Raw genomic sequence first — 57671 nt, 5'->3', positions numbered from 1 at the left:
CAGGACAGCGGGAAGCGACATCATCTTCTTTCGTGCGAGGAGAAGTTCGGATGGGATCGATTCGAGCGGAGCCACACCCGTGGGGCTCACGCGACCGCACCGCACTCTACCGTTACGTAACGGCAATGATGGCCGTAATGTGACGTACATCGGAGTGTGATCCACGTCGACATCCCGGCCGTGAACATCCCGGAAACCGACCGCCCCCGAAAGATCCCCCGCCGTGCTGACCGCTCTCTCGGCTCGTTCCGCAGGGGAGGAGAGATGGTGATGTTCCGGCGGACGAGCGGTACCCGCACCGGGCGGGCCCGTTCATCCGCCGGGGAGGGAAACCGTTCAGCGGCACACGGAGTGCAGCCCCCGTCCCAGTGCCCGAGCGTGCAGCGCGTCCAGCCTCGAGGCCGCCCGGATGCTCGTCCTGGTCAGTTCCGCACGGCAGCCCGGATCGTGGCGGACGGACTTGGTGCCGAGCAATGTGTCCAGCAGACCCTGGTTGATCTCGTCTGTTCGGTCACGGACATCGTCCATGTCCGGATGCCCTCGCGGGGGAGCCGTGGTGCCGCTTTCCCACCTGGAGATCAAACACCGCTGAACCAGCTTGTTCGCCTCGATCCGGTCCCGGAACACCTCGGTCGCGACCGCGGGGTCGAGCCCCGCGCGCTCGGCGTGCTCGGATACCTCGGCCAGTACCTCGCGCTCCCGGGCTGGAGCTTCCACGGGGTCACCGCTCTCGTACTTGGCGGCCGCCACCTGATCGGCCACCGCCAGCCGCTCGGCGGCCGGCCGGACCAGAGGTCCGAAATCGGTGTTTTCGGATTCGGTGGCGGCCGGAAGTGCGAGCCCCAGGCTCGCCAGGGGCACGAGAACCCCGGTCGTGAGGCGTGCTCTCGCACGGATCACAGTGATCGCTGCGTTCCTGTTTCGGGTCGGAAACTTCCCCTACTCCTCTGGCACGGAACGGCCGTGACTCCCGTCCGAAGATGTCGATCTCGCTCGGAAGCATGAGCGGGACGTACCCGTTCCAGCTCCGGAGGAACTACTGCCGGTCGGTCACGGCGGCGAAGACGCGATACGTCCGCTCGTCGAACAGGACGAACCGCACGAGTTCCACATCGGTGTCCGTTTCGCGGATCGCGTTGACGGCCACTTCCGCGGCCTCATCGACCGGATACCGGTAGACGCCTGTCGATATCGCGGGAAAAGCCACGCTGGTCGCCCCCAACGAGTCCGCGACCCGGAGGGACTCCCGGTGGCAGGCGGCCAGCAGCCGTGAGCGGTCCCGCGTGGCGGAGTAGGTCGGGCCGACGGTGTGTATCACCCAGCGGGCGGGTAGTTCACCCGCCGTGGTGGCGACGGCCTCCCCCACCGGGAGTCCCTCGGGGTAGTCGTTGGCGCGCAACCGTTCGCAGGCACGCAGGATCTCCCGCCCACCAGCTCGATGAATGGCACCGTCGACACCGCCGCCACCCAGCAGGGTGGAGTTGGCCGCGTTGACCACGGCGTCGACTCGTTGTTCGGTGATGTCACCCCGCGTCGCCGTGATGTGCATGTCCGTATTCTCGTAGCCGCACCTCCCGCTGTTCCACTCGTGACCGGGAGGTCGGATGCGACACGGGCCGAGTCGACTCAGAACAGCGCCTTGCCCAGCAGCATCGCCGCGCTCAGGCCCGCCACCACGAGCAGCGCTGGACGGGTGCGCCCGTTGTCGAGCACTCGTCGCAGCGGGCCGGAGAGCAGGAATCCCAGCAGCGCGAACGGGAACAGGATCCCAGCCGCCAGCAGTTGCTCACCCTGGACCTGCCCCGTGGCAACGAGAGCGGTCAACGAGAGCAACGAGCCCAGTGCGAAGTAGGCGCTGAGTGTGGTGCGCACCGTCGGCCCGGCGGTGCGCTGGTAGACCAGCGCGATCGGCGGTCCACCGATCGCGGCGGCGGTTCCGAACACACCGCTGAACAAACCGGCCGTGAACAGCGTCCCCGGTACCGGTCTGGGGTGCCACGAGACCAGCGACAGCAGTACGGAGACCAGCACCACGCCACCGATCAGCACCGCCAACCAGCGGTTCGGAAGCAGCGCCAGGGCGGCCACGCCGAGGGCGGTGCCGGGCACCCTGCCGAACAGCCCCCAACGAACTCCACGCCAGTCGGCCCGCCCGCGTTCCCGCAGCAGTGGCAGGATCGCGAACGCGGACGCGGTCAACAACAACGGAACCGGCACGAGCTCGGGATCGGCGATCGCCAGCAACGGAGCCGCGATCAGGTTCATCCCGAATCCCACCGCTCCCTGCACGACCGCTCCGCCGAGCACGATCGTCCCGGCCAGCAGCAGTATCCAGATGCTCACGCGCTTCCTCGGTCGTCTCGGGCGTGGTCGGCCTCCCCGAGTCAACGCCTGCCAGGGAGGCACCGTCGGCGGGGGACTCCTCGGTTGTGTTCGAGGTCATAGCCCTGTCGGGGAGGTGGGGCTCTCGTTGTCGAGGGCTCGCGTGTGAGGTCGATGTGGTTCCGCGCGTTCAGCCGGTGCCATGACCTCTTGAAAGTGGCGAATCGGACACCTTCCGGGCGGCGCGCGGATCGAGACCTCGTCGAGCGTCCCCGCGAATGCCGAGGTCCGGTTCCCGGTGAGGTTTTCTGTCGTGGAAAATCCCAGCGCAATCGGGTGGTTTCCGGGGTCGTGCGCTCGGTTTCCCGTGGCCTGCTCAGGTGGTCGTTCCGGCGACCGGGGCTGGTGAATGCGACAGATGTCACCGGGATGGCGCAACCGCGATGGTGCCGGCCGTTCCCTGTGGGGGCTGACCTGCCGCTTCGTCGGATGGCAGCATTCCCGAAACACGGTGCACTACTCCGTTCAGAGTAGTGCTGCTGCTCCGTTCGGAGGTGTTTACCGGTGGTTGACCGCCGTACGTTGCTCGCTCGTGGCACGAATCGTGCTCGCGGTGGTGCAGGCTCGCCTCCAACGGTGGCCGCGATCCGCCGTGACCGACGTCGACAGAAGGAAAACCTGAGGCCGACATGGAAACGATCGCACTCGAACTGGTGCCGCCCGATCAGGACGGCGGTGTGGAGAGCGCAGTTGAGGAAGGCCGCAAGGTGGCCGAGAGCTGCCGCACGTCCGGGCTCGGGGACCGCATCCAGCACCTGATGATCCCCGGTTTGATCGCCGAGGACGACGATCGTCCGGTGGAGATCAAGCAGAAGATGGACACGCTCGACTTCTGGCATGCCGTCCGTCCGGAGATCGGTGATGTGCGGGGGTTGTGCACGCAGGTCACCGCCTTCCACGACAAGCGGCAGCTGACCGACCGCATCGGCGATCTGCGAAACGCCGGTATGGAAGGCATCGCCTTCGTCGGTGTGCCGCGCAACATGAGTGATGGTGAGGGCCCGGGGATGGCTCCCACCGACGCGCTGGCCGAGTTCAAGGAGACGGTTCCCAACCGGGGTGTCATCCTCATCCCGACTCGCGAGGGGGAGCACGGTCGGTTCAACTTCAAGTGCGAGCGGGGTGCCACCTACGGCATGACCCAGCTGCTGTACTCGGATTCCATCGTCGGTTTCCTCAAGGAGTTCGCGCAGCAGACCCCCCATCGCCCGGAGATCCTGCTCTCGTTCGGTTTCGTACCGGGGGCCGAGAGCAAGGCCAAGCTCATCGACTGGCTCATCCAGGACCCGGGCAACCCCGTGGTCGAGCAGGAGCAGGAGTTCGTCGCCAGGCTGGCGGAGAAGTCCTTCGAGGAGCGCAAGCGCCAACTCGTGGACCTCTACAAGCGGGTCGTCGACGGGGTCAGGGACCTCGGTTTCCCGCTGAGCATCCACCTGGAGGCGCCGTACGGCAACTCCAAGCCCGCCTTCGAGACCTTCGCTGAGATGCTGGACTACTGGTCACCGCGCCCGAGCTGACGGGCGAGCGGATGCGGGCGGCGAAACCGGTCGTACCGTTTCGCCGCCCGCATGTGCTTTCACTCGCCCCTGTGCCGACCTGTACGACCGGAACGCGTTCGGAGGTGGAGCGGTCGGGGAGCGGAGCTCTTCGCGGGGATCCCCCCCGATCCCGGCCTGAGCCGGGATCGGATACCGGGACGGCTTCTCAGGCCTGTCGCCACTCCCGGATGCGTGCGTATCCCCGGATCAGCCGCAGTGCGGTGGTGATTCCGACCCCGCCGATGATGTTGCCCAGCAGGGTCCAGCTGAACCACGTGATCCACTCCAGGTAGCCGTACTCGGCTCCCGCGTGAATCCCGCCGAATATCAGCAGCGAATCCAGTATCGAGTGGTGCATACCGGTCCCGACGATCAGGAAGCCGGTGACGGCGCTGGCCGTGAGCTTCGCCATGTCGTTGTCGGTGCCGTTGTGCATCCTGGTCATCAATGTGATCGCGCTACCCGCCAGGATGGCCAGGCACAGGTTCTTCGGCGACAGCGTGGCGGTGGCGAACTTGCCGCCCATGGTCACGGCCGTCTCGTGCAGGCCGGGAAAAGCTGTGACCACTACGAACATCAGCGCCCACCCGCCGACCAGGTTTCCCACCAGGGTGCCGCCCCAGAAGCGCGCGAGGCGTCGCCACGTCGCCTGCCGGGCCGCCACCACCACGATGGGCACGAGGAACCCCTCGGTGAACAGCTCGGCGTGACCCAGCAGCAGGGCGATCAGGGCGACCGAGAAAGCCAGCCCGGCCAGCAGTGGACTGCCGGTGCTCTGTTGAACGGTCAGCAGAGCGAGCACGCCCAGCGCCACTTCCACCCCGGCGACCAGTGCGGTCGCCAACAGCTGCGGCCACGTTCGGTAGAGACGGGGACGCCCCTTCTCGATGATCCGATCGATGGCACGGTCCACCTCGTTCTCGCGCGGTCGTTGTCGACTTTCCGGCGCGTGTGGGGTGACAACGTGACTAGGCTGCTCAATCTGCTTAGTAACCACGACCTACCTGTGTTCGTATTCGAAGGTGTAATGACTGATTCCCGGGTGTATCGGCCTCGGTCGCCGCGCGGTCACGAACGTCATGTGATGCCGGTCAGTGGAAAAGAGACTTACTGCCCGGGAGAAGGTCGCTGTTCGAGCCGCGGCCCGCAAGTGTCGCAAAGCCGATATTCCGGGCGTAACCCCCCGGTGGGGAAATTGTTAGCGGGAGGGTGCTAGGAGCTTTCCCGGCTGGTCCGGGAAGATCGTTTTTGCTGGTGTGCGCGGATCCGCACACGACGGAACGGCACCGCCGTGAGTCGGTGCGCTCGACCTTCGTGGCGAGGACGGTTTCGGGCTGACAGTGGTCGTCGGTGGAAGGGGCCGACCCGGCAACACGTGGCCACCGCCATGCATTCCCGGCGAGCCGAACCGATCGCGCACAGCGGTGTCGCCGGCCCCCGGGACTCCGGTTGGTGGAGTGTGACAGTACCGTCCGGGGTGCTCACCTGTCTTGCCGGTTTCCGACGCCGCTGTTCCGGTCGAGCCGACTCCGCGGTGCTGTGGTGCGAATCACTCGTCCGCTCGGGTTCGCCGAGGCCCCGTAGTACCGCCCGGCGACTCCCCCGCGGCTGCCTCGGAACGGCGCAACCAGACGACACCACCCAGCTGCACCGCCATCGCCGCTCCGATCAGCACCACCGCGAACGTCGCGAACGGGGACCACCCGATGACGGTGAACAGGACCAGTCCGACCACCAGGAAAACGGCGGTGCGGACGAGCACGAAAGTAAGCCTTCGGGAGTTCATGGGGCCTCGCTCGGACTGCGGACACTGTCGCGAGGCCGCAGCATACGTCAGGACCGTCCGAGTGCCGCCCGCGCAGGTGAAGCTCACTGCTCCGTGCGCCACGTCGCAGCCGGACGGGTCCGTTCCCGCGCGGCGGGGGAACCATCCTCGCGGCGGCTCTTCTTCTCTCCTCCCGCCTTCCGGGAACTCCATGCCCTGTGGTGGGGTGCAGATCCGTGATCCTCTCACTTCGTGGCGGGCGAGGCGGCCATGATCCGCACCAGATCGGCGTGCGGACGTTCGGCGTCGACCACCCGGCCCGCGAACTCAGAGGGGCTGTGCGGTTCCACGCTCCCGAACCCACTGGCTCGCAGCGCGGCGGCTGCTTCGTCGGCCCACGTGAAGTGGAAGTGCGTGCCGCTGCGCACGAACGTGCCGAGCAGCTTGGCTCCCACGGTGTTGAGCACGCCGCGGTTGTCGGCGGCCACGTGCAGATCAGACAGGTAGATCCCGTGCTCGAACCGGTTCAGCAGCCCTCCGAGCCCGGCCCACAGCCCCCGCACCGCGCCGACCGGTAGATAGTTCAGCAGTCCCTCGCTGACCACAGCCAACCCACCGGCCGGGTCCAGCGCCCCGGCCAGTCGACGCAGCTCGCCGACACCGTCACCGCTCCCCACGTCGAGTGCCTCGACCCGGTGGTGCCTGCCGAGTGAACCGACTTCGCGCAGGACGTTCCGTTTCCGCTCAGCCATGTCCGCGAGGTCCGTTTCGACGTAGGTGATCGACGAGCCGTGACGGCGCGAGAACTCGTGGCCGCGAGGGGAGAGCCCGGAGGCCAGCTCGATCACCTGGTTGACGCGCCCCTCCACCATCTCCTTCTCGAGCAGGTGGTCGAGCACCCGGTGCCTCGCCAGCAGCATGTCCTCCAGCACGGGACCGTCCAGCTTTCGGCTGACGGCCATGAACGGTCGCAGCACCTCGTAGTAGAGCCGTCCCCGCGCGGTGGAGAACTCGTGGCCGCCGAGCCCGTTCCGAGTCCAGACGTGTGCCGTGTAGTGCGCGGTCGGGCTGATCGAGTCCGGATCCGGACGTGGTAGCGACAGTCGCATGACCACATCGTCCCGCACCACCTCCCGGAAGTGGGGCCGCGCGAAGCTGTGTCCCCGCAACGATCTCCCCGGGCCGCTCCTCGGGAGGTGGCGATACGTTCACCCGCACACGTGATTGGGGCGACCGGCGCTTCGGCTTCTCGGCGTCACGGGCGTTCGGGATCCGTCTCGGTCAGCTCCTCGGCCAGCCACAGCCACCTGGTGATGTTCAACTCTCGCAGGAACGACACGTCGTGACTGACCACGAGCAGCGCTCCCTCGTAGTGGGCCAGCGACTCGGCCAGCCTGCGAGTGCCGGCCATGTCGAGGTTATTGGTCGGTTCGTCCAGCAGCAACAGCTGTGGAGCCGGTTCCGCCAACAGCAGCCCTGCCAGCGCCGCGCGGACACGTTCTCCGCCGGACAGGGTTCGTACCGGCTGGTCCGCGCGTCGCTGCCTGAACAGGAAGCGTGCCAGGCGTGCCCGAATCTCGTTGTTCGTCGCCTCGGGGGCCAACCGCGCCACGTTTTCGGCCAATGAGAGTCGTTCGTCGAGCACCTCGTGGCGTTGCGGCAGGTACCGAAGGGGCACGGCGGTCTCGGCCGTGCCGTGCTCCGCGGAGAGCAGTCCCGCCACGGTGTGCAGCAACGTGGACTTGCCCCCGCCGTTCGGGCCGCTCAACGCCACCCGTTCCGGGCCGCGCAACCGCAGTTCCGGGATCCGCACGCCGTTGCACAGCTCGGCGTGACGCATCGAGAGCACTCGGCGGCCGTTGGGTACGGCGGTGGCGGGAAGATCCACTCGGATGTCCTCTTCGTCACGGAACCGTTCCCGGGCTTCGGCCAATCGCCGCCGGGCCTGATCGAGCCGCTGTTCGTGCAGTATCCGGTGCTTGCCCGCTGAGAGCTGCGCGTCCCGTTTCCGTTGCCCAGTCAAGACTCGTGGCTCGCGGTTCCCGGAGCTCGTCCGCTCGTCCCGAGCCCGTCGCTTGTCCAGCTTCACCCGCGCTTGGGTCAGGTCGTCTCGCTGCCGTTTTACTTCGGATTCGGCGGTTCGCAGCGAGCGTTCGGCGGCTTCCCGCTCGGCGGCCACCGCGGCCTCGTAGTGGGCCAGATTCCCGCCGTAGCCGTGCACGGTGGCCTCGCGCAGCTCGGCGATCCGGTCCACGAGTTCGAGCAGTTCACGATCGTGGCTGGCCACGATCAGCGCCCCGTCGTAGGAACGGATCGCCTCGTACAGCAGGTGCCGTGCCCTCCGGTCGAGGTTGTTGGTCGGTTCGTCCAGCAGCAACACGTCCGGGCGACGCAGCAACAGCGCCGCCAGGTGCAGCAGTACCAGTTCGCCGCCGGACAGCCCGTCGAGCCCCCGGTCGAGCCCGAGGTGTCCCAGGCCGAGTTCGCCCAGTGCTTTCGCGCAGCGTTCTTCGACGTCCCACTCCTCGTTCAGTACCGCGAAGTGTTCCTCCTCGGTATCACCGCGCTCGATGGCCCGCAGCGCCGTACGGCGTGCCCTGATACCGAGAACGTCATCGACGCGGGCGGTCCGCCCGAACGTGAGCCGTTGCGGCAGATAGCCGAGTTCACCGGACGTTCGTACCGATCCCGAGCGCGGGGCCAGCTCGCCGGCGATCAGCTCCAGGAGGGTGGACTTGCCGGTTCCGTTCGGACCGATCACACCGGTGCGTCCCGCCGGCACCGTCCAGTCGAGGTCGCGCAGCACCACGGTGCCGTCCGGCCAGTGGAAGGATACTCCGGCGCAGTGTACTAAAGCCTGATCGTGTGCGGACATCGTCGTGTCTCCAGCGGTTCGTTCGAATGCTCAAGCGCGGGAGACACCGCGCCACCACACGAGGGGGCCGCGGAAGGAGGACAGGCGCTGGATTCGGGGCAGCGCTCGTTCCGAGGTCGCGTCACTGCGCGCCCTGGTGGGCGCACGGTGTCTCGAGACCTCAGCGGCGCACTTTCCCTCCCCGGAATGGCGACAGAACCGTGACCAGTCTACGGAGACCTCCCGCCGATCGGCAAGTCCTTTCGCGGCAGCGGGCTTCCCCACCGCTGTGGCAGACGTTGGCCGGACGAGCCCACGGCCGTAGCTTCGAACCCCGGGTGTCCGGTCTGTTCGGTGGTTCTCGTCCGGGTGTGGGACGTCCACTCGAAAAGCCCAATTTCGTGTGGAGATCTGGCGAGCGCGTTCGGCGGAGCACTATTTTGGTCCGGGTGCGCATTCTGTTTTCCGCCATAGCGACGCACGGACACTGCTATCCATTGTTGCCGCTCGCGGCGGCGGCACGGGAAGCGGGCCACGAAGTGGTCGTGGCCACGGGCGGTGAACTGCGCTCGGCCGTTCACGCGGCGGGTGTCGAGTTCGCCGAGGCCGGTGTGCCCGTCTTCGACGCTTTCGACGCGGTCGTGGCGCGTGACGACCGCGCCACATCCGAGGAACTCCCGTCACGGCAGCGCGATCGAGTGGTCGCACGGTTGTTCGGCGATGTGCTGCCGCGTCGTTTCGTGCCCGACGTCCGGGGGATACTACGGTCCCGTCGATTCGACCTGCTCGTTTACGAGACCGGCAATCCCGGTGCGGCGCTCGCCGCCGCGCTGGAGGGGACACCGGCGGTTTGCCACGGGTTCGGCAGGGAACTGGCGGGTGTCTTCGCGACCGTGCTCGACGGGCCGCTGCGTGAGCTGGCGGGGGAGCTGGGAGTGTCCTTGCCCGTCGGGGTTTCCGGAGCTCTCGGAAACACCTATCTGGACATCTTTCCGCCTTCCCTGCAGGATCCCGGTGTTCTCGCGTTACCCAACCGCATCGGGATAAGACCGGTGCCGTTCGCCGAACCCGGCGATCTCCCCGGAGTGGTGACCGCGAAACGGCGTGACCGCCCGCTGGTTTATCTGACGTTGGGAACCGCCTTCGGTAGCGCCGAGGTGTTGCGCACGACCGCGCGGGTCATCTCCGAGTTCGACGTGGATCTGCTCGTCTCCGCAGGCCCCCGGGTGCGGGCCGAGGACATCGGGGGGCTGCCGGGCCACGTCACGGTCGGTTCCTGGTTTCCGCAGGCCCGCCTGATTCCCCGGCTGGATCTCGTGGTGCACCACGGTGGGGCCGGGACCACCCTGGCAGCGCTCGCCTCGGGGGTTCCGCAGCTGTTCCTCCCCCAGGGGGCCGACCAGTTCGACAATGCCGCCAGCGTTGTGGCCGCCGGAGCGGGGAGCAGAATACTTCCAGAGGACAACAGTGGGGAGGCCGTGGCCGCCGCGATGAAGGGGCTGCTGGGCGACCGGGACACCGTGACCGCGGCACGTTCGTTGGCCGACGAGATCGCGGCGGCTCCAGGCTCGGCGAGTGTCGTTGAGCGACTGTCCGAGATGTTCGGTTGAGTCCGTCGAAAGTGTGCTTTTCCGCCCGTCCGGTGTGTCGTGCGGACGTTCCGTGGAGACCTTCGGAGCCAGCCCGGCCTCAGGCGGTGGATTCGAGCGGGGCTGGTGATGGTCTCGTCCCCTGTCGCGTGCTCGTCGTAGCTCGTTCGGGGAGTCTGTTGGTTCTTCTCTTGACTCGGCGGTATCATGTAAACATTTAAACCACGCAGTTGGTTTGATTCACGATAGACAAGAAGGACGTTACGTGATGACGAGACAGGAGCGGGCCGAACGGACCAGAGAGCTGGTGGTGCGCGCCGCTGCCGAGGTCGTCGAACGGGACGGGGTGCGGGAAGCGACGTTGACTCGGATCGTGGTGGCCGCCGGGGTGTCCAGAGGTGCCCTGTACTTCCACTTCGACTCCAAGGAGCAACTGGCCGACGCCGTTTACGAGTCCGGGATCGAGCGCCTGGGCAGGGTGGTGATGGAGCACTATCGCCGGTACCGCTCCGCGCTGGACACGTTGGTCCTGTTGTACGCGACTCTCGCCCGTGCGCTCCGGCACGACGTGATCGCTCGCGCGATGGTCAGACTGACTCGGGAAACCGATGTGACCAGCAGGTTCTCGATCGATCCGTATCGCGAGTGGTGGCGGGTGGTGTATCGGTTGCTGGTTCGTGCCCGCAGGCAGCGCGAGGTTCCCGCCGACATGGATCTGGAGGCGGAGGCCGTCCTGCTGGTATCGGCGGGGGCCGGGGTGGAGGTCCTCGCCCGGCGTGATCCCGCATGGTGGGATGAGGGGGGTGTGGACCGCGTCCGGCACATGCTGCTGCACGTGCGTCAGCGGACAGCGCGGACCGCGGAATCGTCGGTCGGGACACCGCCTCAGTGGTGCGCCGCCGGTGTGAGTGACGATTCCGTCTTGGAAAGTACCGTCCGGTTGGATTGATATGTTTGTCGGAGGAGGTATTCCCGAAGAAGCGGATCCGATGTGGCGGGGATGCCGGCGTTCGCGGCATCGTGATGGAGGAGATTTTGGTTAAGCAGGAACGTGCGGTGCGGACTCGAGCTCTGGTACTGCGGGCGGGGGCCGAAGTGATCGCCGCACGTGGTTACGAGGGTGCGACGATCTCCGAGATCCTTGAACACGCCGGGGTGACCAAAGGTGCGATGTACTTCCACTTTCCCTCCAAGCAGGCGTTGGCCGAAGCGGTGATCGAGGAGCAGACCAGCATTTCGACCGTGCCTGCGACGATGTCGCGGCTGCAGGACGCCGTTGACCTGTCGCAGCGGGTCGCTCGGTCACTGCAGCGCGATCCGCTGTTGCAGGCCGGTACCCGGATCGCGGTCGAAACCGGGTTCGGTGACGAGCCGATCGTTCCGTACCGCCAGTGGACCGACGTGTTCCGCTCTCTGTTCGCCTTCGCCCAGGAGGCCGGCGAGGTGCTGCCCACGGTCTCCGCCCAGGAGACGGCCGAGACGTTCGTGTCCTCCTACCTCGGGGTCCAGTTGTTCTCGCAGGCCGCCACCAACCGCGAGGACGTGTGTGAGCGCGTCGCGGCGCTCTGGCGCCATCTGCTGCCCGGAATCGCGACACCGGGAGTGCTGGCACGCATCGACCCCTACGGCAGCGGTGACCACGATGATGAGCTCGACACCGTTCCGGAGTACGACATGGCACAGCACGGGACCACTGACGTCGCCTCCTCGTGATCCCGGCGGTGTGAAAGCCTCCGTCCGTGACGGACCGCTCTAGAGCTCTACCAGTACGGTCCCGATGTGCTCACCGGCGCTGAGTTCCCTGAGTGCCTGAGGAGCCCGCTCTAGCCCGTGCAGTCTGGTACACGGAAAAGTGAACTCCCCCGTCGCGAGTCCGTGGGCGAACTCGCGGTTCCATTCGCGCTCCGCGTCCTGGTGGTCCCGTAACGAGACACCGTGGATCCCGATTCGTCGTCTGATCAGGAGTGCGGAGTCCAGCCGGGTCGGCGCACTGATGCCGTCCCCGCCGAGTTGGCCGGACAACGCGCCCAGCAGTGCCACCCGTGCTCCGTTGTTCGCGCGCTCCACCGCAGCCTCCAGCTGTTCGCCACCCACGGTGTCGCACACGACGTCGAGTCCGTCCGGCGCGGCCTTTCGCAACTGCTCCGTGATCGCCGAGTCGCCACGCAGCACGAGTTCGTCGTAACCGAGCTCACGGCGCAGGTAATCGGCCTTTCGGGGCGAACCGGTGCTGCCCACCACTCTCCTCGCTCCGAGGTGTCGTGCGATCTGCCCGGCCAGTGTGCCGACGCCTCCGGCGGCGCCGCTCACGAAGACCGTGTCCCCCGGCCGTACCCGGGCGACGCGCGTCAGTGCCGCCCATGCGGGGGCGCCGTGCGAGAGCGGCACGCCGGGATCGTGCGCGGCGATCGTGTCGACGGGTTCGACCGACATCGCTTCCAGTACCGCGTACTCGCGCCACCCCAGGCCGTGGCTGACGCGCGTGCCCGGTTCTATCCCGCTGGTCGGGTCCGCCGTGACCACGTCACCGACAGCGGCACCCCACAGTGGACTTCCCACCTGGTAGGAGGGCATCGGAAGGCCATCGGCGACCGCCATGGTGCACATCGCGGCCGTCACGGCCATGAGGCGGTTGCGCACCAACACCTCGCCGGGGCCCGGCGTCGGCAGCGGTGTGCTGACCAGACGGAAGTGCTCCGGGGTCAGCGGCATTCCGCCGGCCCGCGCGAGATGCACTTCCCGGTTGCCCTTCCGCAGTGCGCTGTCCGGTTCCGTGGTCACGGCAACACCGCCAATCGTCGCCTTGCCGACTCCCCGGGTGGCCGAGTGCGTCGGTCGGTCGAACTTTCCTCTCAAAGAGTACCGAGCCCACTCTTGAAAAACCGACTAACCGGTCTCTATGCTCAACAGTAGGGGGATTCAAACCGCACGGTAGGTATCTTTATATACTGTGGAGGACTGTATGACCACGAGTGTCGCCGTTGAAACCGTGACCGAAGTGCCTCGCGAACAACCGGTCGTCTCGTTTGATCAGAGTCTGCCGCGACACTGGGTACATCGTGCCGCGAACACCGAGGTTCTGGTTACCAGTTACGGTGAACGCGACGAAAACGATTTCGTACTGGGGGCACAGTTACCTCGTGCGCATGCCTTATACGGGCCGGTCGCGGGTACTCACGACCCTCTCCTGTTCGTGGAAGCGGTGCGGCAGGCCGGGTTGGTCGTGGGACACATGGGCTTCGGTGTTCCCTACGGGCACCAGTTCATCATGGACACGCTGAAGTACTGGGTCGAGCCCGACGCTCTCCGCCTCACCGACACCCCGGCCCACATCGTGCTGGAAATCCGTTGTGAGAACGTCAAAAGGCGCGGCAAGAACTTCGCCGGTGCGGACATGCACGTGCGGGGCTACCGTGACGGTGTGTTCGTCGGCGGGGCCACGTTGCCCTACAGCTGTATCTCCTCCGCGGCTTACGCACGTCTTCGCGCCGGATGTGAGGATTTCGCGGCCAACGCCGACCAGACGGAGCTGCCGGATCCGCTCTCGCCGCAACAGGTCGGACGTAACTGTCCGTCCGACGTGCTGCTGGCGCCTTCCCCCCACGAAGGCACCTGGTTGCTGCGGGACGGTCGTACTCACCCGGTACTGTTCGACCATCCGGTGGACCACGTTCCGGGAATGACGGCCATGGAAGCGGTGCGGCAGGCCGTGCGCGCCGAATTCTGCCCCGACACGGTGGTTCCGGTGGAAATGGAGACCCACTTCCACAGCTACATCGAGCTGGGTGAGCCGTGCTTCGTCCGACTGCACGAGGAAAGCCGTACGGACCACGCCGTGCGGGTCACCCTGGAACAGCGGGACAGGATCGCTGTCGATTCGACCGTGAGAATTCGGCGACTCTCTCGTTCGTGGCTGGGGTGAGTCGTCCCGAGGGGGCTGGGGCGGGGATCGTCCGCGGTTCGACACCCCCACCGCGGGCTCGTGATTCGTTCGCCGTCCACCTGAACTCGATTCTCCCGTGCGAGGTTTCGGCCTCGGAGGAGCCGAGCAGGTCCTGGTTTTGCTCTACCGGAAGGAACCCGGTTGCTGGGGAAGTCGGCATGGCGACCGTTCACGTGGTTCGCCATGCTGCCGTCCGGTGCGGTCGGCCGTGTTCTCTCCGGTGATCCGGAGAACCGTGCGGAACGGACGGGGATTTTTCGTGGAGGTCGGAACTTCCGGGGAATCGGATTCGGTCGTGTTGAATTCCTCGCTCGTCATTCTGGTGCCGTGGTCGGGACGATCCCTTCCCTCGGAAGGGTAAGGAGTTTCTCCGGCGAGTCGCGCCTGTGGTGGCCGGGGAACAGCCGAAATCCCTTTCGGGGGCACGGTCCAGTCCGCTCCAGCCGGTCGCCGACTGTTTTCGACCCTCTCCGGTGCTGCCGCTCCCATCGAGCGAGCGGCAGCACCGAGGTTTCCTTTCGACGAGCGGTTCCGTCGCCGGAGTCCGCGCGCTCGGGGACGGTGCGGCGGGGAGATCCGCGGGTACGGGGCCGTGAGGAGTCCCTTGGGCGGGCCGTTCCCACGGCGGTGGTGTCAGCCCTCGGAACCGAAGGCCGCGTCGAACGCCGTAGACGGTGGCGTGAAGTTCAAGTTCCGCACGAACTCCAGCGCTTCGGGGGCTCCCCGCAGTCGGTCCATGCCCGCGTCCTCCCACTCCACAGAGATGGGGCCGTCGTAACCGATCGCGTTGAGGGCGCGGAAGCAGTCCTCCCAGGGGACGTGCCCGTGACCGGTCGAGACGAAGTCCCAACCTCGGCGGGGGTCTCCCCATGGCAGGTGTGAGCCCAGCAGGCCGCTGCGGCCGTCGTTGGATCTGACGCGGGCCTCCTTGCAATCGACGTGCAGGATGCGGTCCCGAAAGTCCCACAGAAAAGTGACCGGGTCGAAACCCTGCCAGACGTAGTGGGAGGGGTCGAAGTTCAGCCCCAGGGCGCTGCGGTGCCCCACCGCCTCCAGGGTGCGTACCGTGGTCCAGTAATCGTAGGCGATCTCGGTGGGATGGACCTCCAGTGCGAACCGCACACCGCAGTCGTCGAACACGTCGAGAATGGGGTTCCAGCGGTCGGCGAACTCCTGGTACCCCCGCCGCACCATCTCGTCCGGCGTGGGAGGGAACATCGCCACCGTGTACCAGATGGGGGAGCCGGTGAATCCGACCACTTTGTCCACACCGAACTCGGCGGCGGCTCTGGCGGTGTCTCGCATCCGGTCCGCGGCACGCCTCCGCACCCCTTCCGGGTCACCGTCACCCCACACTTCGGGGGGAAGGATGTTGCGGTGGCGCTCGTCGATCGGGTAGTCACAGGTTGCCTGACCGAGCAGGTGGTTGGACAGCACCCAGCAGTCGAGGTTGTGCTGCTCCAGCACTTCCCGTTTGCGCCGGATGTAGTTCTCCTCGGTCAGTGCTCTGTCCACCTCGAAGTGATCGCCCCAGCAAGCGATCTCCAACCCGTCGTATCCCCATTCCGAAGCCATCCGTGCGACCTCCTCGAAGGGGAGGTCGGCCCACTGGCCGGTGAACAGTGTGATCGGTCGGGACATGGTTTTCCTTTCCCACGAGAGTGCGGTTCATCGTGTCGCTCGTCGCGGTTGTCGAAGTCCCGCGATTCGGAGCAGCAACTCCTTCACCTCGGTGACGTGGTAGCTCTCCTCGCCGAACCTGGGATCCGAGCACAGCAGCACCGGACCTTCGGAGGGGGTGTCGGGAAGCCTGCCGTGACTGCCGCGGACCGGACTCGGGTCCAGGGGCACCACGTTCATCCGGTAACGCATGCCCAGCTTCTTGCGGGCCACCGCGGCCGCCGCTCGCAGTCTGACCCAGCTGTCCGCCGGATCCATGAACAGCTCGGCCGGGTCGTAGCCCGGTTTGCGGTGGATCTCCACGTGAGTGGCGAAGTCGGGGGCACGTTCGTCGTCGAGCCAGTAGTAGTAGGTGAACCACGCGTCCGGTTCGGCCATCGCCACGAGGTCACCGGCTCGTTCGTGGTCGAGCCCGTGACGTGCCTTGCCCGCGCCGTCGAGGACCTCGTCCACACCGGGCAGCGAAGCGACCACGTCACGAACCCTGGCGAGGTCGCTCCGGTCCCTGACGTAGACGTGCGCCGCCTGGTGGTCGGCTACCGCGAAGGCGCGTGAACTCCACGGGTCGAGGTACTCCATGCCCGCCTGGGTGTGCACGTGCAGCAGTCGCTCCCGCCGCAACGCACGATTGATGTCGACGGGCCTGTTGGCCGCGGTGATGCCGTACTCGGACAGCGCCACCACCGTGGTCCCTTCCGCCTCGGCCCGGTTCAGCAGCGGGGCCAGTACTCCGTCCACTTCCCGCGCGGCGGTCGCCGCTCGCTCGCTGTCCGGGCCGTACCGCTGCAGATCGTAGTCCAGGTGCGGAATGTAGGCCATCGTCAGGTCGGAGCCGCGCGTCGCCAGCATGTGGCCGGTGGCCCCGGCGATCCAGCGACTGGAGTCGATCGAGGCGGTGGGCCCCCAGTAGTTGAACAGCGGAAAGGTACCGAACTCCCCGGTGAGCTCGTCACGCAGCGCGGTCGGGAACGTGTAGCAGTCCGGAGACTTGCGGCCGTCCGCGTGGTAGACGGGGCGTGGGGTGACGGTCTCGTCGACGTCCATCCCCATCGCGTACCACCAGCAGATGTTGCTGACCCGGTAGCCCGGATCCGACTCGCGGGCGGCGTGCCAGATCTTTTCACCTTCCACCAGGCCGTTGTACTGGCGCCAGAAGAAGATCTCGCCGATGTCGCGGAAGAACCAGCCGTTGCCGACCACGCCGTGCCCGTTCGGGCGACTTCCGGTGAGCAGGCTCGATTGCACGGGGCACGTGACGGCGGGGAACACGGTTCTCAGCTCGGCCCGGAAACCGCGCTCCGCCGTTCGGGCGAGGTTGGGCATGTGCTCCAGCAGGCGGGGGGTAAGTCCCACCACGTCCAACAGCAGTACGCGGGAGCGTTCTCCAGGAGCGTGATTCATCGACCTTCCTCCGTGAGTCCGAGTTCGAGCAGCTGTCGCCGGGTCCACTCGAGTTCCGCGGCTATCCCCGCTCCGACGTCCTCGGAGTGACCGTCCGAGCGCGGAAGCACGTTCCAGGTGTAGGTCTCCACCTCCACGTGTCGGGTGTGCGCCGTGGCCTCACCCAGCAGGGCCCGCAGCGTCGCGGCGAGTTCCTCGTGGGTGCCGCGCAACGGGGAGCTCGGCGCGGTGTGCAACGGGGTGTGGAAGTGGACCCGCCACTCCCGTTCCCCCGAGAGCTCTCCGGACAGGGCGTGTTCCAGGTCGTCGACCGCGCGTCGGACGCCGTCACCGCTTTGCTGGGTCTGGTGCAGGAACCGCGGCTCCACGAACGCTTCCAGCTCTTCCAGCGCTCGCTGGTCGCGCGGTTCGTCGATCCGTAGGGCGCAGGAAGCCTGTGTCTTCACCACCGGCAGTCCGGCCTCGCGTAACCGCGTCACCGCTCGTTCCGGTTCCTCGAACGCCACCGCCAGGTGGCAGGCGTCCAGGCAGACCCCGAGGTGCTCGGTGTCCGTTCCGGACAATGCCGAGACAGCCTGGGCTGTGGTCTCCAGCACGCAACCGGGTTCCGGTTCCAAGCCGACCAGCACCGAACGCCCCTCCCGTGCCGTGAGGAGGGAGAGCGTGTCGGTCAGTTCGGTCAGCTGGGCGAGTGCTCTCGCGTGGTGCTCCTCGGACCACCACGCGCCCCAGCCCAGCGGTAGCGTGGAAACGCTGCCGGTGTCCACGTCCTCGGGCAACAGAGCCAGCAACAGCTTCGCCAGGTCGATCGTGTACTCCAGCCTGGCCCGTTCCGACCAGTCGGGCCGGTACACCGCGTGCTTGACCACCGCTCGTTGAAACCCCCGGTAGGGGAAACCGTTCAGGGTCACCACTTCCAGTCCCCGCGCTGTCAGCTCGGCCCGCAACCGCGCCAGCGCGGTCTCGTCCTGGACCAGCGCGGTGGCCACGTCCCGTGCCAGCCACAGCCCGAGTCCGAGCCGGTCCACCCCGAGCCGTCGACGGATCGGCACGGCGTAGCGGTCGAACTGCGCGACGATACCGTCGATGTCCTCGGCCGGGTGTACGTTGGTGCAGTAGGACAGGTGTATGGTCGTTCCATCACGGTGACGAAATCTCATGGCTAGCGACTCCCGCGTTCGATGGAGTTGCCCGCGAAAGTCGCCCCGTTGTCCCCGGCCGTGACGGGAGTCTCGGGGCGCAGCCGACCGCTCTGCGCGTAGAACTCCACCGGGTTGGCCCAGAAAACCCGGTCCACGGCTGCCGGTTCGAACCCGGCGGCCAGCATCGCGTGGGCTGTCTTGCTCGTTTTCAGCGGATCGCTCTTGCCCCAGTCGGCCGCCGAGTTGACCAGCACGCGTTCGACACCGTACTGCCGCATCAGCCGGACCATCCGGTCCTCGTCCATCTTGGTGTCCGGGTAGATCGAGAACCCCATCCAGCATCCCGATTCGGCCACCGCTTCCACGGTCGTCTCGTTGAGGTGGTCGACGACCACCCGTTCGACCGGGACGCCGGATTCCCGGATCACGTCGAGGCTGCGCCGAGTACCAGCCTCCTTGTCCCGGTGCGGGGTGTGCACGAGTACCGGCAGCTCGTGCTCGGCGGCCAGCTCCAGCTGGGCGGCGAATACCTCGTCCTCCTCGGCGGTCATGGCGTCGTATCCGAGCTCGCCCACGGCCACCACCCCGTCCTTGGCCAGATAGCGCGGCAGCACCTCCAGCACGCCACGGCACCTGGGATCGTTGGCTTCCTTCGGGTTGAGGCCGATGGTGCAGTGGTGTGCGATGCCGTACTGGGCCGCGCGGAACGGTTCCCAGCCGACGAGGCTGTCGAAGTAGTCCACGAAGGTGCCCACGGAGGTGCGGGGCTGGCCCACCCAGAAGGAGGGCTCGACCAGTGCTCTCACCCCCGCCCGGTACATCGCTTCGTAGTCGTTCGTGGTGCGTGAACTCATGTGGATGTGCGGATCGAAGATGCGCATCATGCCTCCTCACGGGGATGGAACCGCGGCGGATCAACGATCCGCCAGACGTCGGCGGGGATCTCGCGTCCGGCCGCGCTGCGTTCCCGGGCGTAGTCGTTGAGCATGCGCGCCAGTTCGGCGTCGGCTCGTTCCGGCAACCCGGCGACGTCCCGAAGCGGTATTCCCAGGAACACGCATTTGAGCACGCCCTGCCGGTAGGCCGGCGCGTCGAGGTGGCTCGCCCCGAACTCGCTCAGCGCTGCCGCGACGAGGCTGGTGTCGTTGCTGCGCAATCCGTCCCGCACCAGCGGCAGCCCGGCCTCCACCAACCCTTCGTCGGCACGCAGCAGCCCGAGCCCCCGCAGTACTCCACGCTTCTCCGCGGCGTCGCCGTAGCGGTACAACGCCGTGACCTCGGATCCCAGTTCGGCTCCCTCCAGCGGGAGCGCGGTCAGCAGCAGTGCCCGTACCGCGTCCTCACAGGTCCAGGTCCGCGGCACCGCCCGGGGCTCCTCCGAGTCCTCGACGAGTGTGCCGCGTGCGCACTCCCTTCCCGCCGCCGGGAACAGCGTGCCGATGGCGCTCCGCCGTTGCGCTACGCGCGTCAGCGCCTCCTCCAGCCAACGCATCCCCGACGTGTCGGCTCGCTCCCGCAGAGCGGCACGCAGGTCGGAAGGATCTGGGTGGGGGGTCATGCTGTCACCTCCGAGGCGGCTCGCCGCAGAAAGCGGAGTGAACGCCGTGCCACGAGCGGCGCCGCGTGGCCGTGCCGGGGCAGCTCCACCGAGACGAGACCGCGGTACTCCACCTCGCGCAGTGCGGCCATCACCGGTGGGAAGTCGATGTCGCCCTCACCGAACTCCAGGTGCTCGTGCACACCGCGCCGCATGTCGTCGATCTGGACGTTGACCAGGTTGGGACCGGCGCGGCGCACGCAGGCGGGCACGTCGATGGGCTCCAGGCAGCGGCAGTGCCCGACGTCCAGCGTCACGCCGAACAGCTCGGGGTGGCCCAGTTTCGCCGCCAGTCGTTCGAAACCGGCCAGGTCCTGGACGAACATGCCGGGTTCCGGCTCGAAGCCCAGCTTCACGCCGTGCTCTGCAGCGGTGTCGAGCACCTCCGAACAGCCCTCGACCAGGCGGGACCACGCCGCGTCCTCGTCGAGCTGTTCGGGTTTCACCCCGCTCCAGAACGAGACGACGCCGGCGCCCACTCGTGCGGCTATCCGCACCGCGCGGCGCAGGAGGTCGAGGCGCAGTGTTCGTCCCGGCTCCGAGAGCAGCGTCGGGTGGTGTTTGTGCCACGGGTCGAGCAGGTAGCGGGCACCTGTCTCCACGACCACGTCCAGGCCCAGCCGGTCCAGATCCCGCCGTAGCCGGTTGGTGTGTTCGGCCACGTCGGGGTGAAACGGGTCGAGGTGGTGGTGGTCGAGCGTCAGGGCGACCCCGGTGTAGCCCTGCTCGGCCATTACTTCCAGGGCGTCCGTCAGCCGGTGGTTGTCGAATCCGTTCGTGCCGTAGCCGAAACGCAGCCGCTGTCCGGCGTGGGTGTGCTCCGGTGCTGTCGCCGAGTCGGTGGGGGAGTGGTCCGTTTCGCTCATGTCGGGGACACCCGTCCGAAGAGTCGTCGCGCGACCGGATAGGCCGACAGCACGGTGACCGCGCGGTGCTTGGCCCCTCCCGCCGCGATCAGTGCCGCCTGCAGCGGGATCATCCCGAGGATCCCGTCACCGGTGGCCCTGCGCAGCCGTGCCGGGCTCGGCTCGCGGAGTGCCCGCCACTGGGCGGTGCCGACCGTGCCCGCGTAGACGGTCAGGGCCGCCAGTGTCGTGCCCCGCGCGGGCAGCGGTGGCGGTTCGGAACCGCCGGACCCGGTCATCAGCCGGGTGCGTACGAGGAGTGTCGAGACGATCGCGACCGTCACGGCCAGCGCGATCGCGGGAACCCGTCGGGGAGCCCCGGTGACCTCGTCACGTCCCACCGTGCTGACGGCGAAGGTGTGCGCACCGATCACGGCGGCCGCCGGTGCCGCGTCGCGGGGCCCTGCGGGGCCGGCGCCGTGCAGCACGTCGAGGGCACGCGCGGTCGCCATCGTGGCGGGGCCGGCGGGGGTGTTCTTCAGGCCCAGGTTGTAGCCCCAGATCGTTCCCGCCAGTGGGATGCCGCTCACCAGCGTTCGCTTGCCGCCGGAAAGCGCGGCGATCCCCGTGGCCAGTGCGGTCAGCGAGATCGAGAGGGCCAGTGCGGAGGACGCGGGAACACGACCGGACGGGATGGGTCTTCCCGGCCGTTCCACCGCGTCGACCAGCCGGTCGGTGTAGTCGTTGAGCGCCATGCCCGCCCAGTACAGGCAGCACGAGGACAGCACCAGCCCCGCCGTGGTGCCTCGGTCGGAGGGCCGTCGCACCGCCCCGGCCGCCACATCGCCGGGTACGGACAGCGCGGCCGGGGCGCGCACGAGTTCGAGCAGCGTCCGGATCCGCATCACTGTTCCTCCCGTAGTCGCCGTACGAAGGTGCGAAGGGTTTCGAACTGCGCCACCAGCCGGTGCTCGTCCGAGGCGACCGGGTCCTTGAAGAAGAAACCGAGCTGGGGCAGGGGACCGGAGTGGCCGCGTTCGTGCGCGCGCGCCAGCAGTCGGGCCAGATCGAGCACGAGTGGAGCCGCCAGCGCGGAGTCGCAGCCCTGCCAGGTGAACTGCATGGTCATCCTGTTGCCGAGAAAGCCCTCGAAGGAGATGTGGTCCCAGGCCGTTTTCCACTCGCCCAGCGCGGAGACGTAGTCGATGTGCACCTCGCCGTCGACCGGATATCCCAGTGACTCGTGGACGGCACGTTGTTTCGAGGTGGTCTTGCTGGTCACGTTGTCCGGATCGGCGAGGTTGCGCCCGTCGCCGCCGCCGAGCAGGTTGGTGCCCGACCAGGAGTGGACGTGCAGCGCACGACTGGAGAACATCGGCAGCAGCGCGGACTTGACCAGGGTCTCACCGGTTTTGCCGTCGCTACCCGCGTAGGGCACTCCGCGTCGTGCGGCCAGCTCGTCCAGAGCTGGCAGTCGGACCCCGGTCGAGGGGGTGAAGTCGGCGTAGGGGCAACCGGCCCGCAGTGCCGCGTAGGCGTAGAGCGAACTGGGAGGAAGCACCGTGCCACCGTCCGGATCGGATCGCCGGAGCCCGTGTTCCAGCTCTTCGAGGCCGGTGTGCTCGCTCCGAGCCGGAGGGTGCGCCTCGGTGGCGGCCACATTGATCACCACGACGCGGGAGAGCCCGTACAACTCCCGGAAGGAGCACAACTGTTCGATCAGCCGTTCGGCCGTTTCCAGCTGGTCGTGCCCGGCCTCCTCCGGAGCGACACCTCGCCTGATCCGCTGGTCCGTGGCGGCGAGGTCGGTGTGGACCAGCTCGCGCACCCCGCGGGGCAGTATTCCAGCCACCTCGAGCTGCTCGGCACGTTTCGGCAACGGTGTCTCGGTGATGTCGTGCCCGGCGAACACGAGGTCGTCGAAGCCCGGCATCCCCTCGTCGAGGAGTTCCGGGGACTCGGTGACGCAGCCGGTGGGCGGGATCAGCCGATCGCGCAACGCCGCCGCCCCCGCGATCGCGGTGGTGGCGACCGAGCCCCGGGCCCCGATGAGCCAGATCCCGGTTCGTTTCTCACTGTCCGAAGTCGTCAAAGGACCGCCCTCCTCGCTTGCCTCGGTCCGTTCGGGACGCGCCCCCCGGACACCGAGCGTGGACCGACCGGTGTCCGGGGAAGTTCGGCGGCCTGCCCCGGTTCCGCGCGGGAACCGGGGCGGGAACTCACTTGCCGATGTCGGAGCGCCCGGCGGCGCTCATGATCCGGCCCTTGTCACTTTTCGGGATGACACCTCCGGCGATGAGTTCGTCGGTCACGCGGTCCACGTGCGACACGAACTCGCCGTGGTTGCCGTACCCGGCCCGCTCCTCGATCAGGTCGTTGATCGTGCAGCCGTTCCCGGAGTCCCGGTTGGTGACGCCGGTGTCCTCGGAGCCGATCACCACGGTCCCGCGCAGGTCCGACCCCAGGCAGGAGTCGGGTCTGATCTCGAAGGTGAACGTGCCCACCGGTGAGGTGTTCCCCGCCACGTCCGTGGCGCGGTAGCGCAGGGTGTGCTCGCCAGCGGTCTCGACGGTCACCGGTTCCGCGTATGCGGTCCAGTCACCGTCGTCCACGCGGTACTCCACGCTTCCCACGCCGGAACCGGAGTCCGAGGCCTCCAGCGTTACCGCCACGGGGGTGTTGTAGGTGCCCGCGTACTCGCCGTGCGGGTCCCCGTTGGGTTCGGCGGGATCCGGTACGGCCGAGATCTTCGGCGCGGTCACGTCGATGTTCTCGTCGATGCGGACGTCGCGGAAGAACACCGTGTCCTCGTCACCGTGGTTCTGCAGCCCGATGTGGCCGTTGCTCAGGTCCACGTTCTGGTCGTCATCGACCCAGTGGGTGATCCGCTCACCGTTGAGGTGGACCGTGATCGACTGTTCGGCCACGACGATCTCGTAGGTGTTCCATTCTCCCGTCGGGTTCAACGCGGCGTCGCGTTTTTCCTGGTCGGGAGCTTTCTCGTCGTAGATCGCCCCGGTCTGGTTCCTCGGCTCGTCGGTGGGGTCTATCTGGATCTCCTCACCCCGGTTGACCGCGTCCCACGGGTCGTCGCCCGGATCAGGGAAGCCCACGAACACCCCGGAGTTGTCCTGGTCGGAGAGCTTCCAGTCCAACTTCAGCGAGTAGGGTGCCTCGAACTCCCGGTCACCGAACCAGTACAGCCCCATGCCACCGGTGGAGCGCAGCACGCACTCCGCGGTGTGCTCGAAGCCGCCGGGGCCCGCCTGCTTCCAGCCGTTCATGCTGGCCGCGGTGCCGTCGAACAGGCTGGTGTAGCCCTGTTCGGGCTGCACCGCCTCGCAGGAGGGCGTGGTCCCCGAGCGGTTGAGGTGCATCGAGTCCACGTCGAACAGGCCGCCCGAACCGCTGCCCGTGAACACCAGGAACAGCTCGTCCGAACCGCCCGGATCGGTCACCGGTACGGGGTCCACCTCGGTGTAGCTGTCCCAGCCGCCGGTGTGGGGCACCTCGGCGGTGGCCACCACGGGGCCGTCGGGGGAGCCGGAGCGCACCTCGATCGTGCCGCCCGGGCCGCCCGAGGAGACGCGGAAGTCGGCCGACCGGATCCCACCGAGGTTGTAGGGGGTGAACGAGATCCAGTCACCCGACTGGATGTGTCCGACCCTGGCACCCGCGTCGGCCCCGGCGCTGTCCTCCACGACCTGTACTCCGCTGCTGTCGTCGAAGAACTCGGCCTCCTTGCCCGCGGGCTGCATGATGATCTCGGCGGAGCCCGTCAGGTTCGGTACCTGTTCACTCGGGGAGGTGTCGGTGTAGCTCGCGTTGAGCACACCGTATATGTCGGCTCCCTGGTGCCCGTCGGTGTTGGAGGTCTCGATGGTGCCGCCGCACCCGTCGGACTCGCTCAGCGGGTGTCCGTGGGAGTCGTTGCCCGTGGAGTGACCCAGGATGTACTCCACGTGCACCTTCGAGCAGTCGACCGCCGTGCCGTCCGGATCGGTGACCGAGACCTCGTAGTTGATCGTGTCCCCGAACTCGAAGACCTTGCCCGCGGCCGGTCGCTGGAACGACACCCGGGGAGCGGTGTTGCCCACCACCACGGTTTCACTGGCCGTGCCGGTCTTTCCGGTCTGGTCGGTGACGGTCAGGGTGGCGGTGTGCTCGCCCTCCGATGTGTAGGTGTGCGTGGGGTCGGCTTCGGTGCTGTCGGTTCGCCCGTCACCGTCGAAGTCCCACGCGTAGCTCAACGAGTCGCCCTGGTCCGGATCCGAGGACCCCTGCGAGGAGAAGTCGACCTCCAGCGGGGCCTGGCCGTTGGTCGGCTCGGCCGAGACCTGTGCCGTGGGGGCGCGACCGTCGCGGGTGTAGTCGATCCGGTACAGTGCCGAGTCCTCGGCGCCGCCGAAGTATCCGCTGCCGTAGTCGAGTACGTACAGCGAACCACCGGGACCGAACTCGATGTCCATCGGACGGGTGAGCGTCATCGAGGGGAAGAAATCCTCGATCCGCGACGGCTGGCCGTCGGCGTCCGGTGTGATCGTCTTGATCCAGCCGCGCCCCCACTCGTAGGCGAAGAACTCGCCGTCATAGGAGGCGGGCAGTTTCGTCGTGGAGGGGCTGTCGGCGTCGTAGCGGTAGACGGGGCCGCCCATGGGCGATTCGCTGCCCGAGCCGAGCTCGGGAACCGAGTCGTCGTTGTAGGGCAGCCATGCGGGTTCCGCCGCGGGCAGCTGGGTGAGCCCGTCGTTGTTGGGCGAGTCGTTGACCGGGTTGGCGCAGTCGTACTCGCCGCTGGATTCGCCGGTGGCGAAGTCGTAGTCGTGGTAGGCCTTGTTGTCACCGACGCAGTACGGCCAGCCGTGGAAGCCGGGTTCGGTGACGCGTTCGTACTCCACGATGCCCGCCGGGCCGCGCTGCGGATCCGCCGTGGCGGCATCGGGACCGTAGTTGCCCACGTAGACCGTGCCGGTCCGTTGGTCGACCGAGATCCGGTAGGGGTTGCGGAAGCCCATCGCGTAGATCTCGCCGCGGGTCTTGTCGCTGTCGTCGCCCGCGAACATGTTGCCCTGCGGGATCGTGTAGGAACCGTCGGAGGCCACGTCGATGCGCAGGACCTTGCCGCGCAGGTCGTTGGTGTTGCTCGAGGTGCGCTGCGCGTCGAAGGCGGGGTTGCGATTGGTGCGCTCGTCGATCGGGGTGTACCCGCTCGACTGGAAGGGGTTCGAGTCGTCGCCGGTGGACAGGTACAGCGACCCCTCGGGGCCGAATGCGATGTCACCGCCCACGTGGCAGCACATGCCACGGGTGGCCTCCACCCGCATGATCCGCTGCTCGCTGCTCGTGTCGAGGGTGCCGTCCTGGGTGAGCTTGAAGCGTGACAGCTGGTTGTAGCCCTGCCACTCCTCGAACACCGCCGGGTCGTCGGCACTGGCGGGCGCGTCTCCCGAGGGGGTATTCAACGGGGGAGCGTAGTAGAGGTAGACCCACCGGTTCCGCTCGAAGTCCGGGTCCACCGCCAGCGACTGCAGTCCTTCCTCGTCGTGGGTGTAGACCGGCACGTCGGCGGCTACTTTGGTGTCACCGGCCGCGGTGGTGTAGTACACCGTGCCCTGGCGCTCGCTGTGCAGCACGTCGCCGTTGGGCAGTACCGCCATTCCCATGGGCTCGCCGACCTCGTCGGCGGTCTTGGCCAGTGTCACCTGGTTGAGGGTGCCCGCCGAGGCGGAACCACCGCAGTCGGCCGAGACCGCGCCCGCCGCGGTGCGGATGCCACCGGCGAGGTGATCCAGGAAGTCCTGGTCCGAGTAGGACTCGGTGGTGTGCCCCATACCTGTGTACCAGGAACGGCCACCCTGGTAGGGCTGACACCAACTGATCGGGTGGTCCTCGCCCATCGAGCCGCCGTCGTAGGTGGACTCGTCCAGCGTGCTGAGCACGTGCACGTTCTCACGCGGGTTGGGCGAGTAGTTGTACCACTCGTCGGTGCGGGTCCACTCCTCCGGCAGTGAGGATGTCGAGGGATGGTCCGGGTCGGTGACGTTGACGGTGGCTTCCTGGACGGCGGGGTGCGAGTCGAAGTAGGCCCCGACGAGGTCGCCGTAGAATTGCCAGTCGTACTCCGTGTCGGCAGCGGCGTGCACCCCGGCGTAGCCACCGCCGTTGTTGATGTACTTCTCGAAGGCCGCCTGTTGTTCGGAGTTGAGCACGTCGCCGGTGGTGGACAGCCACACCACCGCCTCGTACTGCTGGAGGTTCTCGTAGGTGAACGCCGTGGCGTCCTCGGTCGCGGTCACTCCGAAGTGATGCTCCTCGCCGAGCTGTTTCACGGCCTCGATCCCGGCCGGGATGGAACCGTGTCGGTAACCGGCGGTCTTGGAGAACAGCAGGACGTCGAACTCCTGGTGCTTCGGAGTCATCTCCGGTGCGGACTCGGTGCTGTTCGCGTCCGAGGACGAGTCGTCCGACCGGGCGGCGGCCGGCGCGCCGAACGCGATCATGGTTCCGAAGAGAAGGATCGTGCTGAATGTCGCCGCTAGCGCTCTACGTAATAACGGTGGCACGGTGTCTCCCTCTGTAGACAGCATGCTGCTTCGAATTCGAATACGGGGTGAGCGACAGGACGTCGTCCTGTGGGGAACTCGGTTCCGAACCGGCCTGCCTCCGGTTTTCGCAGCCGAACGGCGGTACGTGGTATCCGTGGCACGGTGCACCGGGCAGGAGCGACCGGACGGGGTCGCTTTCCCCAGCGGGAAAACCTGATCCTGGTCGAGCTCGGAATGCCGGTTGCCGCTCAGCACCCGAGATGTCGGAGATAGTGGTATCCCTCCTTCGCGGTTTCCCTCGGGTGCGGTTGGTCGTCACGCTCCACGAAGAAGTGGCGAATTCCGGCACGGTTACGCGCCGCGAGAACGCGTTCGTAGTCGATGACTCCCTCGCCCAGGTCGGCGAACGAACCGTCCGGCGCCATTCCCTTGACATGCGCCAGTGGAAATCTGCGGGGGGCGCGTTCGAACAGCTCCAAGGGGTCCACGCCCGCCTTGACCACCCAGTAGAGGTCCACCTCGAAGTCGACCAGCCGCCGGTCGGTCTCGTCCAGCAGCACGTCGTAGGGACGTTTCCCCGCCAGTTTTCGGAACTCGTGGGCGTGGTTGTGGTACCCGATCCGGAGACCGTATCCGCGCGCCAGCTCTCCCGCCCAGTTCAGCCGCTCGGCCAGCCGTTGGTAGGAGGCCAGGTCGTCGGCGGAGAACCAGGGGAGCACGACCCAGCGCTGCCCCAGAGTTCTGGCCCGGTGCAGGATCCGCTCCAGCCGGTCCCGGTCGGTGGGGATGTCCTCGTGACCGGCGGGAGTCCGCAGGCGTAGTTCCCGCAGCAGATCGTGCACCCGTTCCGGTGTGTGGCCGTGCAGCCCGGCGAACTCCACCTCCGAGTAGCCGACCTCGGACAGGAAGGAGAGCGTGTCTACCACGGACTCGCTCATCATGTCGCGCATGGTGTAGAGCTGGATGCCGATCTTGCTCGGCGGTAAGTGCGGCCCGTGCCCCCACTGTGTTCCCGCCAGGGCTGTTCGCGCTCCCACGGATGAAGCGCCCATCGCCAGAGCGGTGGCCCCGGCGCCTCGGAGGAAGGCACGCCTGTCGGGGTTCGTGAAACCGTGCATGGTGAATCCTTTCGTCCTCGACGAGGGGTTCAGGACGTGTGCTGTCGGGACACCTCCGTCCAGACGCTGTGCTCGCGCGAACTGTGCTCGACCGCCGCCAGCACGCGTTGCACCGCGAGGCCGTCGGCGAACGAGGGCTCGGGATCGCCGCCGGTGCCGATGGCCTCGAGCAGGTCCCGCATCTGGTGCGTGAAGGTGTGCTCGTACCCGAGACCGTGCCCCGGTGGCCACCAGGCGTGCAGGTAGGGGTGCTCGGGCTCGGTGGCCAGTACCCTGCGGAATCCCGCGGTCTCCGCGTCCTCGGTGCGGTCGTAAAACAGCAGTTCGTTCATCGACTCGAAGTCGAAGGCCAGACTGCCCGCGGAACCGTTGAGTTCCAGGCGCATGGCGTTCTTGCGCCCGGTGGCGAACCGGGTGGCCTCGAAGGTCGCCATCGCACCGCCGTCCAGCCGGGCGAGGAACGCCGCGGCGTCGTCGACGGTGACCCGTCCGTAGGCGCCGCTGCCGTCGTCGAGCGGACGTTCGTGGACGAAGGTCTCCGTCATCCCGGACACCCCCGTGATCTCCTGACCGGTGACGAACCGCGTCAGGTCGACGATGTGGGCGCCGATGTCGCCGAGAGCGCCCGATCCGGCGCGTTCCCGGTCCAGTCGCCACATCATGGGGGACTCCGGATCGACTATGAAGTCCTGCAGGTACTGGGCGCGCACGTGCCGGATCGTGCCGAGCCTGCCGTCGGCCACCATCCGCCGTGCCAGCGCCAACGCGGGAACCCGGCGGTAGTTGAAGCCCACCATGCTGCGTATCCCGCGCGCGCTCGCCTTCTCGGCGGCTTCGGTCATCGCGCTCGCCGCCGCCACGGAGTTCGCCAGGGGCTTTTCGCAGAGCACGTGCTTGCCCGCCTCCAGAGCCGCGATCGCGATCTCGGGGTGGGAATCACCAGGGGTGCAGATGTCGACCAGCTCCACGTCCGGGCGCTCGATCAGTTTTTCCCAGTCGGTCTCGACCGAGGCCCAGCCGAGTCGTTCGGCGGCGGCTGCGGTGTGGTCGGCCCGACGTCCGCACAGCACGGACATCACGGGCTGTGGACGTGGATCGAAGACTCGGCCGACGGTGCGCCAGGCCTGTGAGTGGGCCGCTCCCATGAACGAGTACCCCACCATCCCGACGCCCAGTCGGTCGTTTTCCGTCATCGCTCGCGGCCACCTTCCTGTGTGAATGGCTTTCCTGGTCCTCGGGGAAGGCACCGGTTCTCCGGTTTCGCGGAGCCGGTGCGCTCGTAGTGCTCGGGGCGCTCGGCGCCGCGCTCAGAACGCCGTTGGCAGGTATTCGTCGACGTTGTCCTTGGCCACGGTCGCCGAGTGCAGGGTGATCTCGCTCGGCACGGCACGTTCGACCAACCCGGAAACGCTGCGCTGCTGAGCGATCAGTCTGGCCATGTTGATGGCCGAGGCGGACATGGTCGGTGGGTACAGCACGGTGGCGGCCATGGGGGTGTCGCCCGCCTTGATGTGTTCCATCATCACCTTCGACCCCGCCCCACCCACCATGAAGAACTCGTCCGTCCGGTTGGCCTGCTCGATGGCGGCGAGCACACCGACTCCCTGGTTGTCATCGTGGTTCCAGACCGCGTCGATCCTGTTCCTGGCCTGCAGCACGTTGCCCATGACCTGACGACCGGACTGCGGGGTGAACTCGGCGCTCTGGCTCATCGTCACCGCCAGCCCACGCGACTCGAGTGCCTCGGAGAACCCTCTGCTGCGCTCGCGCGTCAGCTCCAGGTTGTCGATCCCCGCGATCTCGACGATCACGGGGTTCTCGACGCCCTGCTGCTCGAGCCGGTCGGCGATGAAGTTCGCGGCGTTGACTCCCATGCCGTAGTTGTCCCCACCGATCCAGGTGCGGTAGGCGAGTTTGGAAGCGAAGACCCGGTCGATGTTGACCACCGGTATGTTCGCCCGCATCGCCTGCTCCGCCACCGAGGTCAGTGACTCCCCGTTGAACGGCAGGATCGCCAGTACGTCGACCTTCTTATTGATCAGCGTCTTGACCTGGGATATCTGTCGGTTCACGTCATTGGTGCCCTCGGTGGCCTCCAGGTTGACGTCTTCGAAACTCTCCGCCTGGGCCGTGGCGTTCTCGCCGATGGCGCCCATCCAGCCGTGGTCGTCGGAGGGGATGGACAAGCCGATGGTGACCGTTCTGCCCGGTTCGGAGTTGTCGCCCTGGTTCTGGCCGACGAGCTGGTTGGCGTCCTCGGCTCCGCTGCTTCCGCTGCCGGTGCAGGCGGTGAGCAGCGCCCCGGCTCCCACGGCGGCCCCACCCATCAGGAAGCGGCGGCGTTGTGTCGCTGAACTGTCCCACTTCGACATGTCTGTACTCCTTCGCGGAAGAGGGGCTGGACGGTTCCGTGTGGCGCGCTTCGGTCCTCAGGCGGCCGAAGTCCTGTTCGCGCGGCGTTGCAGCAGGACGGCGATCACGATGATCACGCCCTTGGCGATCTGCTGGATCGGCGTGGACAGGTTGTTCAGCACGAAGATGTTGTTGACCGTGGTGAACACGACGACCCCCAGGACCGAACCGATCAGGGTTCCCCTGCCGCCCGAGAGCAGCGTGCCGCCGAGGATCACCGCTGCGATGGCGTCGAGCTCGTAGAGGTTGCCGTGGGTGCTGGCGCCGGTGGCGGTCCGGGCGGTGAGCATGATCGCCGCGATCGCGCAGCACAATCCGGACAGCACGAACACGGTCGTGCGGATCCGACGCACGTCGATGCCCGCGAGCCTGGCGGCCTCCGCGTTGCCTCCCACGGCGAACACGTGCCTGCCGAATGTCGTCCGGTTCAGCAGCAACCAGCCCACGAGCACCGTCGCGGCGAACATGTAGACCAGCAGCGGGATGCCCAGGAACTCGGTCGTGGCGATGGCGCCGAATCCGTCGACCCGCACCACCTGCGGCTGTCCTCCCGATATGAGGGTGGCCATACCCCGGTAGCTGGCCAGCCCGGCGATCGTCACTATCAGGGAGACCAGACCGCCGTAGGCGATCAGCACACCGTTGATGAGGCCGCAGGCCCCCGCCACGACCACGGCGGTGAACAGCATTCCCCACAGGCCGAACTCCTGGGTGGCTCCCGTCGTGGCCCACACCGAGGCGAGGGCGATGATCGCTCCCACCGAGAGGTCGATCCCCCCGCTGATGACCACGAAGGTCATCCCGACCGAGAGGACCCCGATGATCGAGGCCTGACTCAGCAGCAGCATCAGGTTGGAGACTTCGAAGAAGTTGTCCGTGGTGGTACTTCCCACCACCACCAGAATCGCCAGTACCGCCAGCAACCCGAGAATCTGTCGCTGGTTGACGCCCGAGAACCTCGCGCGAGCGATTCGTGTCCTCGGTGCCGCGTCCGCGGTCAACCGTGATTCCGGCGCGGACACCGTGTCGGTGCGCGATTGCTCCGTCACGCGGCGCTCCCTTCGATGAACAGGTCGAGCACTTCGGCCTCGTCGATCTCCTCGGCGGGGGACTCGCGGACGATCCGTCCCTCCCGGAGCACGAGGACGCGGTCCGAGAGCCCGAGAACCTCGGGGATCTCACTGGAGACCAGGACCACTCCGACGCCGGAATCGGCCAGTTCGCGCACCAGCGCGTATATCTCGGCCTTGGCGCCCACGTCGACACCGCGGGTGGGTTCGTCCAGCAGCAGCACCCCGCAGTCGGCCAGCAACCACCGCGCCACGACGGCTTTCTGCTGGTTCCCCCCGGACAGCACTCGTACCGGTTGCGCCGTGTCCGGCGGTTGGAGCCGCAGTGAGCCGGTCACCTCCTCGGCGGCCGCGCGCTCAGCGGGCCTGTTCACCCAGCCCAGCCTGGTGTAGCGGCCCAGCGCGGCCAGCGAGACGTTGTGCGCGATCGACTCGTAGGGGACCAGCGCCTGGCTTTTGCGCTCCTCCGGGGCCAGTCCCATCCCGGCTCGGACGGCTGCGCGCACACTGCCCGGGCGGAGACGTTGTCCCGCCAGCTCCACGTGACCGCTGCGTGGTTTGCGCGCGCCGTAGACGGTCTGCAGAATCTCCGAGCGCCCGGAGCCCACCAGACCGGCCATACCCACTATCTCGCCCCTGCCCACGGTGAACGAGATGTCCTCGAACTCACCGGTGCGGCACAGCTCGGTGACACGCAGCAGTTCCCCACGCTGTTCAGGAGCGCTCCCGGAAATGCGCTCGGGGAAGGCGGATTCCATGTCCCGCCCCGTCATCAGCGACACGACCTGTTCGGTGGAGGTCCGAGCCGCGGGGAGATTCTCGGCGACGGTCCTGCCGTCCTTGAGCACGGTGATGCGGTCACCGATCTCGCGGATCTCCTCCAGCCGGTGCGAGATGTAGACGATCGCGATCTCCTGTCTGGTGAGCTCCTCGATGACTCGGAAGAGACCGGCGATCTCGTCGTGTGCCAGGACCGCCGAGGGCTCGTCCATGACGATCAACCGCGCGTCGAGCGAGAGCGCGCGAGCCATGCTCACGAGCTGTTTGGTCGCCGAGGGCAGTTCGCCGACCTCGACAGCGGGGTCGATCTCCCCGTGCCCCAGTCGTTCGAGCAGCCGGCGGGCGCTTCGCAGCATCTCCGCACGCCGTGAGAAACCGGCCGTGGCCGGCTCGTGACCGAGAAAGATGTTCTCGGCCACCGACAGACCGTCCACGAGGTCGAGTTCCTGATAGATCGTCGCGATGCCGAGCCGCATCGCCGCTGCCGGGGCACGTGGTGAGACCGTCTCCCCCTCCCACACGAGCGTTCCCTCGTCGGGGCGTTGCGCTCCCGAGAGCACCTTGATCAGCGTCGACTTGCCCGCGCCGTTCTGCCCCAGCAGGCAGTGCACCTCGCCGGTGCGCACCTCGAGATCCACGCCGTCCAGCGCCCGGACTCCCGGGAAGGTCTTGACGATGCCACGCATCCGCAGCAGGGTCGTGCTCATCAGCCGTGCTCCTCGAACCCGTCGTGTACCGGGAAAGTGCGTGGTGGTCTCCGCCGCGCTCCGCGTCGTCGGATCGAACCACCGGTGGAGGGGACGGACGTCCCGCAGCGAGTCGGACCGGTCACCGGAGGACCTCCCTATCGTTCGTCGATGCCACGGGGCACGGACAGGACCTGGTCACTGATCAGCCTGGCACCGCCCACCACACCGGCCGCGGCCGCGAGCTCGGACAGCACGATGGGCAGGTTTCCGGTGGCCAGCGGCAACGACCTGCGGTACACCGCACTGCGCATCTCGGCGAGCAGGGAGTGCCCGGCTCCGGCGACTCCTCCCGCCACCACCACCAGGCCGGGGTTGAAGAAGCTGACCAGGCTGGCCAGCACCTGGCCGACCCGGTGTCCGCTCTCGCGCAGCAGCTGGACCGCCGCGGGGTCGCCGACGGATACCGCGTCGGTGACATCGGCAGCCGAGAGCGCTCCCGAATCTTCGAGCAGCTCCGCCAGCCGTGGCGAGCGGCCGGCACGGGCGGCGGCCATCGCGTCCCGTGCCAGCGCGGTTCCGCTGGCGTAGGCTTCCAGGCATCCCCTGTTGCCGCAGGCGCACGGAGGGCCGTTCTCGTCGATCTGGATGTGCCCGATGTCCCCGGCGCTACCCGAGACGCCTCGGTGCAGTTCACCGCCGACGACGATGCCGCACCCGATGCCGGTGCCTATCTTGACCAGCAGGAAGTCGTCGACGGAGCGTGCCACTCCGGCGTGCAGCTCACCGAGGGCCATCAGGTTGACGTCGTTGTCGACCTGTACGGGGACGCCGAGCGCCTGGCTCATCGTCTCGCGCACCGGGTACTGGTCCCAGCCGGGCATGATCGGTGGGGCTACCGGAACACCCTCACGGAAACTCACCGGGCCCGGGATTCCTACTCCGGCGCCGTGGATGTCCGTGGCCACCCCTTCCGCGCGTAGTTTGCTCAGTAGGTCCAGCGCGGTGTCCAGCACGGTGGGCGGGCCGTTGTGGACTCCGATCTCGGCGTTGCTGTGTCCGAGGACCTCGAGTTCCCCGTTGGTCACGGCCACGTCCACGGAAGTCGCACCGATGTCGACACCGACGAACCGCAGATCCCGCGAGAGCCGCACGATGGACGAGCGACGCCCTCCCCGTGAAGCCGCGAACCCACCGCTCTCGACGAACTCCAGCTCGGTGAGTCGGTCGATCTCGTGGGCCAGCTTTGAACGGGAAAGCCTGATCGCCTCTCCCAGTTCCGCGCGGGAACGCGGGCCGTGGTCGCGCAGCAGGCGCAGCAGCTGTGCCTGCTGCGCGTTTTCCGGCCGTAGTGCGATACGCGGCACCTCGTTGCCTCCCGTGTTCGGATCGTTCGCCGAGTTGAGGTGAGACGTTAATCACGTTCCACGGGTGCTGGCAACACTAATGCCGCAATCGGACGGACTTTTGCTGTGTCGAGAACAAAGTTTGGAGGCTGATCGGGGGAGTGAATTGGTGCCTTCGTAGCAGTGAGTGACTCGACCGACTGCGGACGAGGTCACGGTTACGGGCACTGTGGACCCAGCTGGAGCTCGCCGCGCGGCTCCGGAGGATCCATTCCGGATAGATGTGTTTCCCGCACGGTACGAGCGGCAGTGGTGAGCGTGGAGCTCACCGGGAGTGGGAACGCATCTCCCCGCTGTCCATCCCGAGCCGATAACCCCGTTTGACCACGGTTTGCACCAGCCGCCGGGTGCCCAGCGCCGCACGCAGCCGACCGATCGCCGTCTCGACGGCATGCGCCTCGCCGCCGTTGGGCAGCACCCTCACCAGCTCCTGGCGGGGCACCACCTTTCCCGGCTGTTCGGAGAGCTTGCGCAGCAGCGCCATCGGTACCGGAGACACGGGACGCAGCTCGCCGTCGACGAGGACACCCTGCCCGCGCAGCTCCAACTCCTGGCCCCCGACCCGCAGAAACCTGCCGTGCCGAGGCAACGACTCCGCGATCGAACGCACCAGCGACCCGAGCCTGGCGCGTTCCGGAAATGTCACCGCGACCCCGAGCTCCCGGAGTGGTCGTGCGCAGACCGGCCCTACGCAGGCGGCCAGCACGTGGTCGCGCAACGCCTCGAGCAACGCTGCCCGCCGCCCGGTGCGACTCGCCAGGTCGAGCAGGGTCGTCGCGGCCGGGGCGCTGGTGAAAGCGAGTGCGTCGATTCGCCGATTGACCGCTGCCTCCACCAGGCCGTCCAGCGGAGCGGTGTCCAGCGGGGCCGCCCACCGGTACACCGGCACCTCGACGACTTCCGCTCCCGCCCGTCGCAGCTCCCCGGTGAACTCGGGCATCCGCTGCCCGTGCAGCTGTACGGCGATCCGAAGCCCCCGCACATCTTCCCCGAGCAGCTTGTGGAGTATTTCCGAGTTACTTTCGGAATCCGGGCACCAAGCTTCGGAGAACCCCGCGGCCCTCACTGCCCCGGTGGCTTTCGGTCCCCTGGTCAACAGGCTGCTGTTGGCCAGGTGCCGGCTCAGTTCCGAGGCCATGCCCCAGCCCTCCGCGGCCTCCAGCCAGCCGCGGAACCCGATCCCGGTAGTGACCACCACCTTGTCCGCCGGGCGTTCGGCCAGGTCACGGCTGGCCTCGAACAGTTCCAGGTCGTCCGCCAGCGGCAGGATTCGGATGGCCGGACCGTGCTGCACCTCGGCACCCCGGCGGCGCAGCATGGTCGCCAGCTCCTCAGCCCGCCTCGCCGCTGTCACCCCCACCGTGAAGCCGGTGAGCGACCGTTCTTCCCGTTGTGTCCGCTGTCGTCGTGTCATCATCGCCGCGCTCGGTTCGCGCCTACGTTGTCCTCGCAGGAGCAGGGGTGTCGGAGGGATGGGCCGCCTGATGGCTACTGCCGTGCGCGGTGTCCCACCTCCTCGGTCGGTGTTGTTTCGACGGATGCTCGCCTTCGGCGGTGTCAATCCTGGTTCGAAAAGGTTTCCCCGCTGTTAAAGTCACTTCGCTGCGTTGGCCGCGACTGTCGATCAGATGTGCGCGTGGGCGAGGTTGGGGAAGCGTTCGATCGCGAACCTGCTGCGTACGTAGAACCACCAGGTGGTGAGAACGCACGCGAGGAAGAACACGAGGATCGCGAGCAGCGCCGGGACCAGAGTTCCGTTGGCCTGCAACGAGAACTTGAAAACCAGGTTGATCACGACGCCGCCGAAGGCCCCGATGGATCCGACGATTCCCACGACCGCCCCGGACTGACGTTTGGCGGCTTTTTGCGCGAGGTCCTCGTCCTCTCCGGTTCGCCTCACCCGTTCGCTCGTCTCCACCTTGAATATCAGAGGGATCATGCGATAGGTCGAACCGTTCCCTATCCCGGTGAGCACGAACAGCAGCACGAAGGAAGTAAAGAAGACGGCGAAGTTCTCGGCTCGTACGCCGAGGAGAGCCCCCAGCGTCCCCAGCGCCAGTCCGACGAAGTTCCAGAACGTGATTCTCGCCCCGCCCAGGCGGTCCGAGAGCCAGCCTCCGAACGGTCGTGCCACCGAGCCGATGAGTGCCCCGACGAAGGCTACTCCGGTGAAACCCGAGAACTCGGAGAAAACTATTCCGATCAATGAGGGGAAAGCGAAGGAGAACCCGATGAACGACCCGAAGCTGCCGATGTAGAGCAGGGCCATCACCGGAGTGTGCTTGCTGGTCACAGCCTTTCGGTAGGAGGTGTTGTCGGGTTTCGCCACCGTCAGGCTGTTCATGAACGACCACGAGCAGGCCGCGGATACGATGATCACCGGCATCCACATCAGGGCAGCGTAGGAAAGGTTGACTCCGGTGCCGAGGTGTATCGCGAATGGTACGAGCAACTGGCTCACGGCGACGCCGATGTTGCCGCCGGCCGCGTTGATTCCCAGCGCCAATCCTTTCCTGCGCTCCGGGAAGAAGAAGGATATGTTGGTCATCGAGGAGGAGAAGTTTCCGCCTCCGACTCCCATAGCTGCGGCGGTGAGCAGGAAGAACCAGTAGGGAGTTCCGTCGAACGTGACCGCCCCGGCGAGCATGGCGCACGGAATCAGCAGCAACGAGGCGCTCGTGGTGGTCCATCCTCTCCCTCCGAACCTCGGTATCGCGAAGGTGTAGGGGATGCGCAGCGCGGCTCCGACCAGGTTGGGAAGTATGAGCAACCAGAAAGTCTGCCCCACTGTGAAGGAGTATCCTACGTCGTCCAGGCTCACCACGACGATGCTCATCAGTGTCCAGACGTTGAACCCCAGGTGCTCGGCCAGAACCGACAGCCACAGGTTTCGCCAGGCCACCCGTTTCCCGGTTCGGTTCCAGAAGTCGGGGTCCTCGGGGGTCCAGTGGTTTATCCAACGCCCGTTTCCTCGTGGTTCCGTCGTTGTCCGGTCTCGTTCGAGGCTGGGGGTGCTCATCCGTTCCTCTCCGGTTGTTCGTTTCCGCCGCGAGCATTCGAGCACGTGGTAATTTCGAATCGACGACACGCGATGACCTGTGTGCGAAATTCCACGCACATCCGCAAGCGGTGGGCTGTGCGTCCGGTTCGCGCCACGCGCGTAACCGTTCGCCCCACGCACCTCACGAGGACGCCCCACGATCGTGACGATCGCCTGTCACCGTTCAGACGCGTTTTGTAATATTCTCTGGTGAGTGCGGGCGTTTCTTGCGTGAGCGTTCCCAGTACTATGGCTGGGGAGAACGACCCTTGGGGCGAGCTGGAGGCCGTATGACGAGTCTTGGGCGTGTGCGGACGACCGGGCGGCCGACGCTCGAACAGGTGGCCGCGGAGGCCGGCGTCTCGCGAGGCACCGTATCCCGTGTGGTCAACGGCTCGCTCGAAGTCAGTACCACCACGCTGCACGCCGTGCAGGACGCCATCGACAAGCTCGGCTACGTGCCGAACCACGCCGCGCGCAGCCTGGTGACCAGGCGAACCGACACCGTGTTGCTGGTGGTCTCCGAGTCCGAGGCCCGGGTCTTCGACGAGCCCTTCTTCGCGGGCCTGGTGCGCGGACTCGGGCAGGAACTGGCCAAGACGAACCTGCAGCTCAACCTGATGATGGCCAGTGGCGCGCGCCAGCGGGACCGGGTGGAGCAGCTCGTCGGCAACGGTCACGTCGACGGTGCCGTGCTCATCTCGCTGCACGGTGACGATCCGTTGCCCCGCAAACTCGTGGAAGCGGGAGCTCCGGTGGCGTTGAACGGTCGTCCGCTCTCCTCCGAGGTGTCGGTCCCGTTCGTCGACGCGGACAACTCGACCGGTGCCAGGACCGCTACCGAGTACCTCTACCAGTCCGGCAGGCGTCGGATCGCCACGTTGACCGGCCCGCAGGACATGGCGGCCGGAATCGATCGACTGGACGGGTACCGGAGCGCGCTCAAGGCCCGTCGAGGGGTGACGCGGCTGGTCGCGCAGGGCGATTTCGGACAGGCCAGTGGTGAACAGGCCATGCGTGAGGTGCTCGAGCGGGACAGTGACGTGGACGCCGTCTTCGCGGCCAGCGACCTGATGGCCGCGGGGGCGATGCGGGTGCTGCGCGCGGCGGGCAGGCGAGTTCCCGAGGACGTCGCGGTGATCGGCTTCGACGACTCCGACGTCGCCCGCAACACCGAACCCGCCCTGACCAGTGTGGCCCAGCCGGTGCAGCGGATGGGGGCGGAACTGGCGCGGTTGCTCATCGCGCAGCTGGAGGACCCGACACGCAGTCTGGATCCGGTGATCCTGCCCACCGAGCTCGTCCGCCGCGGTTCTGCGTGAACGTCACGACCGCGGCGCACCGGCCGTTCTCGGCCATCCGTCGTGCCAGCACAAGAGTCCCTCCGTGAGGTGAAGCTACGGCGATTCGGCGAGCTCGCGGTTCGGATCGGCGGCTCCCGAAACAGACGGGCGGGCACGAACTCGTGCCCGCCCGTGGTCGGTGTTGATCAACCGATGTTGACCGAGAAATCGTTCGTGGCGAGACCGGTGCCGCCGACCCACGGCTCGAATCCGGCCTGCACGCTGTTGAGGTACCAACTCGGTTCGACCGAGCCCCGTTCGACCGCGTCGGCGCTGAAGGCGGTCAGGTCGAGGTCGACGGAATCGGTCGATTCCGTGCGGACGTAGCTGATCACGTTCCACCCGACGTTACCGGTCCAGATCTCCCACCGGGCACCGTCCACGGTGAAGGTGCCCACCGGGGATCCGATCGGCTGGATGTCACCGCGATGGTCGAGCCAGATCATCAGTTCGGCGGCGTTCTGCCCCGACTTGCTCGGCTCCGGGTCGAACCAGAGGTCGTAGGCGGCGTTGTAGGTGCCGGTCTCGGGGGTGGTGATGTCCCAACTGGTGGTGGCCTCGGTCATTCGATCGGCACGTACGGGCAGACCGGTCCCCGTGGTGCAGTTGCCGTAGTGACAACCGGCGTAGATGGAGGGATATCCCGCCGGGGAACCGTTGGTCGCCTTGTCGTGGTTGGCCGTGGTCACCGTGAACGAGCTCCCGTCCACATTGAGGCACTGCTCGGTGTCGGCTCCCCACACGTTGTTCTGCACGATGTAGCGTCCACCCTCGACCTGGGTGGAGGCGTACTTGCCGCACAGAGTGGTGGCGGGTTGTGCCGCGACCGTGCCGGTGGTCAACGAGCTCAGCGCCAACCCCGAGACGGCGAGGGCGACCGCGGCACACGACCGAAGTCTCTTTCCGCTGAACATCTGGGAGATGCTCCTGTCCGGTAGGAGGTGGAGCGGTGACGGGAGCACACGGCACGGGCCACGGTTGGCGTCTCCCGTCACCACTGCTGACTGGTGAGTCACCGCCGAACGGTCACTCGAAGATCACGTCGGAGCAGTTGTAGAAGGCTTCCGGACTGTCCGAGCGCTGCCAGATCGAGTAGATGAGATGCCTGCCTTCCTTGTCGGGGAGCTCGGCCTGCCAGGTGTACTCGTCCCCGTGCGGTCCGCTGCCGTTGATCGGCGGGTTCGTGACCGTGTTGAACGGTTCCGGCTCCAGGTCGGACCAGGCGAGCGGTTCGGTGGGGTCCCAGCTGTCCTTGGTGACGTACTGGTACCAGGTGCCGGGGTGGGGCGCCCAGGCGTTGTAGCGCAGGGTCACCGTCTCCCCGGCGGGCATCGTGGTGGTGGGCCAGTCTGTGCGGGCCATGTTGTAGGCGTCGAACGTCTCGGTGGGCCCGCACAGCTTCCCGTCGGGGATGATCTCGCGGTGGTTGCCGCCCGCGTCGCTGATCAGATTGCCGAACCAGTTCCACAGCGCGGTCTTGCCGCCGCGCTCTATGGCCTCGGCGCAGGCCGGATTGGTGGGGGCGAGGTCACCCCCCTGCCCGCCCTCCAGACCGTTCACGTAGCAGGCGTAGGTCCTCGTCTTCGGGTACGTGAACCCGCCGTGGGCCTGCGCCACTCCGGGATTCATGGTCGAGGCGAACAATGCGACCGCGGCACCGAAGGCGCCGATCGCGATCATTTTTCCTCGTAATCGCATTTCCGCTCCTGTTTGGTTTTGTTTCGTGTCTCGCGCTCAATTCTAGGGAGTGTCCAAGAAAATTAAATAGTGTGATCAGGTGATTTTGTGAAGCTGTGCAAGTTTTTTCTGGTGTGGTGTTTTTCGTTGGGTTTTTCCTGTGTTTCCGGAGCTGGGGGCGGTTGTCGAATTCGCTGCGTTGGGTGACTCCAGCCGTTCGTGGTTCGGGTTATGTCTCGGTGTGTGAGAGACCGTCCCGCCCGTTCCGATTCGGGCGGGACGGTGCTGGGCCGGCTGGTCTACGAGGTGCGCCGGATCGATCCAGCCGGATCAGAATTTCTGGGTGCCGCGCTCAGTTCTTCTCCTTTCGGGCGGCGGCTGTTTCGATCTCCGGATGGGCGTTTTGCACCAGCATCTCGAACTGCTCGTGGAACCAGTGGCCCGCCAGTGGGGAGTCCGGCATCGCTCCGGTGGGGTTGTTGCCCGCGTTCGGGGCGACGTAGTCGGGGTCGCACATCGGATCGGCGTGCTTGCCCTCGTCGTTGGGGATCTCCTCACTGGAGCCGTCGGACTCGCCCGGCGGCTTCGTCCACACGAACGCGTCGATGTTGGAACCGTAACCGGAGGGCGAGGCCTGGGGAGGAATTCCGATCCCGGCACCGCTGACGTTGCACCACAGGCCGCGGTGGGCCCGGCGATCCACCTTCGACTCCTCGATGTAGGTGTTCAGGTCGGTGCTGGAGCTCTCCTGGGTGGGGCGCTCCGAACCGCCCCAACCGTTGCGGCCGGTGTCGATGATGGTTCCGATGTCGCTGGGCCAACCGTTGCTGACGAACTGATCGTGGAGGTTGGCCGCGAAGTCGGACTCGTCGAAGTTCGGGTTCCACTCGTAGAACTGCCCGGACCTGACCTGCTGCCCGCCGACCCTGGCGTTGGGATCGGTCAGGAAGGGTTCCTCGGTCGGCGTGTAGTTCGACGTGTTGGTGGCGAACCCGTCGACGCTCTGGAAGCCGGCCTCGGTGCCCCGCACGACGTCGGTGTAGAGCTGCACCGTCTGGGTCAGGTTGTTGTTCCAGCCCAGCCAGCCGGAGTGCGCGAAGTCCATGTAGGTGTAGACGTTGGAGATGTCGTGCAGCTCGTCGAGGGCGTACTGCACGGCGTCGACCTGAATTCCGCTGGACTTCGCCTCGGCGCACTCCGGATCGTCCAGATTGGTGACCAGGTTGGGCAGCCCGTCCGGCTCGATGACCGTGGTGATCCGGATGTCGTTGTACTTGGGGTCGTCCATCACGTCGGTGATGGCGTCGATGTAGTCGGTCTTGTAACGTTGCAGTCCCTGCTGCGTCAGCGGCAGCTCGCCGTTCGAGGCCAGCGCGGCGCAGTCGCGGCCGGGCAGGTCGTAGATGACGAACGACGCCGTGATCGGGCCGGAGCCCTTCTGCGCCAACGCTTCGTCGAGGTGTTCGCGCAGGCTCAGCCGACCGCTGTTGGCCTCGCCGCCCTCGATGGCCGCGATGCGGTCGAGCCACACCGCCGTCGGGTACGACTTGATCTGCTCCATCTTGGCCTTGAGCTCGGCGTCCTGGGTCTGGTCGATGGACGACTGGACGTTCTCGGCGTAGTCGGGGTTCACATAGGAGGTCGCTCCCGCGAAGGGGTTGTCCACATGGGCGGGAGCGGCTTCGGAGGAGGCGGGGGCCAGCATGGGAACCGCCGCCGTCATCGCCAGCGCGACGAATCCCGGCATGATGCGACGCCAGGCCGGGCGCCGCTCCTCCCCGGGGGATGAGTTGGATGGCATGCGAGATGCTCCTTGCTGCTTTCGGTTCCGGCGGTGAACCGGTCAACTGCCCCGGCCACCGTCGACTGGACACAGCGGTGCGCTACGTCGAATCGCTCTGCCAGAATCCGGGGCCAAGCGGTGACCCAGATCACTGGGAGCGCTCCCAAATTAACGACTTGAACGCGTTGCGTAAACCCCGGATTTCGGGCCGCTCCGATCGTCCGTTCGGCCGCGCGGACGCGGTGATCACGGTTTGCTGTCGAATGTGGCTGGTGCGTAGTCGAAGTGAGCTGGGGTTTCATGTGACGTGCTTGACAATCCACGGGTGCGCGAGCAGTCTTGCACGACTAGTGAGAGCGCTCCCACTGAGACGAACAGGTGAGCTCGCGGGGTCGGGTCCGCCTCGTGTGCTTCGCGATCAGCGCACCGATCCGTGGCTCGTTCCGACGCCGCGACAAGGAGTGGTAATGCGGCACAGACGGTTGTCCGGGGTGATCGTGCTCATCCTGGTGCTGATGTCGAGTCTATTGGCGGGATGCGCCCGGGAACAGGACGACGGGCGCACCCTGACCTACTGGGCCAGTAATCAGGGGAACAGTCCGCAGCAGGATCGCAGAATCCTCAACGAGGAGTTCGAGAAGTTCACCGCCCGTACCGGCATCGAGGTGAACGTCGAGGTGATCGGCTGGGGGGATCTGCTCAACAAGATCCTGGGATCGGCGGTTTCCGGTGTTGGTCCGGACGTGGTCAATCTGGGGAACACCTGGGCGGCCTCGTTGCAGGCCACGGGCGCGTTCGTGCCGTTCACCGAGGAGCGGATGCGGCAGCTGGGCGGACGCGAGCGGTTCCTGGAGACGAGCATGAGCTCCACCGGCATGCCGGGCAGGCCGCCTTCCTCGGTTCCGCTGTACGGACTTTCCTACGGGGTGTTCTACAACAAGGCGATGTTCCGCGAGGCCGGCATCGAACAGCCGCCGTCGAACTGGTCGGAGTTCGTCGACGTCGCTCGTAGGCTCACCCGCCCGAGCCAGGAGCAGTGGGGGATGACGCTCGCCGGGGCCAGCTACACCGAGAACGCGCACTTCGCCTTCATGCTCGGGAACCAGGAGGGGGCCCAGCTTTTCGACTCCGACGGCAGGGCGACGTTCGCTTCTCCCCCGATGGTGACCGGCGTGCAGCGCTACGTGGAGCTGATGAGCGAGTACGAGGTGGTCAATCCCGACGACGCGGAGATCGGCTCGGCCACCGAGGCGGTGGGAAACTTCGCGAACGGTGAGGCGGGCATGTTGGTGGCCCAGAACAGCGCCATCGCCGCGATCCGCGCCGCGGGCATGGCGGACAGCCAGTGGGGTGTCTTCCCGCTGCCGGTTCCGGAACCGATGCCGGAGGGCGGCGAGGCGGTGCGCAGCCACGTGGCGGGCACCAACATCGCGGTCTACCGCAACAGCGATAACAAGGAGGCGGCTGTCGAACTGGTCGAGTTCCTGACCAGCGCCGAGGAGCAGAGCATCCTCAACGAGAAGTACGGAAGCCTGCCCGTGGTCACCGACGCCTACGACAATCCCGCTTTCGACACGAAAGCGCTGCGCACGTTCTCCAGCGTGCTGGCCGAGTCCTCGAAGCGGGTACCGATGATTCCCAACGAGAACCGCTTCGAGACCACGGTGGGAGCGGCCGTGCGTGACCTGTTCGCCAGAGCGGGCACCGATCGCTCGGTCAGCCGCTCCGACATCGCCGACGCGCTGGACGAGGCTCAGCAGAAGATGCGGAGCGGGGGAGGTTCGACGCGATGACGGTGACCAGCACCCCCCGGGCGGCTCCTACTTCCGGTGCCGAACCGAACGGTTCCCGGCGCAGGCGCCCGCGCCTCAGCAAGCGCAGTGTGCCGTACCTGCTGTTGGCGCCGGCCCTGTTCTTCGAGCTGCTGGTGCACATCGTGCCGATGCTCGGCGGGCTGTGGATGAGTTTTCTGCGGCTCAACCAGTTCTTCCTCCGCGAGTGGATGAGCGCCCCGTTCACCGGGCTGGCCAACTACCGGTTCGCGCTGGACTTCGACGGCGCGGCCGGGGTGGAACTGCTGCAGTCTTTCGGCGTCACGGCGGCCTTCTCGGTCATCACGGTGGGGGTCTCCTGGGTGCTGGGGTTGGCCGCGGCCCTGTTCCTGCAGCGCTCCTTCCCCGGCAGGACCCTGTTGCGGGGGCTGTTCCTGGTGCCCTACGCGCTGCCGATCTACACCTCGGTGATGATCTGGAAGTTCATGCTCGACCGCAGCGACGGCATGGTCAACGCGACGCTGTCGGACCTGGGGCTGGGCGGGGAGCGGTTCTGGCTGCTCGGCAACAACGCCTTTTTGAGCCTGACGATAACCGCGGTGTGGCGGTTGTGGCCGTTCGCCTTCCTGGCGCTGATGGCGGGGCTGCAGTCGATACCGACCGACATCTACGACGCGGCCGCGGTGGACGGGGCAGGACTGTGGCAGCAGATACGAACGATCACCGTGCCCATGCTGAGCCCGGTCAGTCAGGTGCTGATCCTGGTGCTGTTCCTGTGGACCTTCAACGACTTCAACGTCCCCTACCTGCTGTTCGACCAGGCGGTTCCCTCCTCGGCGAACCTCATATCGATCCACATCTACCAGAACTCGTTCCTGACGTGGAACTTCGGCCTCGGCTCGGCCATGTCGACCCTGTTGCTGCTGTTCCTGCTCGTCATCACCGCCGGGTACCTGATGCTGACCTCGAGGAGGAGCCGCAATGCGTGAGCCGCGCTGGTTCCAGTGGGTTCGCGGCGTAGGGCTGTGCCTGCTGACGCTGTTCACCGTCATCCCGCTTTACGTCATGGTGACGACCTCGGTGAAGCCGTTGTCCGACGTGCAGGACACGTTCCAGTGGTGGCCCTCGGTGCTGACGCCGCAGCCCTACGTCGACATGTGGTCGACGGTGCGGTTGGCCGACTACTTCGTCAACAGTGTCGTGGTCTCGCTCGGGGCGGCCGCCTTCTCGGTGTTGATAGCGCTGTTCGCCGCCTACGCGATCAGCCGCTACCGGTTCCGGGGGCGCGACGTCTTCCGGTTCACCGTGCTGTCCACCCAGATGTTTCCGGGCATCCTGTTCCTGCTGCCGTTGTACCTGATCTACGCCACTGTCGGGCAGGCGACCGGGATCGTGCTCCAGGGCAGTCACATCGGCCTGATCATCACGTATCTGACCTTCTCGCTTCCCTTCTCCATCTGGATGCTGGTCAGCTACTTCGACTCGATCCCCGTCGATCTGGACGAGGCGGCGTTCATCGACGGGGCCGGACCGGTGCAGACCCTCTGGCGGGTCGTGATCCCGGCCGCCAAACCCGGGATAGCCGCGGTGAGCATTTACGCGTTCATGACCGCATGGGGCGAGACCCTGTTCGCCTCGATCATGACCGACGCCGATTCCACGACCCTGGCGATCGGACTGCGCGAGTACTCCACCCAGTCCACCGTGTACTGGAACGAGGTGATGTCGGCCTCGCTGGTGGTCAGCATCCCGGTCGTGCTGGGGTTCCTGGCGCTGCAGCGTTATCTCGTGCAGGGGCTGACGGCGGGGGCCGTCAAGTGAGCCGGGGAGACGGGTCCGTCCCCGGCCGTTTCGTTCGGCCCCTCGCGGCGGGGTCGGACTTAGCAACAGCGGAAATGGAGCGAACGAGTTGACTGGCGAATCTACTTTCCCCGCCTTTCCCGAGGGATTCAGGTGGGGAGTGGCGACCTCGGCCTACCAGATCGAGGGAGCGGTGAACACCGACGGGCGAGGTGCCTCCATCTGGGACGTCTTCTCCCACCGGCCCGGTGCGGTGGACAACGGTGACACCGGTGACGTGGCCTGCGACCACTATCACCGCTACCGGGAGGACATAGCCCTGATGCGCGAGCTGGGGATCGACAGCTACCGATTCTCGGTGGCCTGGCCCCGGGTACAGCCCGACGGCAGTGGTCCCGCCAACAGCGCGGGGCTCGACTTCTACTCCCGGCTGGTCGACGAGCTGCTCGCGGCGGGCATCGAACCGTGCCTGACGCTGTACCACTGGGACCTGCCACAGCGTCTGGAGGACTCGGGCGGGTGGCGCGATCGCGACACCGCCTCCCGGTTCGCCGACTACGCCGCGATCGTGCACGAGAGCCTCGGCGACCGGGTACGGCTGTGGACCACGCTCAACGAACCGTTCTGCTCCGCCTTCCTCGGCTACGCCGAGGGCAGGCACGCTCCCGGCGCGCGGGAGGGGCACGGGGCGCTGGCGGCCGCCCATCACCTGCTGGTGGGGCACGGCGCGGCGACGGCCGCGATGCGGGCCCAGCGTCACGGTGGTGAGTCGTTCGGGATCACGCTCAACATGAACCCGGTGACGCCGGTCAGCGAATCCCCGGAGGACGTGGCCGCGGCCCGGCGCTACGAGTGCTATCAGAATCTCGCCTTCTCCGATCCGGTGCTGGGCGGAACCTATCCGGACGTCGAACGGGTCGTCTGGGGCGAGATCACCGACTTCTCCTTCCGGCGCGACGGCGACCTGGAGCTGATCGGTACCGATCTCGACTTCCTGGGGGTGAACAACTACTTCCCCGGCTACGTGCGGGCCGCGCCCTACGAGAGCGTGGACCCGAAGCCGCGCACCGCCGACGACATAGGTGCCGAGCTCGACCCCCCGGAGTCGCTGGGAAGGACCACGATGGACTGGCCCGTGGAGGCCGCGGGGCTCTCCCGGCTGCTGCGCTGGCTCGACGAGCGCTATCCCGGCCTTCCCCCGATCTACATCACCGAGAACGGGACCAGCGGTTTCGACGCTCCCGACGGTGACGGTCGGATCCACGACGGTTACCGCATCGACTACCTGGACAGTCACCTGCGCGAACTGCGTGACGCGATCCGCGCCGGCGTTCCCGTGCACGGCTACTACTGCTGGTCGTTGCTGGACAACTTCGAGTGGGCCGAGGGGTACAAGCAGCGCTTCGGCCTCGTCTACGTGGACTACGAGTCGCAGCGGCGGATCCGTAAGGACAGTTTCGACTGGTACCGCCGCGCCGTCGCGCGCTCGCGCGAACCGGACGACTCGTTGATCGTCTGACGCCTCCGTCGCCCCCGTTGCCACCATCGGGCGCGGCGGGCGTTTTTCTCCCACCGAACTCGTACGAATTGGAATACCGCAATGGCAGAAGTCGAATACCGCGCGGCCACCAGAGCCTATCCGAGCAGTCCGCCGGTCAGGGCCGTGGACTCGTTGGACCTGGAGATCGGGGACGGCGAGTTCCTGGTGCTGGTGGGGCCCTCGGGCTCGGGCAAGTCGACGGCGTTGCGCATGCTCGCCGGTCTCGAGGAGGTCGACGAGGGATCGATCTCGATCGGGGCCACCGACGTCACCGGCACACCGCCCAAGTCCCGTGACATAGCGATGGTCTTCCAGTCGTACGCGCTGTACCCGCACATGACGGTCGGCGAGAACATGGGGTTCGCGCTGAAGCTGCGCAAAACCCCCAAGGACGTGATCCGAAGCAAGGTCGCCGAGGCGGCCGACATGCTCGACCTGCGTGATTTCCTCGACCGCAAGCCCCGAGCGCTGTCCGGAGGGCAGCGGCAACGGGTGGCGATGGGCAGGGCGATCGTGCGCGATCCCAGCGTGTTCCTCATGGACGAGCCGCTGTCCAACCTCGACGCGAAGCTGCGGGTGGAGACCCGCGCCAACATCGCGGGACTGCAGCGCGAACTGGGCACCACCACCATCTACGTCACCCACGACCAGGTCGAGGCGATGACGATGGGAGACCGGGTGGCGGTACTGGACGGGGGAGTGCTGCAGCAGGTCGCCGCACCCAGGGAGCTCTACGACAAACCCGCCAACTCGTTCGTCGCGGGATTCATCGGCTCACCGGCGATGAACCTCGAGAGGGTTCCACTGCGGGGGAACGGCGTGGTGCTCGGCGGGCACGTGGTCGAGCTTCCCCGTGCGGCGCTGGCCGCCGCCGAGGGGCTCGACGAGGTGATGTTCGGGGTGCGCCCCGAGGCGCTGCTCCCCGTAGCGGACTCCGAGCAGGGGATGCGGATGAACGTGGAGCTCGTCGAGGAACTCGGTGCCGACGCGCTGGTCATCGGCTCCGTGGACGTCTCGGGGGATCCGAAGCGGTTCACGGTGCGCACCGACGGGCGCGGCACACCCGCCATCGGTGAGACGCTGACCCTGGTGCCGAGGGATTCCGAGGAAGTGCACCTGTTCCACCCGAGCACCGGTCAGCGGCTCGTCTCCTACTAGGCTCGCCGGGCCGGTTCACCGTCGGGCGGGCCGCAGCGCGACCGCGGCGGAGGGGGCCAACGGCAGTGTCGGGAACAGCGTGGCCTGGTAGGCGTGGTAGGTGTCCGGCTTGCCGGACCACACGGTCGTCGAGGGGCGTCCGTCCGGGGTGAGTTCGTGGTGCCAGCTGCCCTGGCCGTGGTCGAGGTGCCTCGTGCGTGCGAAGTCCCAGAACGTGGCGTACCAGCGCTGGTAGTAGGGCTCGGCTGTCCGCTGGTACAGCGCGGCCGCGGTCAGGACCGCTTCGGCGATGACCCAGTGCATCCGCTCGCGGACCTGCGGGCGGTCCTGCCAGTCCAGGGTGTAGACGAACCCGGGGTGTCCGTCGGCGTGCCAGCCGTGCTGGATGGCCGCCTCGAACAGGTTCCGCGCGTCGGAGACCAGCCAGTTCGGCGCCTCCTCGCCCAGTGAGGCTTCCAACTGGAGCAGCAGCCGGGCCCATTCCAGCCAGTGGCCCACCGTGGTGCCGTGGGGGCGGAACGGATCTTGGGGGCGATCACTGTTGTACTCGAGCTCGGGGTCCCACTCGGGTGTGAAGTGTTCGGGCAGCCGCCAGGCGTGGGCGCGGGCGACCTCGTCGATCAGCGTTCCGGCGATCCGCAGCGCACGCTGGTGCCAGATCCGTTCACCGGTGACGTCGCCCGCTACGAGCATGGCTTCCACGAGGTGCATGTTGCTGTTGGCGCCCCGGTAGGACTCCGTGGTCCGCCAGGTCCTGTCCCAGCTTTCCAACCCGAGCCCCACCTCGTCGTCCCAGAACCGGGACTCGACGGTTCGTAGTGCCTCGGCGAGCAGCTCCTCGGCACCCGGCCGTGCCGCGGCGGTGGCGCTGCTGCTCGCCAATACCACGAACGCGTGTTCGTAGGCGCCCTTGGTGGTGTCGGCCGTGCTGGTGTACCAGCCGCCGTGCTCGGCGTCGTGCAGCCGATTCGCCAGCGCGGCGATGCCGTGGTCCGCGAGTTCGGCGGCCTTCGGTTCGCCGAGCAGGTGGGCCAGGCTGAACACGTGGGTCATCCGGGCGGTGATCCAGGTAGCCACCGGACGGTCCGTGTCGAGGTGGCCGGATTCGTCCAGCCAACCGAAACCGCCCCCCGCGTCGCGGGCCGCGACCGCGAAGTCGAGCAGTCTGCGTCGTTCCGCCATCAGCCAGTCGTGGTGCTCGGGGAGATCCGGGTTGGTCAATGTCGTTCCTCTGATCGGGTGGATGTGGTGCGTGGTGAAGGGCGTTGATCCTGGGCGAGCCGCCGGTTGGCGGTGCTGACTGAATCGGTACTCCCTCCACCGCCATCGGACGCTATCGGCAGTGCTTCCGGTGGGGAACCACGGGGCGGAAGGCGGCCCCGGACAGGGCACGCGCCGAGAGGAGGAGTTCCGTCCGTGTGACCGAATCGATTCTGTCGTTGGGCCGGACGAGTTGTGTGAACCAATTCTGTTGTCCCACGGGAGTGTTTCGTACTTGGCGTGGCCGCGGAATTGCTACCGCTGTACGAGTGAACCGTTCTAGTGAACAGCGTTATCGCTTTGTGTGACTAATGGTCACTGGTTCGAGTGATGTGCGATACTTTACTGATTCGATTCCGTCCGATCTGATTCGATTCAAGGTGATTGGGTTCGGAATCTCCGGTCGGTGTCTGTCAGGCTTGAAGTGAGTCCGGTCCGGCGATCACCGGCCGACAACGACAGGCAGATACACCCCTAAGGAGAACGCACCGTGTTCAGCGACGACATGCGGTTGATCGCACAGCAGATGGTTGCACCGGGCAAAGGCATCCTCGCCGCGGACGAGAGCACCGGGACCATGGAGAAGAGGCTGCACGCTGTCGGCCTCGACTCCACGGAGGAAGTGCGGCGCCAGTACCGGGAGCTGATCGTCTCCACGCCCGATCTGGGAAGTTCGGTCAGTGGTGTGATTCTGTTCGACGAGACCGTCCGTCAGGATTCCGCCTCCGGCGTGCCGCTGCGCAAGATCGCGGAGCAGAACGGTGTCCTGCCCGGTATCAAGGTGGACAAGGGAGCCAAGCCGCTCGCCGGAACCGACGGTGAGAAGATCACCGAGGGACTGGACGGACTGCGCGACAGGCTGGCCGAGTACTCTCAGCTCGGCATGAAGTTCACCAAGTGGCGCGCGGTCCTCGACATCGGATCCGGCAGGCCCAGCGACTACGCGATCCACGCCAACGCCCACGCCCTCGCCCGGTACGCGGCGCTCTCCCAGGAAGCCGGCCTGGTTCCCATGGTCGAGCCGGAGGTGCTGATGGACGGTGACCACTCACTGGCCGCGGCAGAGGAGGCGACCACCCGGGCGCTTCGGCGGGTCTTCGCCGAGCTCGCCGAGCAGCGCGTCGAGCTCGAGTCGATGGTGCTCAAACCGAACATGGTGGTCGCGGGCAAGGACCACGGCACGCAGCCGAGTCCGACGGAGGTGGCCGAGGCGACCGTGCGAACGCTCAAGCGCACCGTCCCGGCCGCCGTCCCGGGGATCGCCTTCCTGTCCGGCGGACAGGGTGACGAGGAGGCCACCGTCAACCTCAACGCGATCAACCAGCTCGGACCGCTGCCGTGGCAGGTCACCTTCTCGTTTGGACGTGGCCTGCTGGCTCCGGCGCTGCAGGAGTGGGTCGGACGCGACGAGAAGGTCGACAGCGCCCAGCAGGTGCTGGCCCACCGGGCGAAGTTGAACGGGGCGGCCTGCGAGGGACGCTACGAAGCGCAGTTGGAACACGCCTGACCGGACGTGCCGCCGCTCGTGGGGCCGGTGCCACCCACCCGCCCCACCACCGGTGACCGATGTTCACCGGGTTCGGCGGACGCCTCGCGCTCGTCGCCGGACCCGGTTTCGTCCTCACCGGCCGAACCGGGTCGGTGCGGGCGTGTGGTGGTCGGCACGTCACGCTGCCGCGCGGGGGTGGTGCGGCGTACCGTTCGCGATCGTCAGCGCCACCTCGCCGAGATCGCTCAACCTCGCCAGCGGATCACCGCGCACCACCACCAGATCGGCTCGCAGTCCCGGAACGACACGCCCGGTGAGCCTGCCGAGGCCGAGCGCCTCGGCCGCCTCGGAGGTGGCCATGCGCAGAATCCGCTCGTTGTCGAATCCCAGGTGCTCGTAGAGTCCCAGTGCTCCGGCGAAGTCGTGGAACACCGAGTCCCGCAGCCCCGCGTCGGTTCCGATGATCACCCCGACCCCGGCCTCGACCAGGTTGCTGAGCCGTCGGTGGAACCGCCGGGCCAGATCCTCCCCGACCACGGCACCCAGTCCGTGCCAGTTGCGGGACTGACCGGCACACACCCGGATACCGCTGTCGCGCATGGCCCTGATCACCGGTTCACGCTCGTCCATGCCGTCCGGTCCCAACCACGTGCAGTGCTCGACGGTGGTCACCCCCGCCGCCACGGCGTCGGTGATCGCGTCCGAACCGTGCGCGTGCGCCGCCACCGGCAGCCCGTGGCGTCGGCTTTCGTCCACGATGACGCGCAGCTCGTCCCCGGAGAACTGCGACTGCCACATCGCCGGTGAGTTCGGAGTGATCTGACCGCCGGAGGCCATCACCTTCACCGTGTCCGCGCCGAGTTCCGCCCGACGCGCGACGGCCCGGCGCAACGAGTTCTCGTCTCGTTCCACCTCGCCCCCGAGGAACCAGCAGTGCCCGCCGTGGACGGTCAGCGGCGGGCCAGCCGCCAGGATGCGGGGGCCGGTGAGCTCACCCCGTGCGACGGCATCGCGGATCCGGATCGCCGTACCGTTCCTGTCCCCCAGGTCGCGGACGGTGGTCGTCCCCGCGTCCAGCGCCTGTTCGGCGCGTTCGGCCATGCCGTTCAGCAGTTCGTCGTCCTCGGAGGCCAGCAGGGTGTTGATCGGTTCCGCACCGGCGTCGAGGGACAGGTGCACGTGCGCGTTGATCAGTCCCGGCAGAATCGTGTGGCCGGGAAAGTCGTAGGCGTGGGCGTCGGGGGCCGATTCGGCCAGCTCGGCGCGCGGTCCGACCGCGGTGATCAGGCCCCGCTCCACGAGTACCGCGCCGTCCTCGACGAGGTGCTCGGTTGTCCCCGTCCACATCCGTTCCGCCGATACCAGTAGTCGCATGCGATGCGAAAGCCTCCGATTTCTCACTTGTCGCGGTGCCCGGTTCTCCGTACTTGACTGGATTCTCCCCATCGTTACCGGATCGGTGGTAGTGAATTCGACGGATCGTGTGTTGAGTTGCTGGGAGCGCTCACAAGTGCTGGTGTAGGCCGGAGTTCGCCTGGAATCCGAGGAGCGATGCCCGTTGCGTGGTTTGGTCCTTCGCACGTTGTTGTGCCTGCTCAGTTGTTTGGCGGTCGTTGCCGCGACCGCGCCCGTCGCTGCCGCCCGTTCCGCACCCGAGTCTCGGTCCCAGAAGTGGGTGGCCGCCTGGGCGGCTAGTCCGGTGCGGGGCAGTGATCTGCCCGGATCCGACACCTGTCCGGCGGCCGACGGCGTCGACGACGCCACCGTGCGCGATGTCGTGTTCGTCAGCACCGGCGGCTCCGAGGTGCGGGTTCGGCTCAGCAACGTGTTCGGTACCGCGCCGCTGCGGATCGGTCACGCGACCGTCGCGGAGCGCTCGGAGGGAGCCGCCGCGGTGCCCGGAACCGTGCGTGAGCTGACGTTCGACGGCCGTTCGGAAGTCGAGATCCCCGCCGGTCGGCACCGCTACAGCGATCCCGTCGGACTGGACGTCGAAGCGCTGTCCACGTTGCTGATCAGTGTCCACCTGCCCGAGGCCACCGGTCCGTTGACGAACCATCCCTTCACGGCGCAGACCAACTACCTGGCCGAAGGGGACACCGCCGCTGATCCGAGCGGAGAAGGCTACAGCACCACGCCGTGCTGGATGGTGGCCGACGCCGTCGACGTGCGGCCGGACCAGCGGGTACGCGGGGCCGTGGTGGCCTTCGGCGATTCCATCACCGACACCGCCGCCACCACCGGCAACGCCAACCAGCGCTGGCCGGACCACTTGGCGCGGCGGCTGCGCGCCAAGGAGGGCGAGACCCTCTCGGTGGTCAACGCCGGACTCGGCGGTAACCGGCTGCTGGCCGAGCGCCCCGGACAGCCTTACTACGGCGTCGCCGGGCTCGATCGTTTCGCCAGGGACGCGCTGAGCCAGTCGGGGGTGCGCAGCGTGATCGTGCTGGAGGGCATCAACGACATCGGATACAACGCCACCGCCGAGGAACTGATCGCGGGTTACGAGCGGTTGATCGAGCTGGCCCACGAGCAGGGGGTGACCGTTTTGGGTGGCACGATCACGCCGTTCAAGGGATCGAGCGTCTGGAACGAGCAACGTGAGCGGACTCGGCAGCGGGTCAACGAGTGGATCAGGAACAGCGGCCGGTTCGACGCCGTGGTCGACTTCGCCGCCGCCACCGCCGATCCCGCCGACCCGCTGCGGTTGCGGCCGAGCTACGACGGCGGAGACGGGCTGCACCCCGGCGACGCGGGCACCGCCGCCATGGCTGCGGCCGTCGATCTCGGCGCACTGCTCTCGGTGTCCTCGAGCCGGGACGCGGCGGCGAGTTCCGCACGCGACTGAGCCGCCCGCGCGGTTGTCGGGAACGCTTCCGGTCGCCGTCGGAAGCGTTCCCCGCGGGCTTCGCCGTGCGGGGGTCCCGCGCTGCTCGGGGCAGCCACCGCTGGGCCGCCGAGGGCGGAGTGGACGGTGCGCCGTTGGTGGACCCGCGCCACGGTGCCCCTCGGCTCCGCGGTTCGTCCGTGAGTAGTTCGGTACGCCCGTCGTGCTGCTGGCCGCCCCGGTCGAGTGGTGGGGAGCACCCCGCGTTCGGACCAACGACCAAAAGAGCTGATGACAGAGGTGACCGGTATCCGCTCGGCCGCGTGTTCACCGCCGCTGGTGCAGGGGCGAGTGTCCCTCATGGAACGACCCTGTCGGGATGGGAAATCGTGCGCCATTTCGTCCGGTGTTGACTATTAATCGCTTAAGTGATCCAATTCACCTATCCTTCTCGGGTGGATTCACTGCCGGGATCAGCGAGTCGTATCTATCCGCACACCGTTGATGGGAGAGCACGGATGCGTCGTGGTTTCGCCTTCGTCGAAACGCGGGACGGACCGGCAAGCTGGTTCGGGGCCAATTTCTGGTCCGCCGCCGGAGGGCCGAGGATGTGGAGTCGCTACGACCCGGAGCTGGTCCGTGCCGAACTCGCCGTGCTCCGCGAGCACGGTCTGACGCTGACCAGGTCGTTCTTCTTCTGGCCCGACTTCATGCCGGAGCCGCACCGCATCGACGAGAGCTGTGCCGCCGCGTACGCTGACTTCCTCGACGCTCACGTCGAGACGGGGATGCGGACCATCCCGACCTTTCTGGTCGGCCACATGTCCGGTGAGAACTTCGATCCGCCCTGGCGTCACGGGCGCGATCTCTACCGGGACGTGTGGATGCTGGACAGGCAGAGCTGGTTCGTCGAACGGCTCACCGCTCGCTACGCGGATCACCCCGCGGTGGCGGGATGGCTGATCAGCAACGAGATGCCGATCTACGGTGATTCCGCCGATCGGGAGAGCGTGACCGCGTGGGCGGGGCTGATGGTTCGCGCGGTGCGAGCGGGCGGGGGCACCCAGCCGGTCTCCATCGGCGACGGAGCCTGGGGCGCTGAGGTCACCGGTTCCGACAACGGGTTCTCGGTGCGGGATCTGGCCTCGTTGACCGACTTCCTCGGCCCGCACGTCTACCGCATGGAGGACGACCGGGTCCGGCAGCACTTCGGCGCCGCCTTCATCTGCGAGCTGACCAGCACGTTGGGAAGTCCCGTGGTGCTGGAGGAGTTCGGGCTGTCCTCGGAGTTCGCCTCCGACGAACACGCCGCGACCTACTACCGGCAGGTGCTGCACAACAGCCTGTTGGCAGGGGCCACCGGCTGGATCGCCTGGAACAACACCGATTTCGACGGCCTCGCGGGGCAGGATCCGTACCGGCACCACCCCTTCGAGCTCCACTTCGGGCTGACCACCTCGGAGCGTCGACCCAAGCCGCAACTGCGCGAGATGGCGCGGTTCGCCGAGACCCTCTCCGCGATCGACGTGCTCGGCTGCCGACGGGAACCGGCACGGGCGGCGATGATCGTGCCGGAGCACCTCGAGGGACATGTTCCGATCAGCGACGGCGAAGACGCGCGGTTCGCCTTCAGCACGCTGCGGCAAGCCTACGCCAGCGCGAAGCTCGGCGGTCTGCCGGTCGGTCTGTGCCGGGAACGTGACGGTCTGGCCGAGGACTGCTCGCTGTACCTGTTGCCCTCGGCCAAACAGCTGACAGCGCCTTCGGCGGCCGGGTTGGAGGACCTGGCCGCCTCGGGAGCGGTGGTCTACCTGTCCTACTGCCACGGTACCGGTTCGTTCCAGCGCGGTCCGTGGATCGCGGGGCTCGATCGAGCCTTCGGCGTCGAGCACCAGCTGTGGTACGGCGAGGTGGATCCGATCGAACCGGACGAAGTAGAGCTCATCTTCCATCGGGACTTCGGAAGGCTGGCGGTGGGGGAGAAGCTGCGCGTACCGGTGGCCGGCAACCGGCACAGCCGGGCACGGCTACCGGTGCGCGCCACCGAGGCCGAGATCGTGGCTGTCGATCAGGACGGTGAACCCGCCATGCTGCGCAGATCGGTCGGCTCCGGTTGGATGGTGCTGTGCGCTTACCCGATCGAGCACATGGCCGACTGGACTCCGGCGGCCAACCCGGACGCGGCCGTGCGGCTCTACGACGCCCTGGCCGACTTCGCCGGGGTGCACCGGGCGGTGCGGGTGGCCGATCCGGCGGTGGGTGTCGACGTGCTGCGGCACCGCGACGGCAGGCGGTTCGTCTTCGTCACCAGTCACAGCCCGGAGCCGCTGCGGGTGACTCCGGAAGTGGCCGGCGGGGAACTCACCGAGCTGGATGACGACAAGCCCGTGGATACCCTCGAACTGCCGCCTTACGAAGTGCGCGTGCTGAGCCTCTCGGATTTCGACGCGGCGTGAGCGGCGCCGCGTGTGGGGCGGCTCGCGGAACGGACGTGTTCGGCGTGCCGACCGGCCGCGTCGGACGAACACCCCCGCCGGTCGGAGTCGGTTTCCGGAACCGGGTGGTGTTCGGCGGCGCGGTGGAGTGGGAGTGTTCGAGAACGTTTTCGGAGGAGAGAATGAAACGACGATTAAGAATGCCCGCTGCCGTCCTCGGCGTGTTGGCGATGGCGGTGTTGCTGACGCTTTCGCAGGCCTCGTTCGGCATGGCGGGGAAAGCGACCGCTGCGACGGGGTTCCACGTCTCCAACGGCAGGCTGCTCGACGCCAACGGCAACGATTTCGTGATGCGCGGGATCAACCACGCCCACACGTGGTACCCGAACGAAACGGATTCGTTGGCCGACATCAAGGCCACCGGGGCGAACACCGTACGTGTGGTGCTCAGCAGCGGTGACCTCTGGAACCGCAACGACACCGCCGACGTGGCGTCCGTGGTCGACGACTGCGAACGCAACGAGCTGGTCTGCGTGCTGGAAGTGCACGACACCATCGGGTACCCGGAGAAGTCCGGCGCGGTACCGCTGTCGCGGGCCGTGGACTACTGGAACAGCGTCAAGAGCGCGCTGGTCGGGGAAGAGGACCACGTCATCATCAACCTCGGCAACGAGCCGTTCGGCAACACCGGCTACGAGGCCTGGACCGAGGACACCTCCAACGCGATCCAGCGGATGCGGGAACTCGGGTTCGGGCACACCCTGATCGCGGACGCCCCGAACTGGGGTCAGGAC

The 57671-nt window shown here is 67.2% G+C and carries 45 protein-coding genes and 1 pseudogene (2 of these 46 cut by a window edge); 15 read left to right on the top strand and 31 right to left on the bottom strand.

What is annotated here, in order from left to right; all coding sequences use genetic code 11:
- The 4 genes from BLQ75_RS05875 to BLQ75_RS05860 form a co-directional block, all read right to left on the bottom strand.
- A protein-coding gene (locus BLQ75_RS05875) for a SulP family inorganic anion transporter (protein ID WP_211481211.1) crosses the window boundary here: on the bottom strand, positions 1-24 show its beginning. The gene continues 1461 nt to the left of window position 1, outside the view; only the first 24 of its 1485 coding nucleotides appear in the window; it begins with the start codon at positions 22-24; the stop codon falls past the left edge of the window.
- A gap of 312 nt (positions 25-336) precedes the next feature.
- A complete protein-coding gene (locus BLQ75_RS05870; protein ID WP_170837349.1) occupies positions 337-861 on the bottom strand; it encodes a chorismate mutase in 525 nt (174 codons plus the stop codon).
- 175 nt (positions 862-1036) lie between these two features.
- The gene (locus tag BLQ75_RS05865; protein ID WP_092598957.1) at positions 1037-1549 is read right to left on the bottom strand and encodes an O-acetyl-ADP-ribose deacetylase; all 513 of its coding nucleotides are present in this window, start codon (positions 1547-1549) and stop codon (positions 1037-1039) included.
- Positions 1550-1626: 77 nt separating this feature from the next.
- On the bottom strand, positions 1627-2343 hold the full coding sequence (locus BLQ75_RS05860) for a sulfite exporter TauE/SafE family protein (protein ID WP_092598954.1): 717 nt from the start codon (positions 2341-2343) through the stop codon (positions 1627-1629).
- A 668-nt stretch (positions 2344-3011) separates the two neighbouring features.
- Between BLQ75_RS05860 and BLQ75_RS05855 the strand changes: the two genes are divergently transcribed.
- Positions 3012-3899 (top strand): mycobacterial-type methylenetetrahydrofolate reductase, encoded by an 888-nt coding sequence (locus BLQ75_RS05855; RefSeq protein ID WP_092598951.1) that lies wholly within the window; start codon positions 3012-3014, stop codon positions 3897-3899.
- A 187-nt stretch (positions 3900-4086) separates the two neighbouring features.
- Here the strand turns inward: BLQ75_RS05855 and BLQ75_RS05850 are convergent, their stop codons facing one another.
- From BLQ75_RS05850 to BLQ75_RS05835, 4 genes are all read right to left on the bottom strand, one after another.
- Complete coding sequence (locus BLQ75_RS05850; protein ID WP_092598948.1) at positions 4087-4833, bottom strand: formate/nitrite transporter family protein; 747 nt, start codon at positions 4831-4833, stop codon at positions 4087-4089.
- A gap of 636 nt (positions 4834-5469) precedes the next feature.
- Positions 5470-5706 (bottom strand): hypothetical protein, encoded by a 237-nt coding sequence (locus tag BLQ75_RS05845; protein WP_092598945.1) that lies wholly within the window; start codon positions 5704-5706, stop codon positions 5470-5472.
- Positions 5707-5930: 224 nt separating this feature from the next.
- The gene (locus BLQ75_RS05840) at positions 5931-6854 is read right to left on the bottom strand and encodes a class I SAM-dependent methyltransferase (protein WP_244515266.1); all 924 of its coding nucleotides are present in this window, start codon (positions 6852-6854) and stop codon (positions 5931-5933) included.
- An 86-nt stretch (positions 6855-6940) separates the two neighbouring features.
- Positions 6941-8560 carry an ATP-binding cassette domain-containing protein gene (locus BLQ75_RS05835; protein ID WP_092598942.1) on the bottom strand — a complete coding sequence of 540 codons (1620 nt, stop codon included), beginning with the start codon at positions 8558-8560 and terminating at the stop codon, positions 6941-6943.
- 428 nt (positions 8561-8988) lie between these two features.
- Here BLQ75_RS05835 and BLQ75_RS05830 point away from each other — a divergent pair, with 428 nt between their 5' ends.
- The 3 genes from BLQ75_RS05830 to BLQ75_RS05820 all read left to right on the top strand — a co-directional run bounded on the left by BLQ75_RS05830 (position 8989) and on the right by BLQ75_RS05820 (position 11841).
- Complete coding sequence (locus tag BLQ75_RS05830; RefSeq protein WP_092599648.1) at positions 8989-10149, top strand: glycosyltransferase; 1161 nt, start codon at positions 8989-8991, stop codon at positions 10147-10149.
- Positions 10150-10396: 247 nt separating this feature from the next.
- Positions 10397-11077 (top strand): ScbR family autoregulator-binding transcription factor, encoded by a 681-nt coding sequence (locus BLQ75_RS05825; protein ID WP_244515265.1) that lies wholly within the window; start codon positions 10397-10399, stop codon positions 11075-11077.
- Between the two features lie 107 nt (positions 11078-11184).
- Entirely contained in the window at positions 11185-11841 is a 657-nt protein-coding gene (locus tag BLQ75_RS05820) for a ScbR family autoregulator-binding transcription factor (RefSeq protein WP_244515264.1), read from the top strand.
- Between the two features lie 39 nt (positions 11842-11880).
- Here the strand turns inward: BLQ75_RS05820 and BLQ75_RS05815 are convergent, their stop codons facing one another.
- On the bottom strand, positions 11881-12909 hold the full coding sequence (locus tag BLQ75_RS05815) for an MDR family NADP-dependent oxidoreductase (RefSeq protein ID WP_244515263.1): 1029 nt from the start codon (positions 12907-12909) through the stop codon (positions 11881-11883).
- Positions 12910-13090: 181 nt separating this feature from the next.
- Between BLQ75_RS05815 and BLQ75_RS05810 the strand changes: the two genes are divergently transcribed.
- Complete coding sequence (locus BLQ75_RS05810) at positions 13091-14050, top strand: ScbA/BarX family gamma-butyrolactone biosynthesis protein (protein WP_092598936.1); 960 nt, start codon at positions 13091-13093, stop codon at positions 14048-14050.
- A gap of 654 nt (positions 14051-14704) precedes the next feature.
- Here BLQ75_RS05810 and BLQ75_RS05800 read toward each other — a convergent pair.
- The 17 genes from BLQ75_RS05800 to BLQ75_RS05720 form a co-directional block, all read right to left on the bottom strand.
- A complete protein-coding gene (locus BLQ75_RS05800; protein ID WP_092598930.1) occupies positions 14705-15712 on the bottom strand; it encodes a sugar phosphate isomerase/epimerase family protein in 1008 nt (335 codons plus the stop codon).
- 27 nt (positions 15713-15739) lie between these two features.
- Positions 15740-17152 (bottom strand): alkaline phosphatase family protein, encoded by a 1413-nt coding sequence (locus BLQ75_RS05795; RefSeq protein WP_092598927.1) that lies wholly within the window; start codon positions 17150-17152, stop codon positions 15740-15742.
- Positions 17149-18312 carry a metabolite traffic protein EboE gene (gene eboE, locus BLQ75_RS05790; RefSeq protein ID WP_092598924.1) on the bottom strand — a complete coding sequence of 388 codons (1164 nt, stop codon included), beginning with the start codon at positions 18310-18312 and terminating at the stop codon, positions 17149-17151. Before eboE ends, BLQ75_RS05795 begins: the two co-directional genes overlap by 4 nt.
- Positions 18313-18314: 2 nt before the next feature.
- Positions 18315-19175: a TatD family hydrolase gene (locus BLQ75_RS05785; RefSeq protein WP_092598921.1), complete on the bottom strand. Its 861-nt coding sequence runs from the start codon at positions 19173-19175 to the stop codon at positions 18315-18317.
- A complete protein-coding gene (locus BLQ75_RS05780) occupies positions 19175-19852 on the bottom strand; it encodes an EboA domain-containing protein (protein WP_092598918.1) in 678 nt (225 codons plus the stop codon). The genes BLQ75_RS05785 and BLQ75_RS05780 overlap by 1 nt, the downstream gene beginning before the upstream one ends.
- Positions 19849-20688, bottom strand: coding sequence for a sugar phosphate isomerase/epimerase family protein (locus tag BLQ75_RS05775; protein ID WP_425286440.1), 840 nt, complete (start codon positions 20686-20688; stop codon positions 19849-19851). The genes BLQ75_RS05780 and BLQ75_RS05775 overlap by 4 nt, the downstream gene beginning before the upstream one ends.
- Before the next feature lie 65 nt (positions 20689-20753).
- Positions 20754-21641 carry an SCO3242 family prenyltransferase gene (locus BLQ75_RS05770; RefSeq protein ID WP_092598912.1) on the bottom strand — a complete coding sequence of 296 codons (888 nt, stop codon included), beginning with the start codon at positions 21639-21641 and terminating at the stop codon, positions 20754-20756.
- Positions 21641-22828, bottom strand: coding sequence for an inositol-3-phosphate synthase (locus BLQ75_RS05765; RefSeq protein ID WP_092598909.1), 1188 nt, complete (start codon positions 22826-22828; stop codon positions 21641-21643). Before BLQ75_RS05765 ends, BLQ75_RS05770 begins: the two co-directional genes overlap by 1 nt.
- A 127-nt stretch (positions 22829-22955) precedes the next feature.
- On the bottom strand, positions 22956-27236 hold the full coding sequence (locus BLQ75_RS05760; protein ID WP_244515262.1) for a ThuA domain-containing protein: 4281 nt from the start codon (positions 27234-27236) through the stop codon (positions 22956-22958).
- Positions 27237-27529: 293 nt separating this feature from the next.
- Positions 27530-28399, bottom strand: coding sequence for a sugar phosphate isomerase/epimerase family protein (locus BLQ75_RS05755; protein WP_092598903.1), 870 nt, complete (start codon positions 28397-28399; stop codon positions 27530-27532).
- Between the two features lie 29 nt (positions 28400-28428).
- The gene (locus BLQ75_RS05750) at positions 28429-29592 is read right to left on the bottom strand and encodes a Gfo/Idh/MocA family protein (protein ID WP_092598900.1); all 1164 of its coding nucleotides are present in this window, start codon (positions 29590-29592) and stop codon (positions 28429-28431) included.
- Positions 29593-29706: 114 nt separating this feature from the next.
- Positions 29707-30771: a substrate-binding domain-containing protein gene (locus BLQ75_RS05745; RefSeq protein WP_092598896.1), complete on the bottom strand. Its 1065-nt coding sequence runs from the start codon at positions 30769-30771 to the stop codon at positions 29707-29709.
- A gap of 57 nt (positions 30772-30828) precedes the next feature.
- A complete protein-coding gene (locus BLQ75_RS05740) occupies positions 30829-31860 on the bottom strand; it encodes an ABC transporter permease (RefSeq protein WP_170837348.1) in 1032 nt (343 codons plus the stop codon).
- Positions 31857-33368, bottom strand: a complete 1512-nt coding sequence (locus BLQ75_RS05735; RefSeq protein ID WP_092598893.1) for a sugar ABC transporter ATP-binding protein — start codon at positions 33366-33368, stop codon at positions 31857-31859. The genes BLQ75_RS05740 and BLQ75_RS05735 overlap by 4 nt, the downstream gene beginning before the upstream one ends.
- Before the next feature lie 137 nt (positions 33369-33505).
- The gene (locus tag BLQ75_RS05730; protein ID WP_092599635.1) at positions 33506-34705 is read right to left on the bottom strand and encodes an ROK family transcriptional regulator; all 1200 of its coding nucleotides are present in this window, start codon (positions 34703-34705) and stop codon (positions 33506-33508) included.
- 313 nt (positions 34706-35018) lie between these two features.
- Positions 35019-36170, bottom strand: a complete 1152-nt coding sequence (locus BLQ75_RS05725) for a uroporphyrinogen-III synthase (RefSeq protein ID WP_244515261.1) — start codon at positions 36168-36170, stop codon at positions 35019-35021.
- A 207-nt stretch (positions 36171-36377) separates the two neighbouring features.
- Positions 36378-37772: an MFS transporter gene (locus BLQ75_RS05720; protein WP_092598890.1), complete on the bottom strand. Its 1395-nt coding sequence runs from the start codon at positions 37770-37772 to the stop codon at positions 36378-36380.
- Positions 37773-38083: 311 nt separating this feature from the next.
- On the opposite strand from BLQ75_RS05720, the gene BLQ75_RS05715 reads away from it, so the two are divergent.
- Positions 38084-39115 carry a LacI family DNA-binding transcriptional regulator gene (locus tag BLQ75_RS05715; RefSeq protein WP_092598887.1) on the top strand — a complete coding sequence of 344 codons (1032 nt, stop codon included), beginning with the start codon at positions 38084-38086 and terminating at the stop codon, positions 39113-39115.
- A gap of 167 nt (positions 39116-39282) precedes the next feature.
- On the opposite strand, the gene BLQ75_RS05710 is transcribed toward BLQ75_RS05715, so the two are convergent.
- The 3 genes and pseudogenes from BLQ75_RS05710 to BLQ75_RS05700 all read right to left on the bottom strand — a co-directional run.
- Positions 39283-40050 carry a GH12 family glycosyl hydrolase domain-containing protein gene (locus BLQ75_RS05710; RefSeq protein ID WP_092598884.1) on the bottom strand — a complete coding sequence of 256 codons (768 nt, stop codon included), beginning with the start codon at positions 40048-40050 and terminating at the stop codon, positions 39283-39285.
- A 112-nt stretch (positions 40051-40162) separates the two neighbouring features.
- A complete protein-coding gene (locus BLQ75_RS05705) occupies positions 40163-40834 on the bottom strand; it encodes a lytic polysaccharide monooxygenase auxiliary activity family 9 protein (RefSeq protein ID WP_211481187.1) in 672 nt (223 codons plus the stop codon).
- Between the two features lie 364 nt (positions 40835-41198).
- A pseudogene (locus BLQ75_RS05700) lies at positions 41199-42536 on the bottom strand (glycoside hydrolase family 6 protein); the annotation flags it as partial.
- A gap of 527 nt (positions 42537-43063) precedes the next feature.
- On the opposite strand from BLQ75_RS05700, the gene BLQ75_RS05695 reads away from it, so the two are divergent.
- From BLQ75_RS05695 to BLQ75_RS05675, 5 genes are all read left to right on the top strand, one after another.
- On the top strand, positions 43064-44389 hold the full coding sequence (locus tag BLQ75_RS05695) for an ABC transporter substrate-binding protein (protein ID WP_211481186.1): 1326 nt from the start codon (positions 43064-43066) through the stop codon (positions 44387-44389).
- A complete protein-coding gene (locus tag BLQ75_RS05690) occupies positions 44386-45357 on the top strand; it encodes a carbohydrate ABC transporter permease (RefSeq protein WP_092598872.1) in 972 nt (323 codons plus the stop codon). The genes BLQ75_RS05695 and BLQ75_RS05690 overlap by 4 nt, the downstream gene beginning before the upstream one ends.
- The gene (locus BLQ75_RS05685; protein WP_092598869.1) at positions 45350-46189 is read left to right on the top strand and encodes a carbohydrate ABC transporter permease; all 840 of its coding nucleotides are present in this window, start codon (positions 45350-45352) and stop codon (positions 46187-46189) included. The genes BLQ75_RS05690 and BLQ75_RS05685 overlap by 8 nt, the downstream gene beginning before the upstream one ends.
- An 88-nt stretch (positions 46190-46277) precedes the next feature.
- Positions 46278-47687, top strand: a complete 1410-nt coding sequence (locus tag BLQ75_RS05680) for a GH1 family beta-glucosidase (protein WP_092598866.1) — start codon at positions 46278-46280, stop codon at positions 47685-47687.
- Between the two features lie 81 nt (positions 47688-47768).
- Entirely contained in the window at positions 47769-48866 is a 1098-nt protein-coding gene (locus tag BLQ75_RS05675) for an ABC transporter ATP-binding protein (RefSeq protein WP_092598863.1), read from the top strand.
- Between the two features lie 15 nt (positions 48867-48881).
- Here BLQ75_RS05675 and BLQ75_RS05670 read toward each other — a convergent pair whose 3' ends face one another.
- On the bottom strand, positions 48882-50087 hold the full coding sequence (locus BLQ75_RS05670) for an AGE family epimerase/isomerase (RefSeq protein WP_244515259.1): 1206 nt from the start codon (positions 50085-50087) through the stop codon (positions 48882-48884).
- Positions 50088-50616: 529 nt separating this feature from the next.
- On the opposite strand from BLQ75_RS05670, the gene BLQ75_RS05665 reads away from it, so the two are divergent.
- Positions 50617-51633 (top strand): class I fructose-bisphosphate aldolase, encoded by a 1017-nt coding sequence (locus tag BLQ75_RS05665; RefSeq protein ID WP_092598860.1) that lies wholly within the window; start codon positions 50617-50619, stop codon positions 51631-51633.
- Between the two features lie 159 nt (positions 51634-51792).
- Here the strand turns inward: BLQ75_RS05665 and BLQ75_RS05655 are convergent, their stop codons facing one another.
- Positions 51793-52989, bottom strand: coding sequence for an amidohydrolase family protein (locus BLQ75_RS05655; protein ID WP_092598854.1), 1197 nt, complete (start codon positions 52987-52989; stop codon positions 51793-51795).
- A gap of 184 nt (positions 52990-53173) precedes the next feature.
- On the opposite strand from BLQ75_RS05655, the gene BLQ75_RS05650 reads away from it, so the two are divergent.
- From BLQ75_RS05650 to BLQ75_RS05640, 3 genes are all read left to right on the top strand, one after another.
- Complete coding sequence (locus BLQ75_RS05650; RefSeq protein ID WP_211481185.1) at positions 53174-54463, top strand: SGNH/GDSL hydrolase family protein; 1290 nt, start codon at positions 53174-53176, stop codon at positions 54461-54463.
- A 497-nt stretch (positions 54464-54960) separates the two neighbouring features.
- On the top strand, positions 54961-56898 hold the full coding sequence (locus tag BLQ75_RS05645) for a cellulase family glycosylhydrolase (protein ID WP_092598850.1): 1938 nt from the start codon (positions 54961-54963) through the stop codon (positions 56896-56898).
- A 161-nt stretch (positions 56899-57059) separates the two neighbouring features.
- Positions 57060-57671, top strand: partial view of a glycoside hydrolase family 5 protein gene (locus BLQ75_RS05640; protein ID WP_092599623.1) — the 5' portion only. It continues 405 nt past the right edge of the window; 612 of the gene's 1017 nt are visible here — the first part of the coding sequence; the start codon lies at positions 57060-57062; its stop codon lies off the right edge, out of view.

It is taken from the genome of Actinopolyspora xinjiangensis (genome assembly GCF_900104475.1).
Classification (GTDB): domain Bacteria; phylum Actinomycetota; class Actinomycetes; order Mycobacteriales; family Pseudonocardiaceae; genus Actinopolyspora; species Actinopolyspora xinjiangensis.
Note: the sequence above shows the minus strand (reverse complement) of the source record. Positions and strands in the feature narration are given on the sequence as shown.

What these genes read in the sequence shown, in the direction of transcription:
- BLQ75_RS05865 (WP_092598957.1), bottom strand. Translation starts at nt 1,549, where the DNA reads ATGCACATCACGGCGACGCGGGGTGACATCACCGAACAACGAGTCGAC.
- BLQ75_RS05855 (WP_092598951.1), top strand. Translation starts at nt 3,012, where the DNA reads ATGGAAACGATCGCACTCGAACTGGTGCCGCCCGATCAGGACGGCGGT.
- BLQ75_RS05845 (WP_092598945.1), bottom strand. Translation starts at nt 5,706, where the DNA reads ATGAACTCCCGAAGGCTTACTTTCGTGCTCGTCCGCACCGCCGTTTTC.
- BLQ75_RS05835 (WP_092598942.1), bottom strand. Translation starts at nt 8,560, where the DNA reads ATGTCCGCACACGATCAGGCTTTAGTACACTGCGCCGGAGTATCCTTC.
- BLQ75_RS05825 (WP_244515265.1), top strand. Translation starts at nt 10,397, where the DNA reads ATGACGAGACAGGAGCGGGCCGAACGGACCAGAGAGCTGGTGGTGCGC.
- BLQ75_RS05810 (WP_092598936.1), top strand. Translation starts at nt 13,091, where the DNA reads ATGACCACGAGTGTCGCCGTTGAAACCGTGACCGAAGTGCCTCGCGAA.
- BLQ75_RS05800 (WP_092598930.1), bottom strand. Translation starts at nt 15,712, where the DNA reads ATGTCCCGACCGATCACACTGTTCACCGGCCAGTGGGCCGACCTCCCC.
- BLQ75_RS05795 (WP_092598927.1), bottom strand. Translation starts at nt 17,152, where the DNA reads ATGAATCACGCTCCTGGAGAACGCTCCCGCGTACTGCTGTTGGACGTG.
- eboE (WP_092598924.1), bottom strand. Translation starts at nt 18,312, where the DNA reads ATGAGATTTCGTCACCGTGATGGAACGACCATACACCTGTCCTACTGC.
- BLQ75_RS05785 (WP_092598921.1), bottom strand. Translation starts at nt 19,175, where the DNA reads ATGCGCATCTTCGATCCGCACATCCACATGAGTTCACGCACCACGAAC.
- BLQ75_RS05780 (WP_092598918.1), bottom strand. Translation starts at nt 19,852, where the DNA reads ATGACCCCCCACCCAGATCCTTCCGACCTGCGTGCCGCTCTGCGGGAG.
- BLQ75_RS05770 (WP_092598912.1), bottom strand. Translation starts at nt 21,641, where the DNA reads ATGCGGATCCGGACGCTGCTCGAACTCGTGCGCGCCCCGGCCGCGCTG.
- BLQ75_RS05760 (WP_244515262.1), bottom strand. Translation starts at nt 27,236, where the DNA reads ATGATCGCGTTCGGCGCGCCGGCCGCCGCCCGGTCGGACGACTCGTCC.
- BLQ75_RS05755 (WP_092598903.1), bottom strand. Translation starts at nt 28,399, where the DNA reads ATGCACGGTTTCACGAACCCCGACAGGCGTGCCTTCCTCCGAGGCGCC.
- BLQ75_RS05750 (WP_092598900.1), bottom strand. Translation starts at nt 29,592, where the DNA reads ATGACGGAAAACGACCGACTGGGCGTCGGGATGGTGGGGTACTCGTTC.
- BLQ75_RS05745 (WP_092598896.1), bottom strand. Translation starts at nt 30,771, where the DNA reads ATGTCGAAGTGGGACAGTTCAGCGACACAACGCCGCCGCTTCCTGATG.
- BLQ75_RS05735 (WP_092598893.1), bottom strand. Translation starts at nt 33,368, where the DNA reads ATGAGCACGACCCTGCTGCGGATGCGTGGCATCGTCAAGACCTTCCCG.
- BLQ75_RS05725 (WP_244515261.1), bottom strand. Translation starts at nt 36,170, where the DNA reads ATGATGACACGACGACAGCGGACACAACGGGAAGAACGGTCGCTCACC.
- BLQ75_RS05720 (WP_092598890.1), bottom strand. Translation starts at nt 37,772, where the DNA reads ATGAGCACCCCCAGCCTCGAACGAGACCGGACAACGACGGAACCACGA.
- BLQ75_RS05715 (WP_092598887.1), top strand. Translation starts at nt 38,084, where the DNA reads ATGACGAGTCTTGGGCGTGTGCGGACGACCGGGCGGCCGACGCTCGAA.
- BLQ75_RS05710 (WP_092598884.1), bottom strand. Translation starts at nt 40,050, where the DNA reads ATGTTCAGCGGAAAGAGACTTCGGTCGTGTGCCGCGGTCGCCCTCGCC.
- BLQ75_RS05705 (WP_211481187.1), bottom strand. Translation starts at nt 40,834, where the DNA reads ATGCGATTACGAGGAAAAATGATCGCGATCGGCGCCTTCGGTGCCGCG.
- BLQ75_RS05695 (WP_211481186.1), top strand. Translation starts at nt 43,064, where the DNA reads ATGCGGCACAGACGGTTGTCCGGGGTGATCGTGCTCATCCTGGTGCTG.
- BLQ75_RS05690 (WP_092598872.1), top strand. Translation starts at nt 44,386, where the DNA reads ATGACGGTGACCAGCACCCCCCGGGCGGCTCCTACTTCCGGTGCCGAA.
- BLQ75_RS05685 (WP_092598869.1), top strand. Translation starts at nt 45,350, where the DNA reads ATGCGTGAGCCGCGCTGGTTCCAGTGGGTTCGCGGCGTAGGGCTGTGC.
- BLQ75_RS05675 (WP_092598863.1), top strand. Translation starts at nt 47,769, where the DNA reads ATGGCAGAAGTCGAATACCGCGCGGCCACCAGAGCCTATCCGAGCAGT.
- BLQ75_RS05655 (WP_092598854.1), bottom strand. Translation starts at nt 52,989, where the DNA reads ATGCGACTACTGGTATCGGCGGAACGGATGTGGACGGGGACAACCGAG.
- BLQ75_RS05645 (WP_092598850.1), top strand. Translation starts at nt 54,961, where the DNA reads ATGCGTCGTGGTTTCGCCTTCGTCGAAACGCGGGACGGACCGGCAAGC.